This is a genomic window from Janthinobacterium sp. TB1-E2, assembly GCF_036885605.1.
In the GTDB taxonomy this organism is placed as follows: Bacteria; Pseudomonadota; Gammaproteobacteria; order Burkholderiales; family Burkholderiaceae_D; genus Janthinobacterium; species Janthinobacterium aestuarii.
Genome location: NZ_CP142523.1, coordinates 4,864,021 through 4,921,691, shown reverse-complemented (window position 1 = coordinate 4,921,691; position 57,671 = coordinate 4,864,021). Strand labels below are relative to the sequence as shown.

The following is a 57,671-nucleotide window of genomic DNA, read 5'->3' as shown; positions in this document are numbered from 1 at the left end:
GAAGCGGGCGCTGGCAAAGGCGGCGGCGCCCAGCAGCAGGGCGCTGAGGAAGGAGCCGTCGAACAGGTTGGCCGGATGCTGGTCCCAGGCCCAGCTGGCGCGGCTGAGCATGACCATGCCGGCCAGTACCTGTACGGCCAGCAGCAGGGCGCGCGGCGCATGCCATTGTTCGCGCCGCGCCAGCGCCGCCAGCAGGGCTGCTACCGCCAGCGCGCTGACGGTGAGCAGGTTCAGTTGCGTGGCGGCATCCGTGCGTAGCAGGATTTCGCTCCAGATGCCGCCCAGCAGCCAGGCCGTGGCGGCCGTCAGGAACAGCACGGACAGGCTGCTCATGAATTCAGGATGCAAATGGCTGGCGTGGCGGCGGAAATTGTAGGCCATCACCAGCGCGGCGGCCGCCAGCAGCGCGCAGCCGAGCCAGATGTTGGCTTGCAGGGCCGCTGCCGTATTGAGTCCCTGCATGGCGCCGAGGAAGGCCAGCCAGGCGGCCCCCTGCACCAGCAGGCCGAAGACCCAGGCCAGGGTCTGGCGCTGGCGCAAGCCGACCCAGACGATGCCCGCGCCTTCCAGCGCCCAGGCGGCGGACGTCCAGCGGCCATCGAGGGCGAACGGGATGGCCAGGGTGCCGAAGACGATGCCCAGCGCGAGGAAGGCTTCGGCCAGCAGTTTGAAACCTGCGCGGCGCCACAGGGCCACGGCCAGTCCCGTGTAGGTCAAGCCGCCGAGCAGCGCGGAAAACGCCAGGCCAAACTCGAAGTGCCGCACCAGGCCGTATTGCAGGCCCATGGCCGCCAGCGGCGTGCCAAACACGAGGGTGCCGTCCACATAGTGTTTCAAGCGCGGCGCCTGGCGCGCGCAGTAGGCAATCGCGATACCGATATAGAACAGCACGAACAGGATCAGGAACAGCTGCGTCGACAGGTAGTGCTCGGGCGTGTAGCGCAGCAAGCCCCAGGTGGTGGCAACGACAAAGGTAAAGCCAAAGCTCAGTATATTCAGGACGCGCCAGGCGCGTTTCAGGGCGATGGCGAAGACGCCCGCATTGAGCAGCGCGTAATAGCTGAACAGGCCGATATGGTTGCCGCTGCCCGTCGAGACGAGCAGGGGCACGGCAAAGCCGCCGACGATGCCGAAGACGGCCAGCCAGACGGCGTTTTGCAGCACGGCCAGCAAGCACGTGAACGCCGTCAGCACGAACAGCACGGCAAACGCCAGGCCCGCCGGGATCAGATCATACAGGCGGAAGGCGCCAAACGTCACCAGCATCAAGATCGCCAGCGCCGTGCCCTGCAGCGGCAAGCTGATGCCGGGGCGTTTGATGCGGATGCGCCAGGCCCAGGCCAGCAGGGCGATGTCGGCCAGCGCGATGCCTGCCAGGCGCAGCTCGATGGGCACGGTCACCTGCGCCGACACGTATTTGAGCAGGAAGCTGACGCCGAGGAACAGAATCATCAAGCCCAGCTTGGCAACCAGGTTACCCGTGAACAGCCAGTTCTTCGCCTTGGCAACGAGGCCGTCCGGGTGCGCGATCCAGGACGGAGTGTTGGGGGCAGCAGGGGCAGCGGGGGCGGGTTTGGCGGGAGCCTGTGGTGTGGGTGGCGATGGCTTCGGCGGCACGGGCGCGGCCGGCGCGGCCTTTGCCAGCTCGACCGGTTCGATCACGGCTGCCTTCGACACCTGCACCGGCGCCGGTGCAGGCACGGAAACGGGCGTCGGCACTGTTACTGGCGCAACGGCAGCGGGCACGGCAGGCGCGGCAGCTGGCGCTACGTCCTGGCCTTCCAAGGTTAGCAGGCGCTGCTGTATGCCGTCGACTTCCTTGCGCAGGCGCGCCGTCAGCAATTCCAGATCCGCCACTTTTCTGCGGTACTGCAGCACCAGCACGAAGCCGGTGATCAGCACGCCAAGGATGAACAGCGTTATCAATCCAAACATGGGTCAGCTTTCCTGGAGGGGCGGGGCGAAGACTCCGCAGTATGCGCACATTACCTTATTATCAAGAAATGGGCGTTTTTGTTGTGTAGGGGTAAGGCGTCAGGTGCGGGGCCAGCATGGCGCGGTGCGGCGCTTTCCGTATTGACGCTAAGCAAGATGGCGACATTCAGATTGTCGTGCGCAAGATAGTGCTGTATTTTAGCAATTCCTTAATTGCCGGTTCCCCATGCCATGAGTCAAAGCAGCCAGTTTTCCTTATTGTCGCAGCGCCGTTTCGGGCCCTTCTTCTGGACCCAGTTCTTTGGCGCCTTCAACGACAATCTGTTCAAGACGGCCCTGATGGTGATCCTCGCCTACGATGCGCTGAGCTGGACCACGCTCGACCCGTCCACCATCACCAATTTGATCCCCGGCCTGTTCATCCTGCCCTACGTCGTGTTTTCGGCCACGGCGGGCCAGCTGGCCGACAAGTTCGAAAAGGCGGGCCTGGCCCGCTTCGTGAAATGGATGGAACTGGCCATCATGGCCGTGGCCGCCGCTGGCTGGATGACGCACACCCTGTGGCTGCTGGTGGCCGCCGTGGTCGGCATGGGTGTACATTCGACCCTGTTCGGCCCCGTCAAGTATGCCTACCTGCCGCAGCAACTGAAACCCGAGGAATTGGTCGGCGGCAATGGCCTGATCGAGATGGGCACGTTTGTCGGCATCTTGCTGGGTGAAATCCTCGGCGCCGTGCTGATCGTGCACAAGCCGCTGGGCGTGGAATTGGTGGCCGGCGCGACGATTGCCGTGGCCGTGTTCGGCCTGATCGCCAGCTACCGCGTGCCGCGCACGCCCGCGCCCGAGCCGGACTTGACGGTGAGCCTGAATTTTGTCGCCGAATCGTTCCGCAATCTGAATTTTTCGCGCAAGAACCGTCCCGTTTTCCTGGCCATGCTGGGCAATTCGTGGTTCTGGTTTTACGGCGCGCTGATCCTGGCCCAGTTTCCCGTCTACTCGAAGGACTTCCTGCATGGCGACCACAGCGTGTTCGTGCTGCTGCTGACCGTGTTTTCCGTCGGCATCGGCACGGGCTCCCTGCTGTGTGAAAGGTTGTCCGGCCACAAGATCGAGATCGGCCTGGTGCCGTTCGGCTCCATCGGCCTGTCGCTGTTCGGCATCGACCTGTATTTCGCCAGCAATGCGTATGCGAATACGCAAGTGGTCGATGCGCTGGCGTTCGTTAGCCAGGCGGGCGTGCCGCGTATTCTGATCGACATCGTCATGATCGGCGTCTTCGGCGGTTTCTTCATCGTGCCCCTGTTCGCCCTGATCCAGACGCGCTGCGACCCGAAACACATTTCGCGCACGATCGCCGGCATGAATATTCTCAACGCCCTGTTCATGGTGGCGGCCGCCGGCGTGGCCATCGTGCTGCTGGGCAAGGGCTTTACCATCCCCGAACTGTTCCTCGTCACGGCGATCCTCAATGCGCTGGTGGCCGCCTACATCTTCTCGCTGGTGCCGGAATTCCTCATGCGCTTCCTCGCATGGATACTCATCCAGACCGTGCACCGTGTCAAAGTCGTCGATGGCGAGCGCATCCCGACGGAAGGGGCAGCCGTGCTGGTGTGCAACCATGTGAGCTATGTGGACGCCATCGTCATTATGGCGGCCAGCCCCCGCCCCATCCGTTTCGTCATGGACCACCGCATCTTCAAGATGCCGCTGATGGGCTGGATTTTCCGCACGGCCAAGGCGATCCCCATTGCGCCCGCCAAGGAAGATCCTTTCCTGATGGAAAAGGCTTTCATCGATATCGCGCAAGCGCTGCACGAGGGCGAGCTCGTGTGCATCTTCCCCGAAGGCAAGCTGACGCGCACGGGACAGATCAGCGAATTCAAGGGGGGCATCGCCAAAATCGTCGAGCGCAGCAAGGTGCCCGTGATTCCGCTGGCGCTGCGCGGCTTGTGGGGACATTTGTTGAGCCATCGCAATGGCCATTTGTTCGAGCGCGCCTTCAAGGCGGGCCTGCGCTCGCGTCTGTCACTGGCCGTCGGCGTACCCGTGGCGCCCGAGGCCGCCACGCCGGAGTTGCTGCAACAGAAGGTGCAGGAATTGCGCGGCAAGTGGAAGTAATCGCTACTGCGTCTGCGTAGCGGCCGCCGTCCGCTGCGCCAGGTGCTGTTCCAGCAGGGCGGCGATGGCGTCGAAGTCCACCGGTTTCGTCAGGTGATGGTCGAAACCGGCTTGCTCGGTCCGTGCGCGCGCTTCGCCCTGGCCCCAGCCTGTCAGGGCGATCATCAGCACGTCGCGCCCGTGCGCGCGCTGGCGGATCTGGCGCGCCGCTTCGTAGCCATCCATGTCCGGCATCCCCAGATCCATCACGACCAGTTGCGGCCACGCCAGCTCGACGGCCGCCAGCGCCTGCGCGCCGCCGTACGCGACCTGGGCCGCATAACCTTCGAGCTGGAACAGGCTTTGCAGGGAATCGGCCGCGTCGCGGTTATCGTCCACCACCAGCACTTGTACGGGCTGGCCCGCGCTCACGGGCGCGTCGTTCCTGGAGGCCGGCATGGCGGCCGGGGCGCCACCGGCGCTGGCCGGCAAGGTGACGATGAAGCGGCTGCCCCGCCCGGCGCCATCGCTGTAGGCCTCGATGCTGCCGCCATGCATTTCGGCAAATTGGCGCGCCAGACTCAATCCGATGCCCAGGCCACTTTTTATCTGGCCTGTCACCGTGCGTCCCTGTTCGAACATGGAAAAGATGCGCGCAATGGTATCCGGGTCGATGCCGATGCCATTGTCTTCGACCATCACTTGCAACTGGCCCTGCGCCAGGCGCGCCGTCATGTTGATGTGTCCGCCGTCCTGTGTGAACTTCACGGCATTCGAGACGATATTGGAAAAGATCTGCACCACCCTGGCATAGTCGGCGTGCAAGGTCACGGCATGTGGCGGCAATTCCAGCGTGAGGCCGATGTGCCGGCTGCTGGCCGCAGGCTGGCACAGTTCGATGACATGCTCGAGCACTTGCTGCAGCTCAAATTCCTTGCGCTGCAGCACTACCTTGCCGCTGGTGATGCGCGCCACGTCGAGCAAGTCATCCACCAGCCGCGTCAGGTGCGTCACCTGGCGCTCGATCACGTCGCTCAGCTTGCCGACCTGCTCCGATGCGGGAAACAGGTGCTTGAGCAGGGCCACCGACGACTTGATGGGCGCCAGCGGATTGCGCAGTTCATGCCCGAGGCTGGCAATGAATTCATCCTTGCGCCGCTGCGTCTCGCGCACCTGGTACTGGCGCTGGCGCGCGCGCAGCATGGCGTGGGCCGAGGTGATCAGGGTCAGGATGTGGACGGGGCGTTCCAGCAGGGTCAGGTTGCCCAGGGTGGCAATGGCTTGCCGCAAGGGCAGGGAATCGAGCCGCGCGTGCGTCAGCACGGTGATCGGCAAGTCGGACCAGTCCGGCTGCTGGCGGGTATAAGCGTCGAGCACGGCGTAGACGCCCGCATGCAAGGCCTCGTCCACCGTCAGCACGCCGCCGGCGCCCAGCGCCAGCTGCTCGGCCAGTTCGCCGGGCGAGCGGCAGGCGTGGCTGGCGATGGCGCTGCCTGCCAATACCGTGCCGGCCAGGGCGGCATCCTGGCCGGCAGGCGCGTAGATCAGGATGCGCAGCTCCATGGCTGTCCTAGGGAAATGGCGTGCCGCCGATGGTGGGCAAGCCCGACAGGATGCCGTGAAAACCGGCCAGGGCCGGGCCGATGCGCACGCCCTGCGGGCTGATGTCGAAGCGGCGGATGCTGCGCTCGTGCGCGCTGCCCCGTTTCTTGAAGACGGAAATGGCTTGCCGCACTTCGCCTTCCGTTTCGTAGTAGCGCAGCATGATGACGCTGTCGGCCAGGTAGCTGGCGTCGGCCGCCGTCGTCATCGAGGTGCCCAGCATGTTTTGCTGCACGCCGACGAGCAGGGTGGCCACGCCGTGCTGGCTCAGGTAATTGAGCAGTTCGTGCAGGTAGGTGCTCTGGAAACGTTCATCGGGCACGGCATGCATGTAGCCGTTCAGGCTATCGATGACGATCACCCTGGCGCCCCGCTGCGCCGCGTCGACCACGGCCTGGGCGAATTCGCCCGGAGTCAGTTCGGCCGGGTCGATCTGCTGGGCACTGAGCAAACCCGTGTCGAGCGCGGCCTGCAGGCGCATACCCACGCTGTCGGCCCGGGTCAGCAGCTTGCTGCGCGCTTCCTCGAACAGGAACATGGCGCACGGTTCGCCTCGCTCCGTGGCCGCGTGAACGAATTGCGCCGCCAGGGTGGACTTGCCGCTGCCGGCGGGGCCGGAAATGAGCGTGCTCATGCCTTCTTCCAGGCCGCCGCCTATCATGGCGTCGAGCTCGGGCACGCCGCTCGACAGGCGCCGATGGCCGCCATCGCGGCGCGTGTCGGCCGCCACCAGGCGCGGAAAGACGACCAGGCCCTCATGGGCGATCTTGTAGTCGTGCGTGCCGCTGCGAAACGGCACGCCCCGGTATTTCACCACGCGCACACGGCGCCGGTCAGTGCCGTAGTCCTGGTTTTGCAGTTCCAGCGAGATCACGCAGTGGGCCACGCTACGCACTTGCAAGCCGTCGTCGAGCGCGGAACGGTCATCGATCAGCATGGTGGTGCAGTGCCGGCTGGCCATGTATTGTTTCAGGGCCACGACCTGGCGCCGGTAGCGCAGCGGGTTTTCCGCCAGCAGTTGCAGTTCGGACAGCGAATCGAGCACGAGGCGGGCCGGGCGGTGCTTTTCGATGGCGGCCAGGATGCGCTGGTTGGTCGAGGCCAGTTCGATTTCCGACGGGTGGAAGATGGTGTACTGGCGCTCGGGGTCGAGCATGTCGTCGCTGGGCGCCACTTCTTCGATGGCGATGCCGGCCAGGTCCCAGCCGTGCGACAGGGCGGCGGCGCGCAGCTCGATCTCGGATTCGGCCAGCGCGATATACAGCACGGGCACGCCGCTGCGCACCCCTTCGGCCAGAAACTGCAGCGCCAAGGTGGTCTTGCCTGTGCCGGGCACGCCTTCGACCAAATACAGGCGCTCGGGCAGCAGGCCGCCCGTGAGAATGGCGTCGAGGCCGGGCACGCCCGTCGACAGCAGCGCGTCCAGGCCGCCCGCGCCATCGTGTTGCGCCAATCCATGAGCTTGTGCCGTCATCATCGCACCCCGCTTCGCCACGCCGTGGCCAATATAGTAGCGCGTCTGCCGCGGCATGTCTTTTCGATACCATTGGTAAATAATTATTCCGTCGCGCCTGCCGCGTGGGGCGGTGTTGCGTCCGCGTTGGTCAGTTCAGCAAAGAAATCTTGACCCTGCTACAGTATTCACTCAATCCACCTTTTCCGCATTGCCATTTTTGCCACCGTACGCCAGCTTCGTAGCTGACTTTGCTGGCGCGCCGCTGCTGTAGCTGTCTTTACTTTGTTGCCTCATTGATAATTTAATCCGCTTGATGGTTACTATGTTTCAATTGTAACGATGCTTGACGATTTTAGAATGATCGTTCATTCTTTGATCTGCGTTAATAAATTTAGTCATTTCTAACGACACTAGCCAGCTTCTTTTTCAGAAAGTCCAAGATGCAACCAACCTTTTCCCTGACGTCGCCGCGTACGAGCGGCGCTATTGCCGTTCTGTGCGCCACTGTAATCATGGCCGGCTGCAGTAAAAAACAGGAAGCACCTCACGCGCAGCAAGCGCCACAGGTGGTCGTGTTTACTGTTAATCCGGCCGCGTTGCCGATGAGCGCCGAATTGCCCGGCCGTACGAATGCCTACCAGGTCGCCGATGTGCGCCCGCAAGTCGGTGGCTTGATCCAGAAGCGCCTGTTTGTCGAAGGTAGCGATGTGAAAGCGGGCACGGCCCTGTATCAGATCGACTCGGCCACGTACCAGGCGGCCGCCAATTCGGCCAAGGCCGCGCTGTCGAAAGCCAAGGCCAACCTGCTGACGGCTGGTCCGAAAGCGTCGCGCTACAAGGAACTGGTCGCCATCGAAGGCGTGAGCCGCCAGGAATACGATGATGCCGTCGCCGCATTCGAGCAAGCGAAGGCAGACGTCGAGTCCGCCACTGCGGCGCTGGAATCGGCGAACATCAACCTGCGCTACAGCACCGTGACGGCGCCGATCAGCGGCCGCACCAGCCGCTCGACCGTGACGGCCGGCGCGCTGGTGACGGCGGGCCAGGCCGAAGCGCTGACCACCGTGCAGCAACTCGACCCGATCTATGTCGACGTGACGCAGTCGAGCACCGACCTGCTGCGCCTGAAGCGCCAGATGGCCGACGGCTCGCTGAAGAAAGTGGGCGAAGGCCAGGCCAAGGTCGACCTGATTCTGCCGGACGGCAGCAAGTACGGCGAATCGGGCAAGCTGCAGTTTTCCGGCGTGACGGTCGATCCGACCACCGGCAATGTGATCCTGCGCGCGCTGTTCCCGAACCCGAAAGGTGAATTGCTGCCAGGTATGTACGTGCGTGCGCAGCTGGAAACGGGCGTCGATGAGAAAGCCATTACCGTGCCGCAAGTGGGCGTGACGCGCAACCAGAAGGGCCAGGCTACCGCCATGATCCTGAACAAGGAAAACAAGGTCGAGCAGCGCGTGCTGACTACCAGCGGCACCGTCGGCACCAACTGGCTGGTGACGTCCGGCCTGGCCGCAGGCGACCGCGTGATCGTGGAAGGCTTGCAAAAAGTCAAGCCAGGCGCCCCAGCCGTTGCCGTACCGGCCAAGGCCGAAGCCGCTCCTGCGCCCGCCGCTGCCGCTTCTGCCGCAGCATCGGCTGCCAGCGCCCACTAATTCAGGAGAATATTAATGGCCCGTTTTTTCATTGACCGCCCGATTTTTGCCTGGGTGGTCGCGATCGTCATCATGCTTGCCGGCGTGATTTCGATCCTCAGCCTGCCGATCGCGCAGTACCCGAGCATCGCTCCGCCGTCGATTTCGATCAGCGGCTCTTACCCTGGCGCCTCCGCCAAGACCGTGGAAGATGCGGTCACCCAGGTCATCGAACAAAAGATGAAGGGTATCGACGGCTTGCGCTACATGTCTTCGTCGAGCGATGCGACTGGCGGCATCAGCATCACGCTGACGTTTACCAGCGGCACCAATCCCGACATCGCCCAGGTGCAGGTACAGAACAAGCTGCAGCTGGCCACGCCGCTGCTGCCGACGGCTGTCACGCAACAAGGTCTTGTCGTGTCGAAAGCGACGAAGAACTTCCTGATGGTGTTCGGCTTCATTTCCGAAAACGGCAAGATGGACCAGACCGACTTGAGCGACTATGTGGCCGCCAATGTCGTCGATCCGCTGAGCCGCGTTCCTGGTGTGGGCGATGTGACGCTGTTCGGTTCGCAGTACGCGATGCGTATCTGGCTCGACCCGGCCAAGCTGCAAAGCTTCAACCTGACCCCGGCGGACGTGATCACGGCCGTGCAGGCGCAGAATGCGGAAGTGTCGGCCGGTGAACTGGGCGGCACGCCGTCCGTCAAGGGCCAGCAGCTGAACGCCACCGTCTCGGCGCAAAGCCGCTTGCAAACGGTGGAGCAGTTCGGCGCCATCTTGCTGAAAACCACCACCGAGGGTGCCATGGTGCACCTGAAGGACGTGGCCAGCATGGAACTGGGCCGCGAGAACTACAACACCGTGGCCCGTTACAACGGCCATGCGGCGACCGGCGTGGCGATCAAGCTGGCGACGGGCGCCAATGCGCTCGATACGGCCAATGCGGCGAAAGCCATGCTGGGCAACCTGAGCAAGCAATTCCCTGAAGGCATGAGCTACCAGGTGGCGTTCGACACGACCCCGTTCGTGAAACTGTCGATCGAAGAAGTGGTGAAAACCCTGGTCGAAGCCGTCATCCTGGTATTCCTGGTGATGTATCTGTTCCTGCAAAACTTCCGCGCCACCCTGATCCCGACCATGGCCGTGCCGGTCGTGCTGCTCGGTACCTTCGGCATCCTGAATGCGTTCGGTTACTCGATCAATACCTTGACCATGTTCGCCATGGTGCTGGCCATCGGCCTGCTGGTCGATGATGCGATCGTGGTGGTGGAAAACGTCGAGCGCGTGATGAGCGAAGAGGGCTTGTCGCCGCTGGAAGCGACGCGCAAGTCCATGACGCAGATCACGGGCGCGCTGGTCGGTATCGCCATGGTGCTGTCGGCCGTGTTCGTGCCGATGGCTTTCTTCGGCGGTTCGACGGGCGTGATCTACCGCCAGTTCTCGATCACGATCGTTTCGTCGATGGTGCTGTCCGTCGTCGTCGCGCTGGTGTTTACTCCAGCCTTGTGCGCGACGTTGCTGAAACCGGTCGAAAAAGGCCATCACGCGACGAACAAGGGTTTCTTCGGCTGGTTCAATCGCAGCTTCGATAGCAGCAGCAACAAATACCAGGGTATGGTCGGCAGCATGATCCGCCACCGCGCCCGCTCGATGCTGTTGTACGTCATCCTGCTGGCCGGCCTGGTATTCGTCTTCATGCGCCTGCCGACCTCCTTCCTGCCGGAAGAAGACCAGGGCATCCTGTTTACGCAGATTCAATTGCCGACGGGCGCCACGCAAGAGCGCACCCTGAAAGTGATCGAGCAGGTCGAAGACCACTTCATGAACAGCGAGAAAGACAACGTCGCTTCCGTGTTTGCCGTGGCAGGTTTCAGCTTCGGCGGTAACGGCCAGAATACGGGTATCGCCTTCGTGCGCCTGAAAGACTGGTCGCTGCGCAAGGACGTGGCGCAAAAAGCGCCGGCCGTGGCCGGCCGCGCCATGGGCAAGCTGTTGCAGATCAAGGATGCGATGGTGTTTACGTTCGCCCCGCCTGCCGTGCTGGAACTGGGTAACGCCACCGGTTTCGACATGCAGCTGCAGGATATCGGCGGTGTCGGCCATGACGCCCTGATGGCGGCGCGTAACCAGTTGCTGGGCATGGCGTCGCAAAATCCGGCCATGGTCGGTGTGCGCCCGAACGGCCAGGAAGATACGCCGCAGTACAAGATCGACATCGACCAGCAGAAAGCTACCGCGCTGGGCCTGCAGATCTCGGAAATCAACCGCGTGCTGAGCGTGGGCTGGGGTAGTTCGTATGTGAATGACTTCCTCGACCGCGGCCGTGTGAAGAAAGTGTTCATGCAAGGTAATGCCGAATCGCGCATGCTGCCGGAAGACTTGAATAAATGGTTCGTGCGCAATGGCGCTGGCCAGATGGTGCCGTTCTCGGCCTTCGCCACGGGCAAGTGGATCTACGCTTCGCCACGCCTGGAACGCTACAACGGCTTGCCGTCGGTGGAGATCCTCGGTACGCCGGCGCCGGGCCAGAGCACGGGCGCCGCCATGAACGCGATGGAAGAAATGGTGGCCAAGCTGCCGCCTGGCATCGGCATGAGCTGGACCGGCGTGTCGCTGGAAGAGCGCGAATCCGGTTCGCAGACGCCGCAGCTGTACGCGCTGTCGCTGCTGATCGTGTTCCTGTGCCTGGCCGCGCTGTATGAAAGCTGGTCGATTCCTTTCTCGGTGCTGCTGGTGGTACCGCTGGGCGTGATCGGCGCCGTGCTGGGTACGTGGTTCTTCGGCCTGTCGAATGACGTGTACTTCCAGGTGGGCTTGCTCACGGTGGTGGGCCTGTCGGCGAAGAATGCGATTCTGATCGTCGAATTCGCCAAGGAAATGCAGGAATCGGGCATGTCGCTGCTGGACGCGACCTTGCATGCGGTGCGTCTGCGTCTGCGTCCGATTCTGATGACCTCGATCGCTTTCGGTCTGGGCGTGCTGCCACTGGCGATTTCCAGCGGCGCCGGTTCCGGCAGCCAGAACGCCATCGGTATCGGCGTGCTGGGCGGCATGTTGACGGCCACGTTCCTCGGTATCTTCTTCGTGCCGGTGTTCTTCGTGCTGGTGCGCGGCTTCTTCTCGAAGTCGGACGCGCCCACCACGCCGGCGACGCCTGGCTCGCCAGCCGTCACGCTTTCTAAGGATGCGCATTAATATGAAAAAAACGCTACTCTCCATGGCGGCACTGGCCTTGCTGGCCGGTTGCAGCCTGGCTCCCACGTACGAGCGTCCGGCAGCGCCGGCGCCCACGGCGTGGCCGACCGGTCCTTCCTACAAGGCCGACACGTCCGCCGCCGACGCCAAGCCGGTGGCGGACGTCGCCTGGCGCGAGTTCTTTGCCGATGCGCGTTTGCGCCAGGTACTGGAACTGGCGCTGGCCAACAACCGCGACCTGCGCGTCTCGATCCTGAACATCGAGAAGGCGCGCGCCACCTACGGCATCGAACGCGCCGCCCTGATCCCGACCCTGTCGGCCTCGGGCGGCCAATCGGCCACGCGCATTTCGAAAAACGCCAGCCCGACGGGCGAAGCGTCCATCAATCGCCAGTACACGGCGAACCTGGGCGTGTCGGCGTACGAGCTGGACTTCTTCGGCCGCGTGCGCAGCCTGTCCGACAGCGCGCTGGAGCAATATCTGGGCACGGAAGAAGCACGCCGTGCGCAGCAGATCAGCCTGGTGGCCGAAGTGGCCAGCACCTATCTGAACCTGGTGGCCGACCAGCAGCGCCTGCGTGTGGCGCAAGACACCTTGAAGAGCCAGCAGTCGTCGTATGACCTGGCCGTGCGCCGCTTCAGTGCGGGCGCCACCTCGGGCCTGGACAAGTACGATGCCCAGACCAGCGTGGAATCGGCCCGGTCCGACGTGGCCGTCTACACGAGCCAGGTAGCGCTCGACCAGAACGCGCTGGTGCTGCTGGTGGGCGGCCCTGTGCCGGCCGACCTGCTGCCGCAAGGCGAGTTCGGCGCCGTGACGGCGCTGGCGGACATTCCGTCCGGCGTGCCGTCGGACGTGCTGCAACGCCGTCCCGACGTGCTGGCGGCCGAGCGCACCTTGCGCTCGGCCAACGCCAACATCGGCGCGGCGCGCGCGGCTTTCTTCCCGCGCATTTCGCTGACGGCGACGGCGGGCTCGGTCAGCGACAACCTGTCCGGCCTGTTCAAGGGCGGCAGCGGCACCTGGAGTTTCCTGCCGCAGATCAGCTTGCCGATCTTCGATGGCGGCGTGAACCGCGCCAACCTCGATATCGCCAAGGTGCAGCGTGAAATCTCCGTGGCGCAATACGAAAAGGCGATCCAGGTCGCCTTCCGTGAAGTGTCCGATGCGCTGGCCCAGCGCGGCACCATCGACGAGCGCCTGCAGTCGCAGGTCTCGCTGGTCGAGGCGTCGACGAAGAGCTACACCATCCACGACGCGCGTTACAAGCAGGGCGCCGAGTCCTACCTGAACGCCCTCGTGGCCCAGCGCGCGCTGTACACGGCGCAGCAAAGCCTGATCACGGCGCGCCTGGCCAAATCGACCAACCTGGTCACCCTGTACAAGGTACTGGGCGGCGGTTGGCAGCCTGAGCAGACAGCCGTCGCGGCGGCTGGCGGCGCCCAATAACCACGGGGACGCCGACGCCGGCCTTGCCCTTGTCCGCAGGGGCAGGGCCGGCGCGCTACTGGAAAATCATGAACCAAGTTGAAAAGAAGCATCCGGACCCGGAGCGCGCCAACACGCGGCGCAAGCAGGTGCTCGATGCGGCCGAAAGCTGTTTCAGCCGCCGCGGCTTTCACGGCGCCAGCATGGCCGAGATATCGAAAGCGGCCGGCATGAGCGCGGGCCACATCTATAATTATTTTGACAGCAAGGATGCGATCATCGCCGCCTTCGTCATGAAGAACACCGAGCGGGTGTCGAACCTGATGCAGGATCTGGCGCAGCGCGAAGACCCGCTGCAGTCCGTGATCGACAATGCGGGCGAGCACGTGCTGGAAAGCCTGGACCCGAAAACGTGGGTGATGCCGCTCGAGATTTTTGCCGAGGCCTCGCGCAATCCGGTGATCGCCGAGATGCTGCGCTGCGCGGACGTGCGTTCACGCCAGCAGCTGCTCGCCATCATCCGCGACGCGCGCATCAAGCGCGGTTTGCCCGCCGGTGAGGAGATGCTGGAAGGGCGCCTGAACGCCATGATCGCCATGTACCAGGGCTTGCCCGTACGCCTGGTGCACAATCCAGACGTCAAGGTCGAACCGCTGATCGCCGGTTTCCGCATCGTCCTCACGGCGCTGCTGCTGAGCGAATAGGGCGCCTGGACGGGGCATGCAAAAAAGTTTGCGCAGTTCGATATGAATCATGCGCAAAGCATGGCAAAAACCTAAAAGCGTCTGCTATAATTCCCACCTCGTCGGGGCGTAGCGCAGCCTGGTAGCGTACATGCATGGGGTGCATGGGGTCGGAAGTTCGAATCTTCTCGCCCCGACCATTAGATTCAAGGACTTACGGCGCAAGCTGTATAGAAACCCAGTACTGTATATTATACGTTTGTATAATATCGGTGCTGGGTTTTTCCGTTTACGCGACGTATGACCAAGCAAGCTTTGCTTGGAAAGTCAGCATGTCTCACCGTAATCCTTTTGATGTTATTTCATCCACCGTTGATCTGGATGATTCGGCAGAGCACGGTGATGCTCAATGCTTTATGGTCAGCGCCCTGGCGCGTGTGATCGAATGTCTGCCCCTTATCGCGCAATCTTCTGTTTTGGTTGCTAAGCGATATTTTGAGGGCGCGGCAACGGATAGCGAGGCCTTAGCTGCCCGGGCGATGCTTTGGGAGGCCATCCGTGGGCGCGATATGTCGGATGACCCTGATGTGTTGCGTATCAGAGCCACGATTTGTGCGCTGCATGGCATGGATGCTGAAGCTCCTTGCGACAAGTTGACATACTTTCTGACGTTTTGGGAGCGCAGCGGCCTCAGCATGATCGAGCTGGCTGGAGCGATGTTCGACACATACGGCGTTGTTTATCACGACGCTTGATCGGCAGCGGCGACATATGCCGAATGCGTCAGAACTATGTCTGCTGCGGAGCGGAAGCAGCCGCGACTACTTGCGAAGGTCGGGTTTTATTCAAGCCAGGGTAATGTTATCGGGATCTCGGAAACATCCGCAATCACTTCCTTGATGTAGATTCCGTGGTCTTGCCTGACGTGTGCACCCGGCGCTTTTGAATGTCGCTGCGGTTCTCGCCGTGCCGTGCCGCATCCTTGGCCGCCAAGGCCCGGATATCACGGAATACCACGTCATCCTTCATACCAACGCACTCCTTTGCGCGCTCCCACATCGAACCAAGGCCCAAGCTGGTGGCGGTGCTGCCTGGCAGCGTGGCCGTCAGCGCGTGTGCCGCATGGCCGTACTGCACCACGGCGCCGTCAGGATAGTGCGTGGTGTGGATGCTGTCGCTCGATTCGGCTACGTCAAATTCCTGCGAGTACAGCACCGGCAAGATGAGGCCGCGCGACAGGCCACAGCCTGTGGCAAAGACGATGACCTGTTCGCCCACGGTGGGCGCCGACCAAGTGCGCGTGCTGCCCGTGGCCCATCTCAGCCATTCCGTGGTGAGTGTCGGCCCGAGCCGCACGCGCGCCTTGACCCCTTTGACCTCGGCAATGGTGCCCAAGCGGATCAAGTTTTACAGCGACCGGGTGAGGTCGGAAAGGTCGGCGTTCATGCAGTGCATGTTGCCGAAGTCCGCGTGCGGATGCACGACGGGGGCGGGTTGATAAGCGAGTTAATGCCGATGAAGGTACGTAATAGTCCTTCGGATTTTTTCAGAATGAATCGGATTTTATTGGTGTAATTTATAAGAGGCACTGAATGTGTAAGTTTTCCAATATTATTAAATCGTTTTCTACTGATTTTTGGCGAGGTCCCGCCCTGAATTTGGAATTACTATTGTAATAAATAATAGCTTCTTTTCCCAATTCTATGCATTCGACAATATTTTCTTCTAGGCTTTCAACTTTCGATCCTGTTGCTATAGAGTTTTGAATCCTTTGAACTTTTTTTCTTAATATTTCTGCTTTTCCTCTAATTTCATCGTTGTAATTCATTGTTGAATTTTTCATTTCTCCCGTTTCTAACTTTTCGCTTCTGAAATCACGTCTTAATTGTGTGATCTCTGCCATCAATACTTGAAAATACCCTTGTGGATCGGGCTGGCCGTTTTCTATTATTTTTGCTGGGCTTGAGAGTTCAAGTAATTTTATTAAGGAATTCACATTGTACGGTTTCCCGGCTGCATCTCGAGTAGAGCGTATGGCATCAGAGATCGATTTCTGATCTTCTAAAACTTCTCTGTATCGTAGTGTCTTATGATAGGTTGTATAGCGAATCGGAGCGATGTCGAAAATATCTTGTGTATCTGCATCTTTAACCAGAATTGTTGGTTTATCAAATGCTTGGCGCAAACCAAGTTCAAACAATACGTTCGGATTTCGACTGCTAAGATCACATATAGCCATAGGCGAGTGAACAACCCTCTTCAAAATATCAAGATGTATTAAATTGCTTTCTTTAACATCGTCAGCTCTAGTTGCCTTATAACCAGCGATTTGGCATGCTGGTTTGAAAATATCTTCATAAACTTTGGCGAAATGTCCGGAATCATATCCCAATTGATCTGATATTGGCATAATTACAAAACATTCTTCTGGTAAGGAAGTTTCCTCAATATCTTGAGGAGTGCTAATTTGTGCGTGTTTTTTGGCAGTCATAGTGAAAATTCCGAGTTGATGATATTTCAGTGTATCAACTTGGTTGTTTTATGGCAATTATTTTATAGTTCGTATAACTATTTTTCATCTCGCCTTCTGTTGTTTTATTGTGAATTTCTTAATAAAATTGTGTGTGTGTTGTTCAGGTAGTGCGATGCTCGCTATGTATATGATCTGATCAGGTAGATGAAAATCTGCCATTTTCAATTTTCCCTAAGAACTTTGCAGGTGATGCAGCAAAGAATGGCGTACCAACTTCCATTCCAACATATTCAGTCCTAGTAGCGGTCGCCTCGGGTATTGGTAGATGACTTCCTTCTTGTCTACTCGCTCGTGCTGGCCGAACTGATGCACGCGCGCCACCCGCGCCACCCAGCCAAAGAAACCAACTTCGATCTGGTCGCTGGTCGCCTTTATTTCAAGTGCTTGGCGGTACGAATCTTGGCAAACATCGCCGCCTTCTGCCGCTTGATCCGCCCATTCTTGCCCTTGAATTCCTTGCGCCGCTTGCGTGCCGGGTAGGCGGTACCGTCCGGCGCCTGCTGCGCCTTGATGCGCTGCGCCTGGCTGCGGCGCAGGTCGATGGCCACCTTGTGATTGATGGCGCGGCGCTGGGCTGGCTGCAGCTTGGCCAGCAAGGCGCCGGCCCAGGCTTCCAGTGCATGCAGGTCGTCACTCATGCTGTCGCCTCGGGCGTGCGCCATTCGGCCAGCAGGGTCTCGCCGTCATACAGCTTCCAGAACTCGTCCGCATAGGCGGGCATGTGCTGTATCTCGGCCAGGTGCTGGATGTCCAGTCGGAAGGTTAGGGCAACATTCGCCAGTTGAAATTTCCGATGAGTAGTTGCAGTTAAAGTGCCAAATCTAAAAAGTTACAAGGACACATTCTCTGTCACTGCTTTCATAAAACCTGATCTCATATTCTCTGGAAGGGTAGTTCTCTGCCTGGACTTCAATAGCGACCATCGGCCGTTCATGTCCGGGCAATGCGTTTGCCGCATCGGAGACGGCGGAAACAGACACAAGGCGAGGGGATTGAATTTTCCCCCAAGATTTGACTGCTGCCAGACCAATCACATTCTCGTGTGATAACGCCATGCAAACAAGGTTGTTCCAAGTCTTGGCGTCATCTTGCTGATAGGCATCAATTAACCGGTAGGCGTTCGCCAAGAGTTTTTCTGTTCCTGGCGGTGTGGTTGCATGCATGCTGATAGGTGGCTTATTGCTCGCACATCCGCAACACAACGTGGCGAGTAAAATAACGATATTTTTTTTCATAGTTGGGTACTAAGGATAACTGTAAATGTGGCTGCGTTTGGCCGGTACCGGCCAATATCACGCGACTCTAACTCATTTGATAACTGATGTCAGTTGAAGTTTGCATTGAAGCATCTTAGTTTTTTTCCATGTGACGCAGCAGCGATTCGCGTATCAACGTCCTATCCGGTTCACTCAAGCCCAGAAACGGCCGCTCCGGGTACTTGTAGACGGGCCCCTTTTTTTGGTAACGCGGTCGGGCTGGCCAAATTGATGCACATGCGCCACGCGCGCCACCCAGCCAAAGAAGCCGACGTCGATCTGGTCGCCTGTCGCCTTCACTTTCAGGTATTTGGCTGTGCGAATTTTGGCGAACATGGCCGCTTTCTGCCGCTTGATCCGCCCATTCTTCCTCTTGAATTCCTTGCGCCGCTTGCGTGTCGGATACGCGGCGCCATCAGGCCCCTGCTGTGCCTTGATGCGCTGCGTCTGGCTGCGGCGCAGGTCGATGGCGACCTTGTGATTGATGGCGCGACGCTGGGCCGGTTGCAGCTTGGCCAGCAGGGCGCTGGCCAAGGTTGCCAAAGTGTGCAGGTTGCCGCTCATGGCGTTGCCTCGGGCGTGCGCCATTCGGGCAGAAGTGTCTCGCCGTCATACAGTTTCCAGAACTCGTCCGCGTAGGCCGGCATGTGCTGTATCTCGGCCAGGTGTTTGATGTCGAGGCGGCCCACCTCGCCGGTCTTGACGGCCACGCGTTCGGTCAGGTCCAGCTTGATGGAAATATCGACCGTTTCGTGGTTATTAAAATCGACCTCGAAGGCGATGCCGTGCTTGCGCCTTTCTTCGTTGGCCATCAGGTCGAGCTGGTGGACTTTCAGCCAGGCGATCAGGGCCACCACATTGCCCTCGTCGGCGAAGACCAGCAGGCGGTCATGGTTGCGCTGCAGGGCGGAGATGGCGGCGGCCATACGCGCCAAGGAAGTTTCGACACGGTGCGCATCACCGCGCCGAGCCGCCCCAGTCCTCACATCGATAAAAAAGCTTGACCTTCCAAGTGTGTCAGGTCGGATAAAGGCGATGGGAGTTGTTTCAGCTCAACAAAACCATGTCGACTCCAGTCGCGAAAGGCACAATGATGAAAGTCACACCAATAATTCTGATCCCCGCAGTGCTGGTCACCGCGCTTGCCGTCAGCGGATGCAAGCAGACGGCATCGCCTGCCGCTGCGGCCAAGCCGCCCAGCGTTCCCGTTGCCGAAGTGGTCGTTCGCCAGGCAACACCCTACGTCGAGTTCAACGGCTCGCTGACCGCCGTCAAGCGGGTTGAGTTGCGCCCGCAGGTGGCCGGCTACCTGCAGGACGTGAGCGTGCCGGAAGGCCGCTTTGTCGAGAAGGGCAGCAAGCTCTTTGTGATCGATCCGCGCGTGTTCCAGGCTGCGGTGCATGCCGCCACAGCGCGCTTGCGCGAGGCTGAGGCGGCGTCGATGCTGGCCCAGGCCGAGCATGAGCGGGCCGAACAGATGTTCGCCACGAAGATCGTCGCGCGCGACCGTCTCGACGTGGCGACGGCGGCGCTGCATGCGGGCAAGGCACAGGTCGACGCCGCCAAGGCCGCGCTCGACGCCGCGCAACTGGAGCTCGGTTTCACGCGCGTCACGGCGCCGATCAGCGGACGAGTCGGCCAAGTCCTGGTCACCGAGGGCAACTATGTCGCCAGCGGCGTGACACCCCTGACGACGATCGTTTCCATCGATCCCCTGCACGTCTATTTCGATGTCGATGAGCGTACCTATTTGCGCTCGCTCGCCGCCGGCCGGGCCAGCGCCGCTGTGCGTGGAACGCAGGCGGCCAAGGTCATGGTGGCGCTGGCCACGGACAAGACATATGTACGTCCCGGCCGTGTCGATTTCCTGGCCAACGCCGCTGACCGCGGGACGGGAACGGTGCGTGTCCGCGCCGTGGTCGACAACCCCGATGGCAAACTGACGCCCGGCCTGTTTGCCAAGGTCAGGCTGGAGACGGGGGCGCAGCAAGCCAGGGTGCTCGTTTCCGATCAATCGATAGGCACCGACCAGGGGCGCCGCTATGTGCTCGTGGTCGGCAAAGGCGACAAGACGGAGTTCCGTCCCGTCGAGCTTGGCCCGATGGTCGACGGTTTGCGCGTGATCGAGCAGGGGCTGCAGCCCGGCGAGCGCATCGTCGTCAAGGGACTCGTGCGCCCTGGCATGCAGGTGACGCCGCAGCCGGCCGGCATTGACGGCACGCCCATCACCGTGCCGAAAACCTCGGGAGCCGCGTAATGTCTTTCCCACGTTTCTTCATCGACCGCCCGATCTTTGCCATCGTCCTTTCGGTCCTGATGGTGCTCGCCGGCATCGTTGCTTTCTTCCAGATGCCGCTCAGCGAGTATCCTGCCGTGACGCCGCCGACCGTGCAGGTGAGCGCCGCCTATCCTGGCGCCAATCCCAAGGTGATCGCCGAAACGGTGGCGGCGCCGCTCGAGCAGGCCATCACCGGGGTCGAGGGCATGCAGTACATGTCGTCCCAATCGGCAACCGACGGCCGCATGACCTTGACCGTCACTTTCGCGCAGGGGACGAATGCCGACATGGCGCAGGTCCAGGTGCAGAACCGGGTCGCGCGCGCGCTGCCGCGTTTGCCTGAAGAAGTGCAGCGCCAGGGCGTCGTCACGCAGAAAACCTCGCCGGACATCCTGATGGTGGTGCACCTGCTGTCGCCCGACAAGCGCTACGATCCCCTGTACATATCGAATTACGCCTACCTGCAGGTGCGCGACGAGCTGTCCCGCATCCCCGGCATCAGCGACGTCCTCGTCTGGGGCGCGGGCGAATACAGCATGCGGCTGTGGCTCGATCCGAACCTGATCGCCGCACGCGGCCTGACGGCCGGCGAGGTGATTGCCGCCGTGCGCGAACAGAACGTGCAGGTGGCCGCCGGTTCCGTCGGCCAGTCTCCCGATTCCAGCGCCGCCTTCCAGGTGACGGTCAACACGCTCGGACGCTTGACCGACGAGGAACAGTTCGGCGACATCATCATCCGCACGGGCGCCGAAGGCCAGGTGACGCGCTTGCGCGACGTGGCCCGCATCGAAATGGGCGCCGACGCGTATGCGCTGCGCAGCTTGCTGGACGGCGAGCCGGCCGTCGCCTTGCAAATCATTCAAAGCCCAGGCGCCAATGCGCTCGACGTTGCGCAGGCGGTACGCGATACCATGCAGCGGCTGGAGGAAAATTTCCCGGCGGGACTGAGCTCGCGCATCGCCTATGACCCGACGGTCTTTGTGCGTGCCTCGCTGGAATCGGTGGCAACGACCTTGCTGGAGGCGATCATTCTCGTCGTCATCGTGGTGGTGCTGTTCCTGCGCAACTGGCGCGCCTCGCTGATCCCCCTCATGGCGGTACCGGTGTCGCTGATCGGCACCTTCGCCGTCATGCATCTGATGGGCTTTTCGCTCAACACGCTATCCCTGTTCGGCCTGGTGCTGTCGATCGGCATCGTCGTCGATGACGCCATCGTGGTGGTCGAGAACGTCGAACGCCACATCGAAAATGGCGAGGAGCCCAGGCAAGCGGCAAGGCGCGCCATGGATGAGGTCACGGGCCCCATCATCGCGATCACTTCGGTGCTTGCCGCCGTGTTCATTCCGACCGCCTTCCTGAGCGGCCTGCAGGGCGAGTTCTACCGCCAGTTCGCGCTGACGATCGCCATCTCGACCATCCTGTCGGCCGTCAATTCGCTCACGCTCAGCCCGGCGCTTGCCGGCCTCCTGCTCAAGCCAGGCAAGGTCAAGGCCGGGGCCGGGGCCGAGGCCGAGGCCGTGCATGATCCACGCAGCCTGCGTGGCCGCGCCGAGCGCCTGTTGCAGATGCTGGGCCGGCCGTTCCAGCGCGCGCCGGATGCGTATGGCAACACGGTGCGCAAAGTCGTCAGGGTCAGCGGCATGGCCTTGCTCGTGTACGGCGGCCTGCTTGCGCTGACCTTCTTCGGCTTCAAGGCCGTGCCGCCGGGCTTCGTGCCGATGCAGGACAAATACTATCTGGTGGCGATCGCGCAGTTGCCCAACTCGTCATCGCTGGACCGTACCGACGCGGTCGCCAAGCAGATGTCGAAGATTGCGCTGGCCGAGCCTGGCGTCGAAAGCGTCGTCGCCTTCCCCGGCTTGTCGATCAACGGCTTCGTCAACGTGCCGAACGCGGCCGTCATGTTCGTCATGCTCGACCCGTTCAAGGCGCGCACGACGCCCGACCTCACGGCGAATGCGATTGCCGGGCGCCTGCAGGCGAAGTTCGCTGGCATTCCCGACGGTTTCCTCGGCGTGTTCCCGCCGCCGCCAGTGCCCGGCCTTGGCGCGACCGGTGGTTTCAAGATGCTGGTCGAGGACCGTGGCAGCGCCGGGCTCGATGCCCTGGTGCGGCAGACGCATATCCTGATGACCAAGGCAAGCGAGTCGGGACAGGTGGCCGGCCTCATGACCAGCCTGGACGTCAATGCCCCGCAGCTCGAGGTCGCCATCGACCGTACCCAGGTCAAGAGCCAGGGAGTGCGCCTGGCCGACGTGTTCGAATCGTTGCAGATCTACCTCGGTTCCCTCTACGTCAACGACTTCAACCGCTTCGGCCGGACCTACAAGGTGACGGCCCAGGCCGATGCCGAGCATCGCATGCAGGCCGAGGCCATCGGCCGCTTGCAGGTACGCAATGCGGCCGGCGACATGCTGCCCTTGTCGTCGTTTGTCACCGTCACGCCCAGTTCCGGTCCGGACCGCGTGGTTCACTACAATGGCTATCCTTCGGCCGACATCTCGGGCGGCGCGATGCCAGGCGTCAGTTCGGGGCAGGCCGTGGCGGTCATGGAACGGCTGGCGAAGGAGGTGCTGCCTGAAGGCATGAGCTTTGAATGGACCGACCTTACCTACCAGCAAAAGCTGGCCGGCGATTCGGCGCTGTTCATCTTCCCGCTGTGTGTGCTGCTCGCCTATCTGATCCTGGCCGCACAGTACAACAGCTGGCTGCTGCCGCTGGCCGTCCTGCTGATCGTACCGATGTGCTTGCTGAGCGCGATCATCGGCGTGTGGCTGGCGGGTGGCGACAACAATATCTTTGTGCAGATCGGACTGATCGTGCTCGTCGGACTGGCGGCCAAGAACGCCATCCTCATTGTCGAGTTCGCACGTAGCCTGGAAATGGAAGGGGCGAGCGCGCTCGATGCCGTCATCGAGGCTTGCCGGTTGCGGCTACGGCCCATCCTGATGACCTCGCTTGCCTTCATCGCTGGCGTCGTGCCGCTGGTTTTTGCCAGTGGCGCCGGCTCCGAGATGCGCCAGGCCATGGGGATCGCGGTGTTCGCCGGCATGCTGGGCGTGACACTGTTCGGACTGTTCCTCACGCCCGTGTTTTATGTGGTGATGCGCGCTCTGGCGGCCCGCTTCGAGCGCCACACGCCAATTACCAAGACAAGCATGGACAGGAGCACGACATGAATCGCCCGTATCAAACAATTTTAGTCTCATTGAATGGGCTCACGTTGCTGGCCGGCTGCGCGGTCGGCCCCGATTATGCGACGCCTTTGCCGCCGCCGCTGTCCGCATCGCAGTTTTCCGGCAGCGCAGGCCAGGCCTACGCCGGTCTCGCGCCGGGAGCGGTCGAGGTGGAGTGGTGGCGCAGCTTCGACGACCCGGCGCTGGTCACCCTGATCCAGCGGGCGCTGGCGGCCAACCACGACGTCGGCATCGCTGCCGCCCGGCTCGCGGAGGCAAAAGCCTTGCTGCGCGAAGACCGGCAGGGCTTCCTGCCGCAAGGTGGCGCCGCGCTCGGGTATGAGAAGCGCCGCCTGAGCAAGGCCGAAACGCTGCCCGGCCAGCCGCGCCGGAGCGAAAGCTATCGCGGCACCGTCGATGCGTCCTGGGAGATCGACCTGTTCGGCCGCGTGCGGCGGTCCGTGGAGGCGGGCCAGGCGCAGGCGGGCTCGCGCGAGGCCTTGCTGCGCGGCGTGCAGGCGGGTGTTGCCGCCACGGTGGCGGCGACCTGGTTCGAACTGGGCGGCATCGAAGCTGAACTCGCTGTCGTTGCCAGCATCACCCAAAGCCAGCGCGACAGCCTGGCGCTGGTCGAACGCATGGTGAGCGCAGGCTCTGCCAGCGAACTCGACCGCCTTCGCGCCGAGGCCTTGCTGCGCTCGGTGGAGGTGGCCGCGCCCGAACTGGAGCGCCGCCGCGCGGCCTCCGTCAACGCGCTGGCCATCCTGCTTGGCGAAGTGCCGCAGACGTTCAGCCTTCCCGCCGCCACGCCGGCAAGTGACGCGCTGACGGTGCGGACGATCGCCGTAGGCGATCCCGCCGGGCTGCTCGCGCGGCGCGCCGATATTGCGGCGGCCGAGCGCAATCTGGCTGCCGCGACCGCCCGCATCGGGGTGGAGACGGCTGGCCTGTATCCCGAGGTCCAGGTAACGGGTTCCATCGGACTCGTCGGGGGGAGCCTCGATGCAATGGGCGACGCTGGCATGCAGTCGAGCTTCCTTGGCCCCGTCATCCGCTGGAATCTGCTCGATACGGGGCGCGTGCGCGCCCGCATCGCCGCCAGCGAGGCACGCGCCCGGGAAGCCCTGCTCGTCTACGACCGGGCCGTCTTGCGCGCACTCCAGGAAACGGACGATGCCTTCAAAGCCCATGGCACGGCAGGCAGCACGCTCGGTTTGCGAATGCAGGAATCGGCGGCAACCCGCGAGGCTGCGCGTCTTGCCAGGCTACAGTTTTCGGCAGGCGCAGGTCTCTACCTGGACGTGCTCGAAGCGGAACGGGCCGACTTCGCCAGCCGGCGTGCGCTGGCCGTCGCGCGCACCAACCAGCGGCTTGCCGTTGTCAGCATCTACAAGGCGCTGGGCGGCGGCTGGGAGATCTGCGCGCAGGCAAGCGACGATTGTGAAGGCGCCGGGTCGCTTCCCCGGACGAAGCAACTCGCAGGCAGGCCTTGACCTGCCTGTGCGCGAGCAGCCGCTAGGCTTCGTAGACTATCCTGTAGAGATTGCCTTTGCGTCGGATGTGTGCGAAGCCGAGTTCGCCAAGGTGCATGCCGGCGATGAGGATGTTGTCGGCGCTGACCACATCGAGCAGTGTCGAGCGTGTTTCGGCCGACAGCAGGGGATCCTGATCGAAGGCAATGGATACGTCGGGACGCGCAATCTGGATTTGGGGGAAATGCACGATATCCCCCCAAATCAACAGACTGCGGCCACCGGATTCGATGCGATAACCGGAATGCCCTGCGGTATGCCCCGGTAGGGGCATGGCACCAATGCCAGGGAGAACTTCGTTCCAGGTAAACAAGCGCATCTTTTCCCGGTACTTCTCAAATACCTTGCGGGCAAACAGAAAGTTGCCGCGAGCGCGATCACTTGCCCGGCTGAGATTGCCATCGTCTTCCCAGAAAGCAACCTCATGCTGGTGAACCACCAGCTGCGCGTCGGGAAAGGCGGCTTCTCCTGACGCATCAAGCAGCCCGCCGACATGATCGGGATGCGCATGCGTCAGCAGTATCGTGTCGATGTCGGAAGGTTGTACGCCAGCCAGCGCAAGATTGACTTTCAGCTTGCCGCCCCAGTGCTTGAATCCGCCCGCACCCGCATCAATCAGGATTGTGCGGCCGCGGCCGCGCACCAGGTAGCAGTTGATATGGATGGAGGAGGGATCGTTCACCCCCGCGTCTTGCTGCAATTTTGACGCATCCATCGAACCGATATTGGAGAGCAAATCCAGACTGGCGGACAGGTATCCGTCACTGATGGCCGTGATCGAAAACTCGCCTATCTGCTGGCTGGGAAATGGTATGTGATCCACTGCCGTATTCCTTTCTGATAATCAATTGCGTGCATGAATGGCCGGGGCCGCATAGCCAAAACAGCGGATGCGTGCAGCAAGGCCGGTATTTGCTTTGATGATGGCCTCCAGTCTTTCCATGAACACATCCATGACTGCTTTCGTCCTGAACGGTACAAGCCGGTATTGGATTTCCGCATAGGCCGGATTCCCCCGGCCATGACGGACACCGACATAGATGATGTGCACGTTCTCCAGCGCAGCTTCAAGCATCCCTGTGCAGAGTTCGGTACATTGGTCGGTGAGTGCCGCCAGATTTGCATCCGGCGGCATCTTTTCTGTTGGCATGAAAATCGTCACGTTGGGCATGTGGGCTCTACCGCGAAATGTGCGCAGCGATATCGCTGCCATTCGTCAACTGACCGGTCATGGGCGCATACAGATGGACGCCCTCCGGCAGCTGATGCATGCCGGGGCCAGTGGCGCGCCCCATCTTCGCCACCCATCGATATTCAGGAAACCTTTCCAATGCGACAGCCTGCATCCGACAGGGAGCGAGGCCCATGTCGATAAGCGGCTCCGGGCCGACCGTACTCGTCACCAGATAGTCGTCTGCGCCGAATTTCGAGCATCCGGCCTGGACAGGAATGCGTACGTATCCGTTGCTGCATGAGGTGCTGGTGCCAGTTTGCCATCCCGCACTTCTGAAAGAGGGCAAAGGAGCAACGACACTGGACACGCTGCCGCGTCTGCACCGGCGGCAGAATCCGGATGCCTGGGAACGTTATTCCCTGGAAACCGGAGTCGCGCTGAACAATCCTGCGACCGGTGCGCGCCACGATCTGCATGCCATGCTGATCGAGGCGGCATTGGCCGGTCTCGGCGTCGCCCTGGTGCCGCGCCTTTACGTGGAAACGGAGCTGGCGCAAGGCCGCTTGGCCGCTCCGTGGCCCGATGGAAAAACCATCTCCAAGACCTTTTGCATCGTCCTTCCCGAGCCCATCGGCTTGAGCGGAAAACCCATCCAGACATTCACGCAATGGATACTGGCCGAGGCGAAGCAGACAACGATGGCTGCGCCGCAGACCTAGCCCATCAAACGCAGCCCAGCGTTGGGATGGTCGTCCGCATCGCATTCCATACTCCCTTTCCCGCATTCCATCCCCCGATTCGCGTCGCCCATCACTGTCATCAACCTGGCGATATGGCTTTGGCCTATGATGTGCTGGCACATGCATAATTATTATGTTTTCCCTTCATCCCACAACCATGAGGTGTCCATGATTCGCTATGTCCTGCCTGTCCTGTTGTTCGCTGGCGCACTGCCGGCGCACGCCCAAGCCCCTGTCAAGGAAACGCCGCTGATCGAGCGGGCCAAGCTGTTCGGCAATCCCAGCAAGTCCGGTGGCAAGCTCAGTCCCGATGGGCAGTGGCTGTCGTGGATCGCGCCGCGCGATGGCGTGCTCAATGTGTGGGTGGCGCCGGCCGGCGACCTGGCGCAGGCGCGCCCGTTGACGGAAGAAAAGGTGCGGCCCATCCGCAGCAGCTTCTGGTCGCCCGATTCGAAAACCCTGCTGTTCATCCAGGACAAGGGTGGCGACGAGAATTTCCTGCTGTACGGCGTGAACGTGGCGAGCGGCAAGCAGATCAACTACACACCGTTCGAAAAAACGCGTGTGCGGATCGTCCAGATCAGCAGCAAGGTGAAGGACCGCATCCTCGTCGGCATCAATAATCGCGATGCGCGCTGGCACGACGTGTACAGCCTGGACCTGGCCAGCGGCAAGCTGACACTGGTACAGCAGAACGATGGCTATGGCGGCTACCTGGCCGATGAACTGCTCAACCTGCGCATCGCCAGCAAGGCGCGCGCCGATGGCGGCATGCAGTATTTCCGCCTGGCGGACGGCAAGGTCGAGAGCACGCCACTGGCCGAAGTGGCCCTGGAAGACTCGCAGACGACGGCGCCGCTGGCCTTCACGGTCGACGGCAAGACCCTGTACTGGACCGATTCGCGCGGCCGCAATACCTCGGCGCTGCTGGCGCAGGACGTGGCCAGCGGCAAGAGCACGGTCGTGGCGCAAGACCCGCGCTCCGACATCGCCGATGCGCTGTACGACACGCGCACGGGCCAGGTGCAGGCCTATACGGTCAATTATCTGCAGCAGGAATATCTGCCGCTGACGAACGAGCTGAAAGCCGACCTGGCTTTCCTGAAGAAAAACACGAAGGGCCAGTTCACGGTGACGTCGCGCACGGATGCCGACGACAAGTGGCTGGTGTCCGTCGATGCCGTCACGGCGCCGCCATCGAGCTGGCTGTACGAGCGCAAGACCAAAAAACTCACGCGTTTATATGTGACGCGTCCGGAACTGGAAGGCGCGCCGCTGGTGCCCATGTATCCGCAGCAACTCAAGGCGCGCGACGGCCTGACCCTGGTGTCCTATCTGACCTTGCCGCAGGCGTCGAAGGCGACGTCCGATGGCAAGGCCACGCAGGCGGTGCCGATGGTGCTGCTGGTGCATGGCGGCCCGTGGGCGCGCGACACCTATGGCTACAACGGCTACCACCAGTGGCTGGCCAACCGCGGCTACGCCGTACTGTCCGTGAACTTCCGCGGCTCGACGGGCTTCGGCAAGCAGTTCATCTCGGCCGGCGACCTGCAGTGGGGCCGCAAGATGCATGACGACTTGCTCGACGCCGTGCAGTGGGCCGTGAAGAGCGGCGTGACCACCGCCGACAAGGTGGCCATTATGGGCGGCTCGTATGGCGGCTACGCCACCCTGGCCGGCATGGCGTTCACGCCGACGACGTTTGCCTGCGGCGTCGACATCGTCGGTCCGTCGAACCTGTTTACCCTGCTGCAAACCATCCCGCCGTACTGGGAAGCGGGCAAGCAGCAGTTCTACAAGCGCATGGGTGACCCGACCACGGAAGAGGGCAAGGCGCTGCTGAAGGAACGTTCGCCGCTGAACTTTGCGCAGAACATCCAGCGTCCGCTGCTGATCGGCCAGGGTGCGAACGACCCGCGAGTCAACGTGGCGGAATCGGACCAGATCGTGGCGGCCATGGCAGCGAAGAATATCCCCGTCACGTATGTGCTGTTCCCCGACGAGGGTCATGGCTTTGCCCGGCCCGTGAACAACATCGCCTTCAATGCCGTGACGGAGAACTTCCTGGGGCAATGCCTGGCTGGCCGTGCCGAGCCGATCGGCGCCACCCTGAAGGCGTCCACGGCGCAGATCAAGCATGGCGCCGAGTTCGCGCCGGGCTTGCAGCAAGCCATGCAGTAAGCGGCCACCAGGTGGCGCGGCCTGCCGGGCAAACTGCCTGGCAGGCCATGCCGCCCGCCGGCAAGAAATTATGGGCGGGTGGCTTGCAAGATGACAGTCTCCGGCGTTGCGTGCGTACAACTGACTTTGGGGTGCGCAAGGCCGGTTCGCTGCGGCCGCCGCCGATCAGCGGCGGGCATGATACACGTCGAGAGGGTCAATCCCACCTTCCAAAGGCCTTCTTTTTCTCATTTGTTGTTAGTAAATACATAATTTCAACCACAACTGTTTTGCGTTAAAAACTTCCCTATTTGATAATATTTTTGGAATTGCTTTCCTTGTAAGTCGTAGTAGCATGGATTGACGTAAAGCAAGGTTCAACCATGCTGGGAAGCCATCTCCAGTCCTGTTGACGGTCGCTGTCATCGGCGTGCAGGTTTGCCATGACCGATATCCGTACAAGGCCCAGCGCCAGGATAAATGTATCGAGGGAAGACAAATGTTTCTAAATTTCATGAAATTTGGATGGTTAAACACGCCTGTCCGGGCTGTTGATTGTCTCGTTGCCGGAAACCCTGGCGCACCGGCTGCCCAGACCCTGGTGCCATCGTGGCTGATGCGCCTCGCTGGAACCCTGCTGTTTGTCCTGCTTTCCCTCTTATCCAGCCAGGCTTCCGCCGCCAGCACCTGCCCGAGCCCGCGCGCCGTCAGCATCGTCGCGGGGGGAGAGTATTATGAGGATTACACCAATGCGCCTTGCTCCCAGTTCGGCCTGACGGGCACCCTGGTGGCGCCGCTGTATGGCACGCTGGAAGATTCGAATGCCACGAATGCCGTGCGCTACCGGAATACCAATCTCAGCGCGACCTCGGACACGTTTACCGTCAGGGACGATGTGGGGCAGCCCATCGTGTACAACGTCACGATCACCTCCGCCATCGTGCTGGCGCCGGCCACCGTGCCGAATGCCACGGTGGCCCAGCCTTACTCCACGACAACCGTGACGGCGACGGGTGGCGCGGCGCCGTACACCTATGCCATCAGCGCTGGCGCCTTGCCGGCTGGCATGAGTTTGAGTGGCGGCGGTGTACTGTCGGGTACGCCGACAGCGGGCGGCACCTTCAACTTCACCGTGCGCGCCACCGACTCGCTGGCCGTCAATGGCACGCGCGCCTATACCTTGACGGTCTCCGCGCCCACCATCGCCATCCTGCCGACGACCCTGCCGGCAATGACATCCGGTGTCGCCTACAGCCAGACGATAGCTGCCAGCGGCGGAACCGGCACGTACACCTATGCCAGAACGGCCGGCAGCCTGCCCGCAGGCTTGACCCTGGCATCGAACGGCACCCTGTCCGGCACGCCCACGGCGGCCGGTGCCTACAGTTTTACCGTCACCGCCACCGACAGCAGTACCGGCGCCGGCCCCTATTCGGGCGCGCGCGCCTATTCCGGCACGGTAGCAGCCGGTGCGCCCGTTGCCGGCAATGTCAGCGCCACGGTGGCCTACGGCAGCAGCGCCAACCCGGTCACGCTCGACCTGAGCGGCGGCGTGGCAACTTCGGTGGCCGTGGCGTCTGCTGCTTTGCATGGCACGGCAACGGCCAACGGTACCAGCATCACCTATATGCCGGCGGCCGGCTATGCCGGTCTCGACAGCTTTACGTATACGGCCAGCAATGGTATCGGCACTTCCGCAGCCGCCACCGTGGCGGTCATAGTCAATGCGCTGGAGGTGACGCTGGTGCCCACCGTACCTGGCGCAACTATCGCCATGGCCTACAGCCAGAACCTGTCCGCTGCGAACGGCACTGCGCCGTACACTTACGCGATCACCAGCGGCGCCTTGCCGGCCGGTATCAGCCTGAATACGTCTACCGGTTTGCTGTCGGGCACGCCGACGGCGAGTGGCACTTTCAACTTCGCCGCGCGCGCCACGGACAGCTCGCCCGGCAGCGGTCCGTTCTCCACGACGCAGGGCTACTTGCTGACGGTGGCCGCGCCAACCATCGCCATCGCGCCGGCGACCTTGTCGGCAATGACAGCTGGCGTTGCCGGCAGCCAGACGATTACCGCCAGCGGCGGAACCAGCACGTACACCTACACCATCAGCGCCGGCACCTTGCCGGCCGGAGTCAGCCTGAATACTGCCACCGGTTTGCTGTCGGGCACGCCGACGGCTGTTGGCACCTTCAACTTTACCGTGCTTGCGACGGACAGTTCGACGGGCAGCGGCCCGTATGCTGGCGCGCTGGCGTACTCGCTGACGGTGACGGCACCGGCGATCAGCATCGAGCCATCGACCTTGCCGGTGATGACAGCCGGCGTTGCCTACACCGAGACGATTACCGCCAGCGGGGGAACCAGCACGTACAGCTATGCCAGAACGGCCGGCAGCCTGCCCACCGGCTTGACCCTGGCGGCGGACGGCACCCTGTCCGGCACGCCCACGGCGGCCGGAGCTTACAGCTTTACCATCACCGCGACCGATAGCAGCACTGGCGCAGGTACTCCGTTCTCGGGCTCACGCGCCTATTCCGGCACGGTAGCTGCCGGTGCACCCGTTGCCGGCAATGTCAGCCCCACGGTGGCGTATGGCAGCAGCGCCAATCCGATCACCTTGAGCCTGAGCGGCGGTGCGGCAACTTCGGTGGCCATCGCTTCCGCTGCGTTGCACGGCACGGCGACGGCCAGTGGCACCAGCATCAGCTATACGCCGACGGCAGGTTACGGCGGGTCAGACAGCTTTACCTACACGGCATCGAACGGCATCGGTACTTCGGCGCCGGCCACGGTGACGATCACGGTGGGCACGCCGAGCGTGACGCTGGCGCCGACCACGGTGCCTGCAGCCACAGTAGGCACGGCCTACAGCCAGACCCTGACGGCCGCAAATGGTCTGGCACCATACACCTACGCGATCAGCGCCGGCGCCTTGCCGACCGGCGTGACCTTGTCCAATGCCGGTCTGCTGGCGGGTACGCCGACGGCGGGCGGTACCTTCAACTTTACCGTGCTTGCCACGGACAGTTCGACGGGCAGCGGTCCGTATGCCGGTACGCGGGCGTACTCGCTGACCGTGGCAGTGCCAGCGATCAGCGTCGCCCCGGCGGCTTTGCCTGCCATGACGGCCGGCGTCGCCTTCAGCCAGGGCGTCACCGCCACTGGCGGCACGTCGCCGCATGGCTATGCCGTCACTGCCGGCAGTTTGCCCACCGGCTTGACCCTGGCGGCGAACGGTACCCTGTCCGGCACGCCGACGGTGGCGGGTGCGTACAGCTTCAGCATCATGGTCACGGACAGCAGCAGCGGTAGCGGACCATATACCGGTGTCCGCGCCTATTCCGGTACGGTGGCGGTCGCCGTGCCTGTCGCCGGCGCCGTCACCACGACGGTGGCCTACGGCAGCAGCGCCAATCCGATCACCTTGAACCTGGGCGGCGGCGCGGCGGCCTCGGTGGCCGTGGCATCGCCACCCGCACATGGCACGGCGACGGCCAGCGGCACGAGCATCAGCTACACGCCGACGACGGGCTACGGGGGCAGCGACAGCTTTACCTATACGGCCACGAATGGCAGCGGCACTTCGGCACCGGCCACCGTGATGGTCACCGTGGGCGTGCCCGCCGTCAGCCTGATCCCGGCCACCTTGCCCAATCCCGTGGCGGAAGCGGCCTACAGCACGACCCTGACGGCAACAGGCGGCACGGCCCCCTACAGCTATGCCGTGGTGGGTACCTTGCCCGTCGGCCTGAGTTTGAATACGACGACTGGCGTGCTGTCCGGCACGACGAATGTGGCGGGCAGTTTCCCGTTCAGCATCAAGGTCACGGACAGCAGCACGGGCGTGGGGGCGCCGTTCAGCGCGACCAACAGCTATACGCTGGCCGTCGCGGCGCCCACCTTGACCCTGACGCCGGCCAGCCTGGCGGCGATCCGCGCCGGCGATGCCTACAGCCAGGCCTTCACGGCCGGCGGCGGCGTGGCGCCGTATGCGTATGCCGTGAGCGGCGGCGCCTTGCCGACCGGCCTGGCGCTCGATGCGGCGACCGGCATCGTCAGTGGCACGCCGACCGTGGCGGGCAGCTACAGCTTTACCTTGCAGGCGAAGGATGTGCACCAGTTCACGGTGCAGCAAGCGCTGACCCTGCAGGTGAACCAGGCGCCGCCGCCGGTGCCGAATGAAACGGCGACGACCTCGGCCAACCAGGAAGTGAGCTTGACCATCGCTTCCACCGATGGCAGCCCGATCACGGCGGTGACCATCGTCACGCCGCCGCAGCATGGCACCGTCACGGTGGTGTCGAGCGGCGCGGCGGGGGGCGGCAGCGGTCGCTCTTTCAAGGTGACGTATGTGCCGAATGCGAACTACTTCGGCCCGGATGCCTTCAGCTACACGGCGACTGGACCGGGCGGCACCTCCGCCCCCGCCACGGTCAGCGTGACGGTGGCGCCGCAACCGGTCCCCGTACCTGTCGCCAAGACGGCGACGGTCCTGGCCGGCACGCCGGTGACCTTGCCCGTGACGCAAGGCGCCACGGGCGGGCCGTTCACGGTGGTGGCCATCACGACGCAGCCGGCCAGCGGCACGGCGGTGGTCAATGGCATGGACATCGTCTACACACCAGGCATCAATACCAGCGGCGAGATCCGCATCGGCTACACCGTGTCGAACGCGTTCGGCACCTCGGCGCCGGTGACGTCGACCATCACCGTCAATCCGATGCCGCAAGTGCTCAGCCAGAGCGTCACGGTGGTGGCCGGCCTGACGGTCACTGTCGACCTGACGGCGGGCGCCACGGGCGGTCCGTTCACGGCGGCGAATGTGCTGAGCGTGGCGCCGGCCGAAGCGGGCAAGGTGGTGGTGCGCGATGTGGGCACGGCCGGCAAGCCGTCGTACCAGCTGAGCTTTGCGGCCTCGGGCAAGTTCGCCGGCGCGGCGGTCGTCAGCTACACCCTGAGCAATGCCTTTGCCACGTCGAAACCGGGCGTGGTCAACGTGACGGTGACGGCGCGGCGCGACCCGTCGGTCGATCCGGAAGTGATCGGCCTGCAGGCGGCGCAAGCCGATGCGGCGCGGCGTTTCGCCAGTGCGCAGCTGTCGAACTTCACGCAGCGCCTGGAAAGCCTGCATGGCGATGGCTGGGGACGTTCGAGCTTCGGCCTGAGCCTGACGCCGCCGAACGACAGCGGCAATCCGACGGCGGCGCTGGCGCGCTGGCAGGCGGATGAAGCGGACCGCGTGTTCGGCACGGCCGTCAAACCGTTCATGCGCAAGGCGGCCTTGCGCCAGCCAGGCGCTGGTTTCAGTGGCGAGCGGCAGCAGATGGACGTCAGCGGCGCTACCAGCGGCTTGCCGGACATGCCGCAAAAGCCGGACACGCAGAAGCAGGCGCTGGCTCTGTGGCTCGGTGGCGCGGTCGACTTCGGCCAGCACTATGTGAATGGCCGCGACACGGGCTTCCGTTTCCGCACCAACGGCGTGAGCGTGGGCGGCGATTACCGCCTCAGCGACCTGGCGACCGTGGGCGTGGGCGCCGGCTTCAGCCATGACCGCAGCGACGTGGGCCAGAACGGCAGCCGCAGCACGGCCGACAGCGCCGTGGCGGCCGTGTATGGCAGCCTGCGTCCGAGCAAGGGCGTCTTCCTTGACGGCGTGCTCGGCTACGGCACCTTGCAGTACGACGCATCGCGCTACCTCGCCGATGGCAGCGGTTTCGCCACGGGCGAGCGCGACGGCAAGCAGGTGTTCGGCGCAGTCGTCGGCGGTATCGAGATGCGCCATGACACCTGGATGTGGTCGCCGTACGGCCGCGTGGAACTGATGTCGGCCAAGCTCGATCCGTACACGGAAAAGGCGGCGGGCATCAACGCCCTGAGCTACTTCAAGCAGACCGTGCGTTCGCGCATCGGCGCGCTCGGTGTGCGGGCCGAGGGCATCTATGTGGGCGGCCTGGGCACGTGGTTCCCGCGCGCGCGGCTCGAGTACCGGCACCAGTTCCAGGGCGCCGACGATGCGCGCCTGGCGTATGCCGACCTGGTGGCCGACGGCCCTGTGTACGTGATCCGCACGGTGCCGCAGCAGACGGGCAACTGGGCGGCGGGGCTGGGCGTCAAGCTGCTGCTGTCGAACGGCATGACCATCACCCTCGACTACAACAGCAATCTGAACATCGATAGCGGACGTACCCAGTCGGTGATGTTCGGTATCGCGATGCCGCTCAAGTAGCGTTGTGAATCAAGGAAGTGACGCCGCAGGGCGGGAGCCGGTGCTTCCGCCCCGCGGCGCATGTGGCGTCTGTTTTTTCATGTCATTGCCGTGCCAGGGCGGCAATGATTCCATTAGAATCAGGCATCGTCTTCACCACACTGCTTACGGAATGGAATGCCTGGAATGATGACTGTCCTGACCCTTGAACATTTTGCCGCGCGCATCAACGAGACGTTTATTGCGGCCAGTGACGGCAATGCCGCCTTTGTCCTGAAGGAAGTGCAGCCGCTGCCGTCAGCGACCCTGGAGGGCTTGATGCGCAAGCCGTTCAGTCTGCTGTTTCACCATAGCTCCCCCATCCTGTTCAGCCAGAAAATCTTCCAGATGCAGCATGAGGCGTTTGGCGAGGTGGGTATCTTTTTGGTGCCGGTGGCGCGTGACAGCCACGGCTTTCTGTACCAGGCGGTGTTCAACTGAGGCCGGTACGCGAGAAGGGCAGGGCGGCACCGCGCTGGCGCCGCCTGCCTGGATGAACCCAACTTAGTCGAATGACGGGAATTCGCCTTGCAGCGCGATGCAGAAATTCACCGCCAGCATCGGCTGGCGGTTTTCGTGCGCCTGGCCGCCACCGGCACTACCGATCGCGGTCGGGGACAGCGATACATTGGGTGGCGTTGCCGGCACGAACGCGGACGTGCCGCCAAGCGCAATCAAGCCATCGCCCGGAAGCGGTGTGTTGTGCTGCAGGGCGGCGGTGGGCTGGCGGTACACATTGAGTTGGTGGGCGTGGTTCGGCATTTCCGTGGTGTTCAACGTGACGCTGTTGGTGCCGAAGGTCTCGCCCATCACGCGCGGTGTCAGGCCCGGCCCCTGGCCCTGGCTGCACGGCGCGCGTCCCGTGAAGTTGGGCAACTGGAAGGTGGTGGTGCCATTGCCGCCATACTGCGTGCCGATCAAGGAAAACAGGGCCGAATATTGCTGTATCTGCAGGGTGGCGCCATTGCAGCTGGCCCATCCGTAGGGTGTGAAATTGAAGCCGAAGACTTGTATTTCGCCAAGGTATGGTGAGGTCACGGTAGGTTCTCCTGATCGATTTTAGGGGCTGCGCTTGCGTGCCGGCTGTTATTGCGGCGATGGGAAAATGCCTGCCCATGCGATGCAAAAGGACGCTGTCAGGGTTGGCATGGTGTTCTCGTGCGGCAGGTTGCCGCCTGTCGCGCCCGTGGCGGCCGGTGCCAGTGCATAGGCGGTCAGGCCGGTCAGGTCGCTCGTGTACATCTTGTCGTTATTCGACGGGGCAGTCAGCAGCAGGTTGGCCGCCGGCACGTTCGAGGTCGCCAGGGTGCTGTTCACACTGAACGGGTGCGTATGCAAAGGAAGCTGGGTCGGCAGCAGGGTCACCGATTCGCTGCCGCTTCGTTGCCCGAGGGGACGGTTGCTCAGGCCGGGGCCGGTACCCATGTGTAGAGGGACCTGGCCGCGCAGGTCGGGCACGGCGAAGGTGTTGACGCCGTCGCCGCCGTAGGTGGTACCCAGCAGGGCGAACAGGACTTCATTCTCTGCGATCGATTTCAGGCTGCCGTCGCAGGCGAACCAGCCGCTGGGAATGCGGGAAAAGGCAAACAGGCGAATTTCGCCGACATAGGGTGTGGTCATGACTATGCTCCGTAAGAGTGGCGGATTCGTTAGTTGCGCGACGGGAAGATACCGCTCAAGGCGATATTGAAGTTAATGACCGAGAACGGCTGCATGTTGGGATGCGCCTGGTTGCCGCCGGCCAACGCCAAGGTCTGGCTGGACAGGGTCACTTGCGGCCCCGCCGAACCGTAGATGGATTCCGCGCCACTGCCGCCAAACAGGGTATTGGTGGGGTTTTTCGAGGTGCCGGGCGTCGTCACCGCATTGGCCGCATGCGTGTGCGGCGGAATTTGGGTCGCTAGCAAGGTGACAGCCTCCTGCCCCGCCCGCGTACCGGTCTGGTATGGCGATGGTTGCCACGCGCCATCGACCGAAGCACCCGCGCCAACCGGGGTACAGCCTTGCAAGTTAGGCAAGGCAAAGGTGTTACTGCCGTTCCCCCCGTAAGCGGTACCCAGCAGTGCAAACAGCGCCTGATTCTGCGCAATGGGCAGCAATTGCCCGTTACATGCTGCAAAGCCACGCGGCGCAAAATTGAAGCCGCCCATCATGATTTGTCCTAGGTACACATCAGCCATCATCGTTCTCCCACGGTTGGAATGCAGCTCAATGGCAAATGAATAATATTTTCCATTTGCAATCAATGTTGCGTTTTAAAAAACCCTTTTTGTTATAGTTACTTTATTGAAATCTCGGAGTAGCATACGTTGTCATATGGCAAGCGTCAACATATGTTGGCACTGTAGAAGAGCCCGGAATGGGCAGCGCTGACGGCCTGAAATCACCTTCATTTTTGTCTGAAAAACTCTGTATTGGAGAAACTATGTCGCGTATTTGCAACGACATCATCGGCCGTCCGGCACTTTCTTTTCTGCTCGCCTTGTTTGCTGGAAATCGGAAACGAATGTCGGATCGCGGCGCCAGCGGGACGTTGTTAGCTTGCCGTCTCGGGCAGTGGTTCGCTGCGCTGTGCTTGCTGATGCTGGCGTTCGGTGCGACTCCCGCGCTGGCGGCAGGTCCGAGCCTTATCTGTCCTACCCCGCAGAGTTTTACCGTCGCCTCGGGCGCTTCGTATGTCATCGACCTGTCGAGCTGCAACACCTTCGGCCTGAACGATAATGGCGCGACAGCATTGCACGGCACGATTACCGGTCTCACCAACAATCAGGATAACAAGGCAACCTATACCAATAATGGTGATGGCGCGCTGTCCGATACGTTTGTGCTGCTCGATGAGTCGCAAGGAGAGATCACCTTTAATGTGACCGTCTTGCCCGCTGCTAATGCATTCACTGTGTCGCCGGGCAGTTTGACGGCGCCCGTGATCGGCACACCTTACAGCCAGACCATGTCGGCGAGCGGCGGCGCGGCTCCCTACAATTACGCGTTGGATTCCGGCACTTTGCCCCTTGGCATCACCGTGTCGTCGAGCGGCGTGATTTCCGGTACTGTGAAGGCTACCGGCTCCTTTGCCTTTGGCATCAAGGTCACCGATGCGACCGCAGGCACGCCGCAGGTGGTCATCAAGAACTATTCCGTGACGGTCGCCATACCGACCCTGTCCATCACGCCTACCGTCCTGACGGCGGGAGGCTTGGCGACGCCGTATAGCCAGCAGATGTCGACCGCAAATGGCACCGAGCCCTATACGTATGTGGTGGAGTCGGGCAGTTTGCCACCGGGCCTGAGCCTGTCCTCCAGCGGCTTGTTATCGGGTACGCCCACCGCGCTGGGCACCTATAATTTTGTGATCAAATCCACCGATGTCACGGGAGGCAACGGACCGTACAACACCTCGCGCAGCTATTCCATGGTGATCAACACCCAGCCGCCGCCGACCATCACTGGCGTGACGCCTGCGTCCGGCCCAGCCTCTGGCGGCACGGCCGTCACCATTACCGGTACTGGCTTTACAGGCGTCACGGCGCTGAAGTTTGGCACCAACAATGGTGTCGCCGTTACCGTCGTTAATTCCACGACCATGACCGCCACGTCGCCACCCGGCAGCGCCGGCACCGTGAACGTCACCGTCACCGCCAGCGGCGGCACCAGCGCCACCGGCGCCGCCAACCAGTTCACGTATATTCCTGCGCCGACGGTCACCAGCATTTCGCCCACGGCAGGCCCAGCTACCGGTGGCAGCACCGTCACCATTACTGGCACGGGCTTTACGGGTGCCACGGCCGTGACCTTTGGTTCCACGGCAGCGACCGGCTTCACGATCGACAGCGCCACGAAGATCACTGCCACGGCACCACCTGGCACGGGCACGGTGGATGTGACCATCACCACACCGAGTGGCTCCAGCGCCATCAGCCCAGCGGACAAGTTTACGTATGTGGTGGCGCCGGCGGTAAGCGCTATTTCTCCCACGTCAGGTCCAGCTACTGGCGGCAGCACCGTCACCATCACCGGTTCGAATTTTAGCGGCGCGACAGCCGTGACCTTTGGCTCCACGGCAGCGACCGGCTTTACGATCAACAGCGCCACGCAGATCACGGCCACGGCGCCAGCGGGCACGGGCACAGTGGATGTGACCGTCACCACGCCTGGCGGCACCAGCGCCATCAGCCCAACGGACAAGTTTACGTATGTGGTGGCGCCGGCGTTAAGCGCCATTTCTCCCACGTCAGGTCCAGCTACTGGCGGCAGTACCGTCACCATCACCGGCTCGAATTTTAGCGGCGCGACAGCCGTGACCTTTGGCTCCACGGCAGCGACCGGCTTCACGATCGACAGCACCACGCAGATCACGGCCACGGCGCCAGCGGGCACGGGCACGATAGATGTGACCGTCACCACACCTGGTGGCTCCAGCGCCATCAGCCCAGCGGACAAGTTTACGTATGTGGTGGCGCCGGCGGTAAGCGCCATTTCTCCCACGTCAGGTCCAGCTACTGGCGGCAGTACCGTCACCATTACCGGTTCGAATTTTAGCGGCGCGACAGCCGTGACCTTCGGCGCCACGGCGGCGACCGGCTACACGGTCAACAGCGCCACGCAGATCACGGCCACGGCGCCAGCGGGCACGGGCACGATAGATGTGACCGTTACCACACCTGGTGGCTCCAGCGCCATCAGCCCAGCGGACAAGTTTACGTATGTGGTGGCGCCGGCGGTAAGCGCCATTTCTCCCACATCAGGTCCAGCTACTGGCGGAAGCACCGTCATCATCACCGGTTCGAATTTTAGCGGCGCGACAGCCGTGACCTTCGGCGCCACGGCGGCGACCGGCTTTACCGTCAACAGCGCCACACAGATCACGGCAACGGCACCGGCCGGTTCCGGCACGGTCGATGTGCGCATCACGACGGTTGGCGGCACCAGTGCTGCCGTTGCTGCGGATCAGTTCACGTATGTGGGCGCCCCGGTGGTGAGCGGTCTGTCGCCCGCAGCTGGTCCAACGGCGGGCGGCACCAGCGTCACGATCACCGGCACGGGTTTTACCGGCGCGACGGCAGTGACGTTTGGCGCCACGGCGGCGAGCAGCTTCACGGTCAACAGCGCCACGCAGATCACGGCCACGGCGCCAAGCGGCTCCGGCACGGTCGATGTGCGTGTCACCACGACCGGTGGCACCAGCGCCACCGGTGCGGCGGACCAGTTCACGTACGTGCTGGCACCGGCGGTCGCCAGTATTTCTCCTGTCAACGGACCGGCCACGGGCGGCACCAGCGTCACCATTAACGGCTCCGGCTTTACCGGTGCCACGGCGGTCACCTTTGGCGGCACGGCGGCCACTAGTTTTACTGTGAACAGCGCTACGCAGATCACGGCGACGGCGCCAAGTGGCTCTGGCACGGTCGATGTGCGCGTTACGGCCATTGGCGGTACCAGCGCCACCAACGCCGCCGATCAATTTACGTATGTCGCTGCACCGGTGGTGAGCGCTTTGTCGCCCACGGCCGGTCCTACGACGGGTAGCACCAGCGTCACCATTACCGGCACCGGCTTTGCCGGCGCCACGGCGGTGACCTTCGGCGCCACGGCGGCGACCGGCTACACGGTCAACAGCGCCACGCAGATCACGGCAACGGCGCCAGCCGGTTCCGGCACGGTCGATGTGCGCATCACGACGGTTGGCGGCACCAGTGCTGCCGTTGCTGCGGATCAGTTCACCTATGTGGGCGCCCCGGTGGTGAGCGGTCTGTCGCCCGCAGCTGGTCCAACGGCGGGCGGCACCAGCGTCATGATCACCGGCACGGGTTTTACCGGCGCGACGGCAGTGACGTTTGGCGCCACGGCGGCGAGCAGCTTCACGGTCAACAGCGCCACGCAGATCACGGCGACGGCGCCTGCCGGTACGGGCACGGTCGATGTGCGCGTCACCACGACGGGTGGTACCAGCGCCACCGGCGCATCGGACCAGTTCACCTATGTGACGTTACCGGCAGTTGCCGGTGTTGCGCCCGCTTTCGGTCCCATTGCCGGCGGCACCAGCGTGATCGTCACCGGCACGGGATTTGGCGGTGCCACGGCGGTGCGATTCGGTGGCGCCAATGCCACCAGCTTCACGGTCAACAGTGCTACGCAGATCACGGCCACCAGTCCATCGGGCAGCCTGGGCGTGGTAGACGTGAAAGTCACCACGGTTGGTGGTACCAGTGCCAGCAACGCTGCGGATCAATTTACGTATATTCCGACCGGCGTCATCACGTTTGCAACACCGACTGCGGCATCGGTCCCATTGGGAAATAGCTTGACCAACGTGGCGACTTCCAGCCTCGCGGGCGGCAGTTATGGCGCCATCAGCTATACCAGCTCAAATGCTGGCGTGGCCACCGTCAGCAGCTCTGGCGTCATCACGACCGTGGCCGCAGGGACCAGCAACATCACCGCGACGCAGGCCGCAGTGGCTGGCGTGAATACCCAGGCAGCGCAAAGCTATATCTTGACGGTGACGGCCGCGATGGGCATCTCGCCAGCCAGCTTGCCGGGCGCTACTGTTGGTACGGCTTACAGCCAGCAACTGACGGCCAATGGCGGTATCGGGCCATACGCGTTTGCGGTCACCGGTACCGTTCCAGCCGGCATGACGCTGAGTACCAGCGGTGCACTGAGCGGTACGCCAACAGCAGCCGGCAGTTTTGCGCTGAGCGTTACAGTGACGGATACACGTCAGTTCACGGTAACGAAAAACTATGTCTTGCCTGTGGCGTCGGCAACACTGGCCCTGACCCCGGCCAGCCTGCCCAACCCGACGGCGGAAGCGGCCTACAGCACGACCCTGACGGCGACGGGCGGCACGGCACCCTACAGCTTCGCCGTGATTGGTTCGCTGCCAGCGGGCCTGAGCCTGAACGCATCCACCGGCGTGCTGTCCGGCACGACGAATGTGGCGGGCAGTTTCCCGTTCAGCATCAAGGTCACGGACAGCAGCACGGGCGTGGGGGCGCCGTTCAGCGCGACCAACAGCTATACGCTGGCCGTCGCGGCGCCCACCTTGACCCTGACGCCGGCCAGCCTGGCGGCGATCCGCGCCGGCGATGCCTACAGCCAGGCCTTCACGGCCGGCGGCGGCGTGGCGCCGTATGCGTATGCCGTGAGCGGCGGCGCCTTGCCGACCGGCCTGGCGCTCGATGCGGCGACCGGCATCGTCAGTGGCACGCCGACCGTGGCGGGCAGCTACAGCTTTACCTTGCAGGCGAAGGATGTGCACCAGTTCATGGTGCAGCAAGCGCTGACCCTGCAGGTGAACCAGGCGCCGCCGCCGGTGCCGAATGAAACGGCGACGACCTCGGCCAACCAGGAAGTGAGCTTGACCATCGCTTCCACCGATGGCAGCCCGATCACGGCGGTGACCATCGTCACGCCGCCGCAGCATGGCACCGTCACGGTGGTGTCGAGCGGCGCGGCGGGGGGCGGCAGCGGTCGCTCTTTCAAGGTGACGTATGTGCCGAATGCGAACTACTTCGGCCCGGATGCCTTCAGCTACACGGCGACTGGACCGGGCGGCACCTCCGCCCCCGCCACGGTCAGCGTGACGGTGGCGCCGCAACCGGTCCCCGTACCTGTCGCCAAGACGGCGACGGTCCTGGCCGGCACGCCGGTGACCTTGCCCGTGACGCAAGGCGCCACGGGCGGGCCGTTCACGGTGGTGGCCATCACGACGCAGCCGGCCAGCGGCACGGCGGTGGTCAATGGCATGGACATCGTCTACACACCAGGCATCAATACCAGCGGCGAGATCCGCATCGGCTACACCGTGTCGAACGCGTTCGGCACCTCGGCGCCGGTGACGTCGACCATCACCGTCAATCCGATGCCGCAAGTGCTCAGCCAGAGCGTCACGGTGGTGGCCGGCCTGACGGTCACTGTCGACCTGACGGCGGGCGCCACGGGCGGTCCGTTCACGGCGGCGAATGTGCTGAGCGTGGCGCCGGCCGAAGCGGGCAAGGTGGTGGTGCGCGATGTGGGCACGGCCGGCAAGCCGTCGTACCAGCTGAGCTTTGCGGCCTCGGGCAAGTTCGCCGGCGCGGCGGTCGTCAGCTACACCCTGAGCAATGCCTTTGCCACGTCGAAACCGGGCGTGGTCAACGTGACGGTGACGGCGCGGCGCGACCCGTCGGTCGATCCGGAAGTGATCGGCCTGCAGGCGGCGCAAGCCGATGCGGCGCGGCGTTTCGCCAGTGCGCAGCTGTCGAACTTCACGCAGCGCCTGGAAAGCCTGCATGGCGATGGCTGGGGACGTTCGAGCTTCGGCCTGAGCCTGACGCCGCCGAACGACAGCGGCAATCCGACGGCGGCGCTGGCGCGCTGGCAGGCGGATGAAGCGGACCGCGTGTTCGGCACGGCCGTCAAACCGTTCATGCGCAAGGCGGCCTTGCGCCAGCCAGGCGCTGGTTTCAGTGGCGAGCGGCAGCAGATGGACGTCAGCGGCGCTACCAGCGGCTTGCCGGACATGCCGCAAAAGCCGGACACGCAGAAGCAGGCGCTGGCTCTGTGGCTCGGTGGCGCGGTCGACTTCGGCCAGCACTATGTGAATGGCCGCGACACGGGCTTCCGTTTCCGCACCAACGGCGTGAGCGTGGGCGGCGATTACCGCCTCAGCGACCTGGCGACCGTGGGCGTGGGCGCCGGCTTCAGCCATGACCGCAGCGACGTGGGCCAGAACGGCAGCCGCAGCACGGCCGACAGCGCCGTGGCGGCCGTGTATGGCAGCCTGCGTCCGAGCAAGGGCGTCTTCCTTGACGGCGTGCTCGGCTACGGCACCTTGCAGTACGACGCATCGCGCTACCTCGCCGATGGCAGCGGTTTCGCCACGGGCGAGCGCGACGGCAAGCAGGTGTTCGGCGCAGTCGTCGGCGGTATCGAGATGCGCCATGACACCTGGATGTGGTCGCCGTACGGCCGCGTGGAACTGATGTCGGCCAAGCTCGATCCGTACACGGAAAAGGCGGCGGGCATCAACGCCCTGAGCTACTTCAAGCAGACCGTGCGTTCGCGCATCGGCGCGCTCGGTGTGCGGGCCGAGGGCATCTATGTGGGCGGCCTGGGCACGTGGTTCCCGCGCGCGCGGCTCGAGTACCGGCACCAGTTCCAGGGCGCCGACGACGCGCGCCTGGCATATGCCGACCTGGTGGCCGACGGCCCCGTGTACGTGATCCGCACGGTGCCGCAGCAGACGGGCAACTGGGCGGCGGGGCTGGGCGTGAAATTGCTGCTGTCGAACGGCATGACCATCACGCTGGACTACAACAGCAATCTGAACATCGATAGCGGACGTACCCAGTCGGTGATGTTCGGTATCGCGATGCCGCTCAAGTAATCATCCAGTCAGACTAGTCCTGATCGCCGGCCCGGAGTCCATCCGGTCCGGCGATTTTTTTGCCCGTGCGTGTCACAGCATCCACGGATGTTCTTCCGCGCCGGCGACGATGCCGCCCAGCACGGCCTGGTCGCGTTCCGCATGGCTCTGGCGCAGGAAGACGGGCAGGTCGGCCGCCAGGCGCGCGAAATGGGCATCGCGGCACAGGGGACCGGCACCCAGCGCGCGCGTGGCCAGGTGCAGCACCAGGGTGGCCGCGTCTTCCACGGCCAGGCGCAGGCGCAGCGCCAGGGCCATCGCATCGCGTTGCGAATGTCGGTCGATTTCCGCCGCGCCTTCGCGCAGCAGAGCGCCGGCCGCGCGCAGGGCGCAGTCGATCTGGCCCAATTGCGCCAGGCGCACGGGATCGGGGGCGGCGTGCTGCGCGCGTGCATGCAGATGGCTGGCGATGGCGCAGGCGGCGCCATACCACGCGGCCGCGATGCCGGCACTGCCATGCCAGTAGCCGGGCCGCTCAAGATAGGCGCCTGGCGCGCCGACGGGAAAGACGCGCGCAGCGGAAAAGGTCACGTCGACGCTGGCGCAGGCGCGCATGCCGATGGCTTGCCAGCCTTCGTCCGTGACGCGCACGCCGGGCTGCGACAGCTCTACGGTGGCCAGGCAAGCCTGGTGAGCGTCGTTCCAGCAGCTGATCAAGGCATGGCTGAGGCCATGTGCGCCTGCACACCAGGCCTTGCGTCCGTCGAGCACATGGCGGCCATCGGCCATCTGCCGCAAGCGCACGCGCGCGTCCGGCATGTCCGCGCTCCAGACGCCCCAACTGCTGCCAGCCGGCGCGCCGGGGCCGCCGAGTTCCGCCAGGATGGCCAGCGCATCCGTATGGCTTTCGTACAGCTTGAGCAGGGACAGGTCGATGGCGGCGATGGCGGCCAGCATTTGCCAGCGCCGCAGGGTGGCGCCGTGGCCGGGCAGGGGCAGCTGGTCCAGGCCCGCGTCGCGCAGGCGTCGCAAGCCGTCGATGGAGGGGAGGGCGCTGTCCTGCGGCGGCAAGAGGGTGGCCAGTGCGGCGTCGGACGGCAGGGAGAAAGCGTTGGTCGACATGGCAAGCTCCTTTTTTAACAGGATAGCTTTCTGCTTTTGCAATGTCTGTTCGATTCTACACCTACCCTCGCTGACGGGCTCGAGGCCATGAAGCAGCATGGCCGTGGGCCCCGCAGCCAGTCACGCGCTTATTTTTTCACGTACAGCATGTCGGGCTCATAACTGCTACCGTTATGCGAGAAGGTGTAGAGCTTGTTGTCGCGCAAGAGAATGCCGCCTTTGATGGTTTGCGCCGGGCGCATGCCTTCGTCGAGCAGGCAAGTGGAGCCGCCTTCATATTCGATGCACCATTGCTGTTTGCCATCTTTCTTCACGTATTGCACGCCAGGTCCCGTGACGTTGAAGGTATAGGCGGGCATGGACAGATTCAGCTTGTCGATGCGCACATTGCTCGCTGCCCCGTTCTCCGTCAGTTTGACGAGAACGTCGGCCACGCCATCCGGTGTCGCGCTCATCTTTGCGGTCATGGTTTCCGTGCCCAGCAAGGTGCCGCTGCAGCCGGTCTTGAGATAGGTTTCGATGGTGGAGGTCAGTTCCATCGCGCCGCTGCCATCGGCCTTGGCTGCGACCACCATGGTCTGGCGTTCATGTTCGTCGCACGGCGCTTGCCAGGTACCGACGTAGGGTGCCAGGGTCGAGCCGGCATTGGAATTGCCTGGGTCACTGCTGCCGCCACCGCCGCAGCCAGCCAGCAGTGCCGTGCTTGATGTCAGGAATATTGCCACGAATTTTTTCATGCTCCATCCTTTTATTCCGGCAAGCATGCGTGCCGTAGACGCGGCAACAGTATAAAAGGATGGATCAGGGGCAATTCTCACCGAATGTATTCGTGACTTGATATAGATCAAGGGCACTCGCAGCCGCCTGGCAAGACAGGCTTAAAACTCTTCCCAATCATCGCCGGCCGGCGCCTTGGCCTGCGCTCTTTCCGCGGGCGCCGGCTTGGCAACGCTCAGGCGCTTGGCTGGCGGCGGCGCTGATTTTTTCACCGCCGGCATTGCCTGCGGCGTCGTTTGCTGCAGTGCACCCAGCTTGAACACGCTGACCACCTCGGCCAGGTGGCTGGCCTGGTCTTGCAGGCTTTCGGCGGCGGCTGCCGCTTCCTCGACCAGGGCCGCGTTCTGCTGCGTCACGCCATCCATTTGCGCCAGCGCCTGGTTGACCTGGGCGATGCCGTCGCTTTGCTCGGTGGTGGCGACGCTGATGTCGGCCATGATGGCGGTCACCTTGCGCACGCTGTCGACCACCTGTTCCATGGTGGCGCCCGCTTCGTCGACGAGCTTGCTGCCGGCCGCCACCTTGCCGACGGAGTCGTCGATCAGCAGCTTGATTTCCTTGGCGGCGGCCGCCGAGCGCTGCGCCAGGTTGCGCACTTCCGTGGCGACGACGGCGAAACCGCGGCCCTGTTCGCCTGCGCGCGCCGCTTCCACGGCCGCGTTCAGGGCCAGGATATTCGTCTGGAAGGCGATGCCGTCGATAACGGAAATGATGTCGACGATCTTGTTCGACGAGTCATTGATCGACGTCATCGTCTCGATAACCTTGCCGACCACTTCACCGCTCTTTTGCGCCACGCTGGATGCGGACGCGGCCAGTTGATTCGCCTGGCGCGCATGGTCGGCGTTTTCCTTGACCGTGCCCGTCAGCTCTTCCACCGAGGCGGCCGTTTCTTCCAGTGAACTGGCTTGCTGTTCCGTGCGGGCCGACAGGTCGTTATTGCCTTGCGCAATTTCCGCGCTGGCCCGGGCCACGTTGTCGGCACTGGCCTGCACTTGCAGCAGCACGGCGTGGATCTTTTCCACGAAGGCGTTGAAACCCTTGCCGATCACGGCCAGCTCGTCGGTACCCTTGACTTCCAGCTTGACGCGCAGGTCGGCGTCGCCGCTCGACAGGTCCGTCATGGTGCGACCCAGGGTACGCAGGGGGCGCGTCAGCTGGTTGACGACGAGAATCAAAATACCGGCCGTGGCCGCCGCGCACAACAGGGCGACGATCAGGGTGTAGATCATCAGGTCGCGCGCCGAGGCCGTGGCCACGCTTTTCGGGAAATTCAGCTCCACGCTCCAGGGCGCGATATCGGGGTGGATCTGCAGCGGCTGCAGCAAATGGATGTAACCGTTGTCGTCCTCGTATTCATACGCCTGGCCCTGGCGCACCTTTTCCAGGCCGGCGGCCGGCACGTCGTCGGCCTTCTTGCCCAGCCGCTCGGGCACGGGGTGGCTCGCGTACAGGCCGCCGTTCGAGATCAGGGCCAGCTTGCCGCCCTCGATCACTTTCAGGTCGGCGAGGATTTTCGCCAGGCGCGTAAGCATGAAGTCGGCGCTGGCCACGCCCTTGAAGCTGCCATCGATCATGATGGGCGCCACCAGCGAGGCCATCAGTACATTCTTGCCATCGACGGGGTAGATGTACGGTTCCGTAAAGTAAGTCTTGCCTGTGCGCTTGGGCACGTCATACCAGTCGTTGGCGCCCGGTTTCGGGTCGAAGACGATGGGTTCGACTTGCAGCTTGCCGCCGGCGCCCCGCGTCCAGTAGGGCATGAAGCGGCCGCTGGCGTCGTAGTACGGCTTCTGGTTGGCGAAATCCGCATCCTTGCCGTCGAGCGCGTTCGGCTCCCACGTCACGGCCGAGCCCAGCAAGTCTTCCGAACTGGTCAACGTCGCCTTGGTCAGTTCATTGATCTGCTCGCGCTGCAGGGGCAGGCTGGCGCTCTTGGTGCCGCGCATGGCGCCGGCCAGGCTGGACACGCTGGACAGGTTGCTGGCGATGCGCGCCTGCAAGGCGCCGGCCACTTCGCGCGCCGATGTGCGCGCCAGGTCCAGCGCGGCCGCTTCGGCGCTCGCGCTGCTCTTGTAGCCGATCACGGCCGCCGTGACGCCGAGGCTGAGGATGGCGAGCGCGGTGGCGGCGACGCAGATTTTACTGTTCAGTGAGAGTTGCATGATGCTGTTCCTTGATGGGGAGGGGTATTGGTGTCATGGGCGTCGCGGGGGCGCGCCTAGAACGTCTTGCTGATGGCCACGACCAGGGTGGTCGCGGCGGGGTTCGACATGTCGAACTGGCCGGCCGCATTCGGGATGCCCAAGGTGTAATGGTCGTAGGCATCGGTGGCGCCCCAGGCGCGCGTGACGGCGGCGCTGGCGCTCCAGCCGCCGTCGAAGGTCCGGGTGACACCGATCTTGGCGTCGCGCCAGTTCCACATGGCATTGCCCGTGCCCGCCACCCGGCCATTGCCGGCGTGCAGATTCAAGGTCCAGGCATTGCCCAGGTCGACATTCGCGCCCACGTCCAGGTAGCCCGTGCCGCGCGCATTGGTGATGCCGAAGAAATCCGGCGTGACCGTGCGGTTGTACTTGGCGTACAGCATCATGTAGCTGAGGCCCAGCGACAGTTCGCCATAGTCGTACTTCACGCCCGTGGCGCGGTAGACGGCGCCCGGATACTTGTAATAGTAGGCCAGCACGCTGTAGCCGAGTTCACCGACCGTGCCGCTGTAGCCGCCGTACACGTCCCATTCGATGGTCGCATCCTCGATATAGCGGTCGCTGACGGTGGACGCCCACGTGCCCAGCGACCAGCCGCTCGGGTGCGCATAGTCGGCCCCCGCCTGCAGCGCCGGCTTGCCCCAGGTCTGGCGAAAGCCGCGCGAGATGTATTGCGATGTGAGACTGGCATTGGCGGTAAAGGTGGCGGCGGGGCTGTCCGTGGTCTGCGCCTGCACGGGCAGGACGGCCAGCAGCAGGAGGCAGCCGAGCAATGGTGTTGCAGGAAAATGGTGGTGCGATGGCATGGCAGTCAGCTCCGTATTTGCTGGCAGCGGCCGTTCAGGCGCGTTGCCCTGATGGTTGCAATAAAAATGCGGAATGGACTTTTTGGGAGGCAAGGCGATGCCGCTTGCATGCTCGCATGAACACGCACACATTCTCACCAAACGTAACTGAAAGGATAGGGGCTGGGGCTAGTGGAAGTCAACAAAGTTGCGTAGAGGAAAGCGTAAGTTGTTGTTTCCTGGCACTTTTTCATGCACCTGTCATCTTGCTGGTGCGCCCCGGCTGGCTGCCTGCTGCAAGCCGGCCAGCAAGCCGGGCAGGGCGGCATGCAGGGTTGGCAAGTCATCTGCCTGCAGTTCGGCCTGCATTTCCACCTGGCCCGATGGCTGGCCCCAAACGACCTGGGCGCTGAGCCGTGCGCCGGCATCGAGGCCCGTGACGCTGACCAGCAGGGCTACTTCTTCCGGCGCATCGTCGGGCACGTCTGCGAGCAGGCAGGAAATGCCGAAGTGATAATCCTGGAAGGCGCTGGCCGTGCCGCTGGAAAAGGCGAAGACAGAGGCGAGCGCCCGTGGCGCGGCGGCTGAGAGTGGTGGCAGGGCGGCGCGAAACAGGGGCAGCAAGTCGTTTTCCAGCTGGAGCACCAGCGGATGGGTGTGGGCGAGGACGGTCATGGCAGGATGGATCGGTTGGCGGCGCGCGATGGTAGCAGTTTTTGCGTCCGCTGTGCGCAGGTACTGGTCCTACCAGTGGCCTCAATCGTCATCGCTGGTGACGCGCGTGCGCACGAAATCGATGTGGCTTTGCATGGCCGTGCGCGCTTCCTCGGGCTGGCTGGCGCAGATCGCTACGCACAGGGTGCGGTGCTGCGACAGCAGGTGCAGCGAAGTGGCGTCGTCCTGCTGGCGCAAGCCCGTGCCATTGATGGTGATGTGTTCGCGCAGCATGCCGATGATGCTGGTGTGCAAGTGCAAAAACATGGTGTTGTGCGACGCCTGGGCGATGACTTCATGCAGCCGCGCGTCGGCCTGCGCCTCGCCGTGCTTGTCGTCGCTGGCGCGCGCCTGTTCCAGCTCGGCCAGCAGCGCCATGATCTGCGCGCGCTCGTCCCCGCTGGCCCGCTGCGCCGCAAAGTAGGCCGTCGCCCCTTCCAGCACGCGGCGAAATTCCAGGATGTCGTCGCGCAGGGCGGGGTGGTCGGCCACCAGCTGACTCCACGGCGAAGCCATGCCGGTGCGCAATTGATCCGTCACGAACACGCCGGCGCCGCGCCGGCTGCGCACGAGGCCCCGCGCCGCCAGACGCTGCACCGCTTCGCGCACGGTGTTGCGCGAAACTGCATATTGCTGCGCCAGCAGGCGTTCTGCCGGCAACTGCGCCCCCGCCGGCAAGCTGCCGTCCAGCAGGGCCGTTTCCAGCCTGCGCATCACCATCTCGACCCTGCCCCGCGTTTGCATGCCTGTCGCCATCGATGTCTTTCCGGTGTTGTTTTAAAGTGGTCCGAGCAATTTGAAGTGGCTTGCGGAAGCTGGAATTATGCGTGAACCGGTCATTCTTAACAACACACAGCGGCGCCGCAGCAACACACAGAGCGCCGGGGAGACAACGCATGCAGCCAGACCCGCGCCAGCCACGCCACTATCCATCGCCACCGCCGCAGGTGTACCTGTTCGCCACCTGCCTGGTCGACCTGTTCGTGCCACAGGCGGGCCTCGATGCCGTACGCCTGCTGGAGCGGGAAGGCTTGCTCGTGCATTATCCGCGCGGCCAGAGCTGCTGCGGCCAGCCCGCCTACAGCAGCGGCAATCCGGAACAGGCGCGCGCCGTGGCCCGCGCCCAGCTCGACCTGTTTGCGCAGCCGTGGCCCGTGATCGTGCCGTCCGGTTCCTGCGCCGGCATGATGCGCCACCACTGGCCGCAGCTGTTCCAGGACGACCCCGTCGCCGGCCCCAAGGCGATAGAACTGGCCGAACGCGTGTATGAACTGAGCGAATTTCTCGTCTGCGTGCTGCAGCTCGACCTGGCCGGCATGGGCGCCGCCGCGCAGGCCGATGAAAACGTGGTGCTGCATACCTCGTGCGGCGCGCGCCGCGAAATGGGTACGCGCACCCACGGCATGGCCTTGGTCGACGCCTTGCCCGGCGTGACGCGCATCGAACACCAGCGCGAATCGGAATGCTGCGGCTTTGGCGGCACGTTTTCATTGAAGCATCCCGATATTTCCGGCGCCATGGTCAGCGACAAGATCGCCTCGGCCTGCGCCACAGGCTGCGACCGGCTCGTCTCGGCCGACTGCGGCTGCCTGCTCAATATCGGCCACGCCGCGCAGCACCAGGGCGCGCCGCTACCCGTCGAGCATATGGCCAGCTTTTTGTGGCGCCGCACGGGAGGCGCGGCATGAGCGCGATCCTGACCGCCCGCGAACGCATGCTGGGACGCCTGCGCGCCGCCGCGCCCGCCGCACCCGAAGCGGTGGGCGCCATCGATACGGCGATCGACCAGCACTACCTGGCGCGCCGCGCCGCCGCGCCGCTGCCGGCACGGGACAGGATCGCCGCCATGCAGGCCGCCTTGCGCGCTTCGCATGCGGAGGTCTACTGCATCAGTAGCGAGGCCTGGCCCGCCTTGCTGGCGCAGCGCCTCGGCGAACACGGCGTGCGGCGTTTACTGCTCGATACCGGCAGCGCCGAAGGGCAGGCCTTGCGCGCCGCCTTGCCGGCCGAGGTGGAGACGCTGTCTTTCGCGCGTCCGCTGGCGCAGTGGAAAAGTGAACTGTTCGACACCGTCGATGCGGGTTTCACCATCGCCCGTTCCGGCATCGCTGCCACGGGCACGCTCGTCATCGCACCCGATGCGGCCACGCCGCGCACGGTGTCCCTGGCACCCCCTTTGCATATCTGCCTCGTGTCTGCGAGCACCTTGCACATGGACTTGCACGCGGCGGCGCGCGCCGAGCGCTGGGCGGACGGCATGCCGGCCAACCTGGTGCTGGTGTCCGGTCCCTCGAAAACGTCCGATATCCAGCAGACGCTGGCCTATGGCGCGCATGGTCCGCGCTGGCTGTGGGTGCTGATCATCGATGATTTATCTGCCCATGAAGGAGGCCAGCCATGAATGCCAAGCCCCTGCAATTCGTCAAGCCGGCCGACTTCCATGCGCGCGCCCGCGCTGCGCTGGACGACCCGAAACTGCGCCAGAGCTTTCGCGGCGCCATGGATTTTTTACAGGACAAGCGCAAGACGCAATTCCCCGACGGCGACGAGCTGGAACGCCTGCGCGATATCGGCGAAGCCGTGCGTCGGCACGCGCTGGCGCGCCTGCCCGATTTGCTGGTGCAGCTGGAAGACAAGCTGACGGCGGCCGGCGTGCAGGTGCACTGGGCCGAAGATGGCGAGCAGGCCAATGCCATCATCCACGCCATCGCCGAAAGGAACCGGGCGACGCGCTTCATCAAGGGCAAGTCGATGGCCAGCGAGGAAATCGAGCTCAATCACTACCTGGAAGCGCGCGGCATGACGTGCCTGGAATCGGACATGGGCGAGTACATCGTGCAGCTGGCCGGCGAAAAGCCGTCGCATATCGTCATGCCGGCCATTCACAAGACGAAGGCCGACATCGCCGGCCTGTTCGCCGAGCATATCCCCGACGCGCCCTACACGGAAGATGTCGACAGCCTGATCCAGACGGGGCGGCGCGCCCTGCGCCAGGCCTTCGTCGACGCCGATATCGGCCTGTCGGGCGTGAACTTCGCGGCGGCCGACACGGGCACCTTGTGGCTGGTGGAAAACGAGGGCAATGGCCGCTTGACGACGTCTGTGCCGGACGTGCACATCGCCATCATGGGCATGGAAAAAGTGGTGGCCAAGCTCGAACATATCGTGCCACTGACCAGCCTCCTGACGCGCTCGGCCACGGGCCAGGCCATCACCACGTATTTCAACCTGATTTCCGGCCCGCGCCGCGCCGGTGAAAAAGATGGGCCGCGCGAAGTGCACCTGGTCTTGCTCGACAACGGCCGCAGCCAGGCCTACGCCGACGAGCAGCTGCGCGCCACCCTGCAATGCATACGCTGCGGCGCCTGCATGAACCACTGTCCCGTCTACACGCGCATCGGCGGCCACGCCTACGGCACCACGTATCCGGGGCCGATCGGCAAGATCATCTCGCCGCATTTGCTGGGACTAGCTGCGACGGCGGATCTGGCCACCGCATCGAGCCTGTGCGGCGCCTGCGGCGAAGTATGTCCCGTACGCATTCCGATTCCACAGCTGCTGGTGCGCCTGCGCACGGAAGCCAACCGCAATCCGAACGAGGAAGTCAGCCATCCGCTGCGTGGGCAGGGCGCCAAGTTCAGCCGCGGCGAAAGCCTGATCTGGCGCTTCTGGAGCGGCGCCTTCGCGCGCCCCGCCAGCTACCGGCTGTTCCGCTGGGCCGCCACGCGGCTGCGCATGCTGACGCCGCGCGCGCAGCTGGGCTGGACGCAGCACCGCAAGCCATTGACGCCGGCGCCGCGCAGCCTGGCCGACCTGCTCAATGCACGGGGGCAGGAAGAATAGCCCGTTCCCGGAGCACCGCAAAAAACACGCTACACACAATTACATCAAAAGCCGTTTTTTCACTTAACCCGCATCCACCGGAGGAGACCCGACATGCAAACCTGGACCCAACTTTATACACCGCTCGGCAGCTTGTGGCTGTCGTCGCTGGCGGCAGCCATCCCCATCATTTTCTTCTTCATCGCCCTGGCGGCGCTGCGCATCAAGGGACATGTGGCGGCCGCCGTCACCCTGGCGCTGGCGCTGGCCGTCGCCATCTTCGCGTATGGCATGCCCGTGCCGCAGGCGCTGGCGGCGGCCGGCTACGGTTTTGCGTACGGCTTGTGGCCGATCGCCTGGATCATCGTCACGGCCGTCTTCCTGTACAAGATCGTCGTGAAAACAGGGCAGATCGACATCATCCGCGCGTCCGTGCTGTCCGTCACGGACGACCAGCGCCTGCAGGTGCTGTTGATCGGCTTTGCCTTCGGCGCTTTTCTGGAAGGGGCGGCCGGCTTCGGCGCGCCCGTGGCGATTACCTCGGCCTTACTGGTTGGCCTGGGCTTCAATCCGCTGTATGCGGCGGGCCTGTGCCTGATCGCCAACACGGCGCCCGTGGCCTTCGGCGCCATGGGCATCCCCATCATCGTGGCGGGGCAGGTGACGGGCATCGACCCGTTCCTGATCGGCGCCATGGCGGGCCGCCAGTTGCCGCTGCTGTCGCTGCTGGTGCCGTTCTGGCTGGTCTTCATGATGGATGGATTCCGCGGCGTGCGCGAAGTGTGGCCAGCCGCGCTGGTGACGGGTTTGAGCTTTGCCGTCACCCAGTATTTCACGTCGAACCATATCGGCCCTGAACTGCCGGACATCACCTCGGCCCTCGTCAGCCTGGTGTCGCTGACCCTGTTCCTGAAAGTGTGGCAGCCGAAGAATGCGAAAGTGGCGCATGCCGTCGGCGGCGGCACGGCAGCGCTGTCCGGCTTTGGCGGTGCGGGCGGTGCTGCGGCCGTGCGCGGCGGTGGCAACCGCGCCGCCTCGCCCTACACGATGGCGCAGACCATGCGCGCCTGGGCGCCGTTCGGCCTGTTGACGGCCATCGTCACCGTGTGGAGCCTGCCCGGCTTCAAGGCACTGTTTGCCGCCGGCGGCGCGTTGTCCAGCCTGGTCATCAAGATCCACGTGCCTTACCTCGACAAGCTGGTGATGAAGACCATGCCCATCGTGGCCGAGCCGAAGGCGTATGACGCCGTGTTCAAGCTCGATCTGCTGTCGGCCGTGGGCACGGCGATCTTGCTGACGGCCGTGCTGTCGATGCTGATGCTGCGTATGAAGCCGCGCGATGGTCTGAAGGCGTTCGTGGAAACGATCGTGGAGTTGCGCCGTCCCGTGCTGTCGATCGGCCTGGTGCTGGCGTTTGCCTTCGTTGCCAACTACTCGGGCATGTCGTCCACACTGGCCCTGCTGCTGGCCGGCAGCGGCGCCGCCTTCCCGTTCTTCTCGCCGTTCCTGGGCTGGCTGGGCGTCTTCCTGACGGGGTCCGACACGTCGTCGAACGCCTTGTTCTGCTCCCTGCAAAACACGACGGCGCACCAGATCGGCGTGTCCGACACCCTGATGGTGGCGGCCAATACGACGGGCGGCGTGACGGCGAAGATGATCTCGCCCCAGTCGATCGCCGTCGCCTGCGCGGCGACTGGCCTGGTGGGCAAGGAATCGGACCTGTTCCGCTTTACCTTGAAGCACAGCCTGTTGTTTGCCGTCATCATCGGCATCATCACCATGCTGCAGGCCTACGTCTTCACCGGCATGATCCCGCATTGAGCGGTCCGTAGAAGTACGTAGTAAAACTAGATGAAATGACAGTAAAACGTGCAGACGGTCATGGAAATGACCTGATGCACTGCAGCATATCGAGGATGGCCCGGCGCAATGCCGGGTCCGCAGCGATGCCCTCGGCATCGAGACCCGACCCCAGCAGGGGCAAGCTGATGCAGGCGTCGTCGATCAGGCGCGCCGACATGGTGACTACCGTTTCGCGCAGGGCCGCCTGCGCATGCGTGGCGCGCGGCGAGGCGTTCAGCAGCACCAGCGGCTTGTCGATGAACGATTCATTTCCCACCATCCAGTCCAGCGCGTTTTTCATGGGGCCGCTCACGCCGTGCGCGTATTCGGGGCTGGCCAGCATCAGCACGTCGGTCGCCAGGATGGCGTCGCGCAGACCGGTCACGGCCGGCAGGCTGTCGGCATTGAGGTCGGGATTGAACAGCGGTAACTCACCGAGTCCCGAATAGATGCGGATGTCGAATGGCGGTGGCGCAAGCCCGGCGATGGCGCGCAGCAGGGCGGTGTTCAGCGAGGCAGCGCGCAGGCTGCCGGCGATGGCGAGAATGGTAATGGGCGTGTGCATCCCGCCTGTATAGCCCATCCTGTGCTCAAGCGCAAGGCGAGCAGGATGGCGCTATCGATGTTGCAACAGCCGGTGAGCGACTGGGGACTGCGGTAATACTGCGGCAATATTAACGGCTCAGACCGCTCATCCAGCTTGGCTGCGGATTGGCACGGGCCAGTTCGCGCATGCGGTATTCCAGATCGTAACGGTCGGTCGATTCGGCCAGGTACGCTTCTTCGTAAGCGCGTTCGCGGCGGTCGCTGCTTTGGTTCAGCCAGGCGCCAACGCGTTTGGCGGCGTGGACCAGGGTGGCGACGATATTGCTGTTTTGCGTGGTGTGGTAAGTAAATGCGGTAGACATGGCAGACTCCTTATGTGGCGTGCCGCGTTGTGCTGCACTGCAATATAAGTATAGCGATTCCAAGTTATAAGGCTAATTTTGATTTCAAATGTCGGCTATTCATTTTTAGAATAACAGGCGGGAAAGCTGCGCAATACGGGGCTTTAAGGCATAATGCGGGCGCAGTATCGTAGTTTTACTACAAGACTGTTTTGTCCTGAATGTTGTTTTCAGACGCAGCCCGCAGGCGTGCCGCGCCTACAAGACATCATTTTGGCGAGAAACGGTCGGCCGTGCGCCTGCCGCGCGCAAGCAGCGCAATGCCTGCCCCTGTTTTGCTGATGGCAGTCATGGCCCACGCTGATATCTGCGTGGCGCTTGCGCGTCCTGGTGCTGCCCGGGTGGAAACGCTTCCATGCCAGGCAAGATCAACTTGGAATTGAAAAATGGAGAAGGTATGGAATACGTAAAGCAAGGCCAGGGCGTACCGTCCGCACAGGCCGGCACGCAAAACAATACAGGCGCCCTGATCATTGTCACGGTGCTGTTTTTCATGTGGGGACTGCTGACATCGCTCAATGATGTGCTGATTCCCCATCTGCGCTCGATCTACACCCTGACGTATGTGCAGGCGATGCTGGTGCAGTTCTGCTTCTTTGGCGCCTACGCCATCGTTTCGCTGCCCGCCGGCATGCTGATCAAGAAGATCGGCTACCAGCGCGGCGTCGTCGCCGGCCTGCTGATCGCGGCCGCCGGCTGCGCCATGTTCTACCCGGCGTCGACCGGCAGCTATGCGCTGTTCCTGTTGTCCTTCTTCATCCTGGCGGCCGGCATCACCGTGCTGCAGGTGGCGGCCAACCCGTACGTGACGGAACTGGGCGACCCGCAGACGGCGTCGAGCCGTTTGACCCTGACGCAAGCGTTCAACGCGCTGGGCACCACGGTGGCGCCTGCGCTGGGCGGCATGCTGATCTTGTCGGGCACCGTGCTGACGGTGCAGCAGTTCGACCTGCTGCCGGCGGCCGAGCAACTG

At 63.4% G+C, this 57,671-nt stretch carries 41 protein-coding genes, 1 tRNA gene and 2 pseudogenes (2 of these 44 only partly in view); 20 read left to right on the top strand and 24 right to left on the bottom strand.

Translation table 11 applies throughout. From position 1 onward, the window contains the following. Window positions 1-1,935, bottom strand: the 5' portion of a protein-coding gene (locus OPV09_RS22155) for a DUF2339 domain-containing protein (RefSeq protein WP_338679387.1). 1,266 nt of this gene lie to the left of the window's left edge; 1,935 of the gene's 3,201 nt are visible here — the first part of the coding sequence; the start codon lies at window positions 1,933-1,935; its stop codon lies beyond the left edge, outside the window. A 231-nt stretch (window positions 1,936-2,166) separates the two neighbouring features. Between OPV09_RS22155 and OPV09_RS22150 the strand changes: the two genes are divergently transcribed. Beyond that, window positions 2,167-4,053 carry an MFS transporter gene (locus OPV09_RS22150; RefSeq protein ID WP_338679386.1) on the top strand — a complete coding sequence of 629 codons (1,887 nt, stop codon included), beginning with the start codon at window positions 2,167-2,169 and terminating at the stop codon, window positions 4,051-4,053. 3 nt (window positions 4,054-4,056) lie between these two features. Here OPV09_RS22150 and OPV09_RS22145 read toward each other — a convergent pair whose 3' ends face one another. Both OPV09_RS22145 and OPV09_RS22140 read right to left on the bottom strand, forming a co-directional pair. Then, on the bottom strand, window positions 4,057-5,595 hold the full coding sequence (locus OPV09_RS22145; RefSeq protein WP_338679385.1) for a hybrid sensor histidine kinase/response regulator: 1,539 nt from the start codon (window positions 5,593-5,595) through the stop codon (window positions 4,057-4,059). 7 nt (window positions 5,596-5,602) lie between these two features. Further along, entirely contained in the window at window positions 5,603-7,108 is a 1,506-nt protein-coding gene (locus OPV09_RS22140; protein ID WP_051991276.1) for an ATPase domain-containing protein, read from the bottom strand. A 422-nt stretch (window positions 7,109-7,530) separates the two neighbouring features. On the opposite strand from OPV09_RS22140, the gene OPV09_RS22135 reads away from it, so the two are divergent. The 6 genes from OPV09_RS22135 (at window position 7,531) to OPV09_RS22110 (ending at window position 14,792) form a co-directional block, all read left to right on the top strand. Further along, a complete protein-coding gene (locus OPV09_RS22135; protein ID WP_051991274.1) occupies window positions 7,531-8,745 on the top strand; it encodes an efflux RND transporter periplasmic adaptor subunit in 1,215 nt (404 codons plus the stop codon). A 15-nt stretch (window positions 8,746-8,760) separates the two neighbouring features. Beyond that, window positions 8,761-11,925 (top strand): efflux RND transporter permease subunit, encoded by a 3,165-nt coding sequence (locus OPV09_RS22130; RefSeq protein ID WP_219327482.1) that lies wholly within the window; start codon window positions 8,761-8,763, stop codon window positions 11,923-11,925. Window position 11,926: 1 nt separating this feature from the next. Further along, window positions 11,927-13,375: an AdeC/AdeK/OprM family multidrug efflux complex outer membrane factor gene (gene adeC / locus OPV09_RS22125; protein WP_338679384.1), complete on the top strand. Its 1,449-nt coding sequence runs from the start codon at window positions 11,927-11,929 to the stop codon at window positions 13,373-13,375. A gap of 68 nt (window positions 13,376-13,443) precedes the next feature. Then, a complete protein-coding gene (locus OPV09_RS22120; RefSeq protein ID WP_338679383.1) occupies window positions 13,444-14,058 on the top strand; it encodes a TetR/AcrR family transcriptional regulator in 615 nt (204 codons plus the stop codon). A gap of 102 nt (window positions 14,059-14,160) precedes the next feature. After that, window positions 14,161-14,237, top strand: a tRNA-Pro gene (locus OPV09_RS22115). 132 nt (window positions 14,238-14,369) lie between these two features. Next, on the top strand, window positions 14,370-14,792 hold the full coding sequence (locus OPV09_RS22110) for a hypothetical protein (RefSeq protein ID WP_331778088.1): 423 nt from the start codon (window positions 14,370-14,372) through the stop codon (window positions 14,790-14,792). A gap of 133 nt (window positions 14,793-14,925) precedes the next feature. Here the strand turns inward: OPV09_RS22110 and OPV09_RS22105 are convergent, their stop codons facing one another. From OPV09_RS22105 to OPV09_RS22070, 7 genes are all read right to left on the bottom strand, one after another. Next, entirely contained in the window at window positions 14,926-15,432 is a 507-nt protein-coding gene (locus tag OPV09_RS22105; protein ID WP_331778087.1) for a phage baseplate assembly protein V, read from the bottom strand. 181 nt (window positions 15,433-15,613) lie between these two features. Further along, window positions 15,614-16,528 (bottom strand): hypothetical protein, encoded by a 915-nt coding sequence (locus OPV09_RS22100; protein ID WP_331778086.1) that lies wholly within the window; start codon window positions 16,526-16,528, stop codon window positions 15,614-15,616. Window positions 16,529-16,741: 213 nt separating this feature from the next. Further along, complete coding sequence (locus tag OPV09_RS22095) at window positions 16,742-16,945, bottom strand: phage virion morphogenesis protein (protein ID WP_331778100.1); 204 nt, start codon at window positions 16,943-16,945, stop codon at window positions 16,742-16,744. Next, window positions 16,942-17,208, bottom strand: a complete 267-nt coding sequence (locus OPV09_RS22090) for a phage virion morphogenesis protein (RefSeq protein ID WP_331778085.1) — start codon at window positions 17,206-17,208, stop codon at window positions 16,942-16,944. The genes OPV09_RS22095 and OPV09_RS22090 overlap by 4 nt, the downstream gene beginning before the upstream one ends. Before the next feature lie 183 nt (window positions 17,209-17,391). Then, the gene (locus OPV09_RS22085) at window positions 17,392-17,805 is read right to left on the bottom strand and encodes a hypothetical protein (RefSeq protein WP_152546466.1); all 414 of its coding nucleotides are present in this window, start codon (window positions 17,803-17,805) and stop codon (window positions 17,392-17,394) included. Between the two features lie 174 nt (window positions 17,806-17,979). Next, the gene (locus OPV09_RS22075) at window positions 17,980-18,390 is read right to left on the bottom strand and encodes a phage virion morphogenesis protein (protein ID WP_425324006.1); all 411 of its coding nucleotides are present in this window, start codon (window positions 18,388-18,390) and stop codon (window positions 17,980-17,982) included. Then, entirely contained in the window at window positions 18,387-18,752 is a 366-nt protein-coding gene (locus OPV09_RS22070; RefSeq protein ID WP_338682343.1) for a phage tail protein, read from the bottom strand. Before OPV09_RS22070 ends, OPV09_RS22075 begins: the two co-directional genes overlap by 4 nt. 164 nt (window positions 18,753-18,916) lie before the next feature. On the opposite strand from OPV09_RS22070, the gene OPV09_RS22065 reads away from it, so the two are divergent. The 3 genes from OPV09_RS22065 to OPV09_RS22055 are packed head-to-tail and all read left to right on the top strand — an operon-like array spanning window position 18,917 to window position 24,773. Continuing rightward, on the top strand, window positions 18,917-20,083 hold the full coding sequence (locus tag OPV09_RS22065; RefSeq protein WP_338679382.1) for an efflux RND transporter periplasmic adaptor subunit: 1,167 nt from the start codon (window positions 18,917-18,919) through the stop codon (window positions 20,081-20,083). Further along, window positions 20,083-23,283 carry an efflux RND transporter permease subunit gene (locus OPV09_RS22060; protein ID WP_338679381.1) on the top strand — a complete coding sequence of 1,067 codons (3,201 nt, stop codon included), beginning with the start codon at window positions 20,083-20,085 and terminating at the stop codon, window positions 23,281-23,283. Before OPV09_RS22065 ends, OPV09_RS22060 begins: the two co-directional genes overlap by 1 nt. Beyond that, window positions 23,280-24,773: a TolC family protein gene (locus tag OPV09_RS22055; protein WP_338679380.1), complete on the top strand. Its 1,494-nt coding sequence runs from the start codon at window positions 23,280-23,282 to the stop codon at window positions 24,771-24,773. The genes OPV09_RS22060 and OPV09_RS22055 overlap by 4 nt, the downstream gene beginning before the upstream one ends. A 22-nt stretch (window positions 24,774-24,795) precedes the next feature. Here the strand turns inward: OPV09_RS22055 and OPV09_RS22050 are convergent, their stop codons facing one another. Together OPV09_RS22050 and OPV09_RS22045 are read right to left on the bottom strand one after the other, a co-directional pair. Further along, the gene (locus tag OPV09_RS22050; protein WP_338679379.1) at window positions 24,796-25,635 is read right to left on the bottom strand and encodes an MBL fold metallo-hydrolase; all 840 of its coding nucleotides are present in this window, start codon (window positions 25,633-25,635) and stop codon (window positions 24,796-24,798) included. Window positions 25,636-25,656: 21 nt separating this feature from the next. Then, window positions 25,657-25,983: a hypothetical protein gene (locus OPV09_RS22045; RefSeq protein ID WP_072452542.1), complete on the bottom strand. Its 327-nt coding sequence runs from the start codon at window positions 25,981-25,983 to the stop codon at window positions 25,657-25,659. Between the two features lie 242 nt (window positions 25,984-26,225). Here OPV09_RS22045 and OPV09_RS22040 point away from each other — a divergent pair. The 4 genes and pseudogenes from OPV09_RS22040 to OPV09_RS22025 all read left to right on the top strand — a co-directional run. Next, window positions 26,226-26,705, top strand: a pseudogene (locus OPV09_RS22040) (LysR substrate-binding domain-containing protein); the annotation flags it as partial. Between the two features lie 189 nt (window positions 26,706-26,894). Then, entirely contained in the window at window positions 26,895-28,907 is a 2,013-nt protein-coding gene (locus OPV09_RS22035) for a S9 family peptidase (RefSeq protein WP_338679378.1), read from the top strand. Window positions 28,908-29,502: 595 nt separating this feature from the next. Further along, on the top strand, window positions 29,503-35,115 hold the full coding sequence (locus tag OPV09_RS22030; RefSeq protein WP_338679377.1) for a putative Ig domain-containing protein: 5,613 nt from the start codon (window positions 29,503-29,505) through the stop codon (window positions 35,113-35,115). Window positions 35,116-35,280: 165 nt separating this feature from the next. After that, window positions 35,281-35,574, top strand: coding sequence for a DUF6916 family protein (locus OPV09_RS22025; RefSeq protein ID WP_235194233.1), 294 nt, complete (start codon window positions 35,281-35,283; stop codon window positions 35,572-35,574). Between the two features lie 63 nt (window positions 35,575-35,637). Here the strand turns inward: OPV09_RS22025 and OPV09_RS22020 are convergent, their stop codons facing one another. The 4 genes and pseudogenes from OPV09_RS22020 to OPV09_RS22005 form a co-directional block, all read right to left on the bottom strand. Next, window positions 35,638-36,171: a phage tail protein gene (locus OPV09_RS22020; protein ID WP_034752121.1), complete on the bottom strand. Its 534-nt coding sequence runs from the start codon at window positions 36,169-36,171 to the stop codon at window positions 35,638-35,640. A gap of 48 nt (window positions 36,172-36,219) precedes the next feature. After that, window positions 36,220-36,753 carry a phage tail protein gene (locus OPV09_RS22015; RefSeq protein ID WP_338679376.1) on the bottom strand — a complete coding sequence of 178 codons (534 nt, stop codon included), beginning with the start codon at window positions 36,751-36,753 and terminating at the stop codon, window positions 36,220-36,222. 29 nt (window positions 36,754-36,782) lie between these two features. Then, window positions 36,783-37,040, bottom strand: coding sequence for a phage tail protein (locus OPV09_RS22010; RefSeq protein WP_254798449.1), 258 nt, complete (start codon window positions 37,038-37,040; stop codon window positions 36,783-36,785). A gap of 99 nt (window positions 37,041-37,139) precedes the next feature. After that, window positions 37,140-37,283, bottom strand: a pseudogene (locus OPV09_RS22005) (phage tail protein); the annotation flags it as partial. A 356-nt stretch (window positions 37,284-37,639) separates the two neighbouring features. Between OPV09_RS22005 and OPV09_RS22000 the strand changes: the two are divergent. Then, window positions 37,640-44,503, top strand: a complete 6,864-nt coding sequence (locus OPV09_RS22000) for an IPT/TIG domain-containing protein (RefSeq protein WP_338679375.1) — start codon at window positions 37,640-37,642, stop codon at window positions 44,501-44,503. 72 nt (window positions 44,504-44,575) lie between these two features. On the opposite strand, the gene OPV09_RS21995 is transcribed toward OPV09_RS22000, so the two are convergent. The 6 genes from OPV09_RS21995 to OPV09_RS21970 form a co-directional block, all read right to left on the bottom strand. Next, window positions 44,576-45,604: an acyl-CoA dehydrogenase gene (locus OPV09_RS21995; protein WP_338679374.1), complete on the bottom strand. Its 1,029-nt coding sequence runs from the start codon at window positions 45,602-45,604 to the stop codon at window positions 44,576-44,578. 128 nt (window positions 45,605-45,732) lie between these two features. After that, on the bottom strand, window positions 45,733-46,341 hold the full coding sequence (locus tag OPV09_RS21990; RefSeq protein WP_338679373.1) for a hypothetical protein: 609 nt from the start codon (window positions 46,339-46,341) through the stop codon (window positions 45,733-45,735). A 141-nt stretch (window positions 46,342-46,482) separates the two neighbouring features. Continuing rightward, window positions 46,483-48,546, bottom strand: coding sequence for a methyl-accepting chemotaxis protein (locus OPV09_RS21985; protein ID WP_338679372.1), 2,064 nt, complete (start codon window positions 48,544-48,546; stop codon window positions 46,483-46,485). A gap of 56 nt (window positions 48,547-48,602) precedes the next feature. Next, on the bottom strand, window positions 48,603-49,394 hold the full coding sequence (locus OPV09_RS21980; RefSeq protein ID WP_338679371.1) for a TorF family putative porin: 792 nt from the start codon (window positions 49,392-49,394) through the stop codon (window positions 48,603-48,605). A gap of 240 nt (window positions 49,395-49,634) precedes the next feature. Continuing rightward, window positions 49,635-50,048, bottom strand: coding sequence for a hypothetical protein (locus OPV09_RS21975; RefSeq protein ID WP_338679370.1), 414 nt, complete (start codon window positions 50,046-50,048; stop codon window positions 49,635-49,637). 81 nt (window positions 50,049-50,129) lie between these two features. Further along, window positions 50,130-50,843: a FadR/GntR family transcriptional regulator gene (locus tag OPV09_RS21970; protein WP_046685744.1), complete on the bottom strand. Its 714-nt coding sequence runs from the start codon at window positions 50,841-50,843 to the stop codon at window positions 50,130-50,132. 140 nt (window positions 50,844-50,983) lie between these two features. Between OPV09_RS21970 and OPV09_RS21965 the strand changes: the two genes are divergently transcribed. The 4 genes from OPV09_RS21965 (at window position 50,984) to OPV09_RS21950 (ending at window position 55,730) form a co-directional block, all read left to right on the top strand. Further along, window positions 50,984-51,775, top strand: a complete 792-nt coding sequence (locus OPV09_RS21965) for a (Fe-S)-binding protein (protein WP_034752112.1) — start codon at window positions 50,984-50,986, stop codon at window positions 51,773-51,775. Continuing rightward, a complete protein-coding gene (locus tag OPV09_RS21960; protein WP_338679369.1) occupies window positions 51,772-52,488 on the top strand; it encodes a LutC/YkgG family protein in 717 nt (238 codons plus the stop codon). The genes OPV09_RS21965 and OPV09_RS21960 overlap by 4 nt, the downstream gene beginning before the upstream one ends. Beyond that, complete coding sequence (locus tag OPV09_RS21955) at window positions 52,485-53,930, top strand: LutB/LldF family L-lactate oxidation iron-sulfur protein (RefSeq protein ID WP_338679368.1); 1,446 nt, start codon at window positions 52,485-52,487, stop codon at window positions 53,928-53,930. The genes OPV09_RS21960 and OPV09_RS21955 overlap by 4 nt, the downstream gene beginning before the upstream one ends. Window positions 53,931-54,023: 93 nt before the next feature. Continuing rightward, window positions 54,024-55,730: a lactate permease LctP family transporter gene (locus OPV09_RS21950; RefSeq protein WP_319992970.1), complete on the top strand. Its 1,707-nt coding sequence runs from the start codon at window positions 54,024-54,026 to the stop codon at window positions 55,728-55,730. 58 nt (window positions 55,731-55,788) lie between these two features. Here the strand turns inward: OPV09_RS21950 and OPV09_RS21945 are convergent, their stop codons facing one another. Together OPV09_RS21945 and OPV09_RS21940 are read right to left on the bottom strand one after the other, a co-directional pair. Further along, complete coding sequence (locus tag OPV09_RS21945) at window positions 55,789-56,316, bottom strand: NADPH-dependent FMN reductase (RefSeq protein ID WP_338679367.1); 528 nt, start codon at window positions 56,314-56,316, stop codon at window positions 55,789-55,791. Window positions 56,317-56,425: 109 nt separating this feature from the next. Further along, window positions 56,426-56,659, bottom strand: a complete 234-nt coding sequence (locus OPV09_RS21940; RefSeq protein ID WP_080698581.1) for a DUF3563 family protein — start codon at window positions 56,657-56,659, stop codon at window positions 56,426-56,428. A 436-nt stretch (window positions 56,660-57,095) separates the two neighbouring features. Here OPV09_RS21940 and fucP point away from each other — a divergent pair, with 436 nt between their 5' ends. After that, a protein-coding gene (gene fucP / locus OPV09_RS21935) for an L-fucose:H+ symporter permease (RefSeq protein WP_070301562.1) crosses the window boundary here: on the top strand, window positions 57,096-57,671 show its 5' portion. It continues 726 nt past the right edge of the window; 576 of the gene's 1,302 nt are visible here — the first part of the coding sequence; it begins with the start codon at window positions 57,096-57,098; its stop codon lies beyond the right edge, outside the window.

Coding starts and splice junctions, on each gene's coding strand:
- OPV09_RS22075 (WP_425324006.1), bottom strand. CDS start 18,390: ATGAGCGGCAACCTGCACACTTTGGCAACCTTGGCCAGCGCCCTGCTG.
- OPV09_RS22055 (WP_338679380.1), top strand. CDS start 23,280: ATGAATCGCCCGTATCAAACAATTTTAGTCTCATTGAATGGGCTCACG.
- OPV09_RS21960 (WP_338679369.1), top strand. CDS start 51,772: ATGAGCGCGATCCTGACCGCCCGCGAACGCATGCTGGGACGCCTGCGC.
- OPV09_RS22140 (WP_051991276.1), bottom strand. CDS start 7,108: ATGACGGCACAAGCTCATGGATTGGCGCAACACGATGGCGCGGGCGGC.
- OPV09_RS22150 (WP_338679386.1), top strand. CDS start 2,167: ATGAGTCAAAGCAGCCAGTTTTCCTTATTGTCGCAGCGCCGTTTCGGG.
- OPV09_RS21955 (WP_338679368.1), top strand. CDS start 52,485: ATGAATGCCAAGCCCCTGCAATTCGTCAAGCCGGCCGACTTCCATGCG.
- OPV09_RS22145 (WP_338679385.1), bottom strand. CDS start 5,595: ATGGAGCTGCGCATCCTGATCTACGCGCCTGCCGGCCAGGATGCCGCC.
- OPV09_RS21995 (WP_338679374.1), bottom strand. CDS start 45,604: ATGTCGACCAACGCTTTCTCCCTGCCGTCCGACGCCGCACTGGCCACC.
- OPV09_RS22030 (WP_338679377.1), top strand. CDS start 29,503: ATGCGCCTCGCTGGAACCCTGCTGTTTGTCCTGCTTTCCCTCTTATCC.
- OPV09_RS22100 (WP_331778086.1), bottom strand. CDS start 16,528: ATGACTGCCAAAAAACACGCACAAATTAGCACTCCTCAAGATATTGAG.
- OPV09_RS22130 (WP_219327482.1), top strand. CDS start 8,761: ATGGCCCGTTTTTTCATTGACCGCCCGATTTTTGCCTGGGTGGTCGCG.
- OPV09_RS22045 (WP_072452542.1), bottom strand. CDS start 25,983: ATGCCCAACGTGACGATTTTCATGCCAACAGAAAAGATGCCGCCGGAT.
- OPV09_RS22090 (WP_331778085.1), bottom strand. CDS start 17,208: ATGAGTGACGACCTGCATGCACTGGAAGCCTGGGCCGGCGCCTTGCTG.
- OPV09_RS22025 (WP_235194233.1), top strand. CDS start 35,281: ATGATGACTGTCCTGACCCTTGAACATTTTGCCGCGCGCATCAACGAG.
- OPV09_RS21985 (WP_338679372.1), bottom strand. CDS start 48,546: ATGCAACTCTCACTGAACAGTAAAATCTGCGTCGCCGCCACCGCGCTC.
- OPV09_RS21990 (WP_338679373.1), bottom strand. CDS start 46,341: ATGAAAAAATTCGTGGCAATATTCCTGACATCAAGCACGGCACTGCTG.
- OPV09_RS21950 (WP_319992970.1), top strand. CDS start 54,024: ATGCAAACCTGGACCCAACTTTATACACCGCTCGGCAGCTTGTGGCTG.
- OPV09_RS21965 (WP_034752112.1), top strand. CDS start 50,984: ATGCAGCCAGACCCGCGCCAGCCACGCCACTATCCATCGCCACCGCCG.
- OPV09_RS21940 (WP_080698581.1), bottom strand. CDS start 56,659: ATGTCTACCGCATTTACTTACCACACCACGCAAAACAGCAATATCGTC.
- OPV09_RS22135 (WP_051991274.1), top strand. CDS start 7,531: ATGCAACCAACCTTTTCCCTGACGTCGCCGCGTACGAGCGGCGCTATT.
- OPV09_RS22110 (WP_331778088.1), top strand. CDS start 14,370: ATGTCTCACCGTAATCCTTTTGATGTTATTTCATCCACCGTTGATCTG.
- adeC (WP_338679384.1), top strand. CDS start 11,927: ATGAAAAAAACGCTACTCTCCATGGCGGCACTGGCCTTGCTGGCCGGT.
- OPV09_RS22070 (WP_338682343.1), bottom strand. CDS start 18,752: ATGGCCGCCGCCATCTCCGCCCTGCAGCGCAACCATGACCGCCTGCTG.
- OPV09_RS21945 (WP_338679367.1), bottom strand. CDS start 56,316: ATGCACACGCCCATTACCATTCTCGCCATCGCCGGCAGCCTGCGCGCT.
- OPV09_RS22120 (WP_338679383.1), top strand. CDS start 13,444: ATGAACCAAGTTGAAAAGAAGCATCCGGACCCGGAGCGCGCCAACACG.
- OPV09_RS21970 (WP_046685744.1), bottom strand. CDS start 50,843: ATGGCGACAGGCATGCAAACGCGGGGCAGGGTCGAGATGGTGATGCGC.
- OPV09_RS22035 (WP_338679378.1), top strand. CDS start 26,895: ATGATTCGCTATGTCCTGCCTGTCCTGTTGTTCGCTGGCGCACTGCCG.
- OPV09_RS22060 (WP_338679381.1), top strand. CDS start 20,083: ATGTCTTTCCCACGTTTCTTCATCGACCGCCCGATCTTTGCCATCGTC.
- OPV09_RS21975 (WP_338679370.1), bottom strand. CDS start 50,048: ATGACCGTCCTCGCCCACACCCATCCGCTGGTGCTCCAGCTGGAAAAC.
- OPV09_RS22065 (WP_338679382.1), top strand. CDS start 18,917: ATGATGAAAGTCACACCAATAATTCTGATCCCCGCAGTGCTGGTCACC.
- OPV09_RS22015 (WP_338679376.1), bottom strand. CDS start 36,753: ATGACCACACCCTATGTCGGCGAAATTCGCCTGTTTGCCTTTTCCCGC.
- OPV09_RS22000 (WP_338679375.1), top strand. CDS start 37,640: ATGTCGGATCGCGGCGCCAGCGGGACGTTGTTAGCTTGCCGTCTCGGG.
- OPV09_RS21980 (WP_338679371.1), bottom strand. CDS start 49,394: ATGCCATCGCACCACCATTTTCCTGCAACACCATTGCTCGGCTGCCTC.
- OPV09_RS22085 (WP_152546466.1), bottom strand. CDS start 17,805: ATGAAAAAAAATATCGTTATTTTACTCGCCACGTTGTGTTGCGGATGT.